Below are 57,671 nucleotides of genomic sequence, written 5' to 3'. Positions count from 1 at the left end.
TGTTACATAATAACAAGTTGGATAATTCTTACCAGCACCTAATACTGCTTCAGCAAGACCTGCAACATTTGCATCATTATCTAAGAATACAGGTTTATTGAATTTTGTAGATAACTTTTCAGCAATTGGGTAATTTTCAAAACCAGGAAGGTTACTTGCCATAATCATAACACCCTTTACAACATCAACCGGTCCAGGTACACCAATACCAATACCTTCTACATTTTCAATACCACCACATACTGTATAATCGATTGCTTCAATCTGACGACAGATTTTTGCAGTAACAGCATCTGGACCTTTTTCTCTTTCAGTAGCATCCTTCACTTCACTATATGACTGACCATTTTCATCAACAAGTAAAGTTCTTACGTTTGTACCACCTAAATCAATTCCAATATAATACTTCATGTTCAATATACCTCCTTGAAATATTATATTACATATTACACTTCCACGCTATGAAAAAAGTTCTTTTTGTATCTTTTCTAACTGTTCTGGTAACTGTGATGTAACCGTTTTACCTTTTAAGTAGCTCATAGAGCCTATCGGATCCACAAAAGTTAATTGATAAGCATGGAGGAACTGATGATTGAGATGAAATTTTTTCTTTACTTCCTTATTCCATTCAAAATCTCCATATTTACTATCACCCATAACCGGATGTCCTGTCGCACTTAAATGAATACGAATCTGATGTGTACGACCAGTAATAAGCTGTACTTCTACTAAAGAACAGGTAGAACATCTTTTTAAGACATGTACTATTGTTTTCATAGATAAAGCCCCCGGTGTATCTTTCTTTACTAAATACATCTTTCCTTCATCTTCATTCTTTTTGACGTATCCTGATAATGTAGCATCCTTCATATGTCCCATCGCAATAGTAAGATACTTCTTTTCAATGCCTTGTCTTGTTTTCATCATTGTATTTAAATCCTGAAGTGCACGCATATCTTTACCAAAGATGACAAGTCCACTTGTATTACGGTCTAAGCGGTGCACCGGACCTGGTGTAAAGCTGATATTCTTTTCTGGATCATATTCACCCTTCTGATATAAATAAGTGAGTACCTGGTTAGATAATGTATTCACTGATTCATTGATATCTTCATGAACAAGCAATCCTGCAGGTTTATCTACAATAAGAATATGTGTATCTTCATAAACAACTTTAAAAGTAATAGGTAACTCATAAATTGTTAAAGGCTTTGTGTATTCCTTGAATTTATCTTCATATAAGAATAGTTCCACCTCATCTCCCGAATGAAGAATATAGTTTTCCTTTACTCTTTTGCCATTTACTTTAACATCTTTTTTTCTTAACATTTTATATATAAGTGAAGAAGGTGCTTGGACTAACACTTTCTTTAAGTATTTATCTATTCTTTGATGATCATCATATTGATCGATTACTAGTTTTTTCATAATATCTCCTTTACCCCCTCATTATAGCATACACCTCTTAGATTATGGTATAATAAAAGTCGAGGTGACAATCATGGAAAAACAAATAGATTCAACAACAATTTATGATGGAGCCATCATAAAGGTAACTAAGGAACATGTATTATTACAAGACGGTAATACCGCCGTACGTGAATGTGTGTATCACCATGGTGGTGTATGTATTCTTGCGATAGAGGATGATGAAATTATTCTTGTAAAGCAGTTCCGTTATCCAAATAGATGCGATACATTAGAAATACCTGCAGGTAAGCTAGAATTAGGAGAAGATCCTGATAAGGCCTGTTATCGTGAATTTGAGGAAGAAACAAACAGACGTGCTAAAAATATGCGTCCTATCTTAAAGATGCTTCCTACACCTGGTTATTCGAGTGAAATACTCAGAATATATGAAGCAGAAGACTTCAAGGAAGTAGAAGATTCTTTACAGTGTGATGCAGATGAATTCTTAAATATCATTAAAATGCCTATCGATGAAGCTTACAAAGCAATCTTTGATGGACGCATTATTGATGGTAAAACTGTCATTGCAGTTATGTACGCTTATAACAGAAAACATTGCAAATAGTAAAAGAGCTCTAGGTTAAGAGCTCTTTTTACTTAGTATAGAGTATTTAATCACTTCTACGATTGAAACAATCACTACATTCATAATATAACAATGAATCATCTTTAAAGCAGAAAGAGTCATCAATGTATTATCATTCATATAAGTATAGTAATCTGGAATAACATTCGTAATAGAATGAAGACCATTGAAGATGAATTCAAAAATTGATTCAACAACATCAATATAACCTAAACTAATTGCATGTAATACCTTCACAACAGGCTGATCCATCATATTACCTAACGCAATATGAACTACTAAACCAAGTAAGAGAATCATCAATGATAATAATAAGACATAACTAATATTAATAAAAGTATTAATAATATGATGATCAGGCTTCTTTTTTTGTTCTTCTACCACTGGTTCTTTTTTATCTTCTTCTTTTTCTTCTGGAGCATTGTTTTCAGCTTCCATAACCTTTGCGATGACATCATTTAATGCAGCCGTATCCTGCGCATTCAGTGATAATGAGGTAGGTTCTTCTTTTTTTTCTTCTACTACAGGTTCTTCTACTTCTTCTTTTTCTAATTCTGCTAGATCTTCATCACTGAAGGTAAAACGTCTTGGACGTTCTTTAGTGAGTTCAGAGAGTTTAGATATATAAGTAGATTTAATGATTTTTAATAAGTCAGGATCATCCTTATAAACTTCCTGCAAGTTTGCGAATAAAGCCTTTAATTTAGCAACAGACATCTCTTTGTCCATACCAAGAAGCGGTTCAAAGATCTTATAATCTTCATAACGACCAAAAAGAATATCATTCAATGCTTCATACATTGTATTGGCTACCTGATAAGAACAACTGATTTCATCATCTCCTGCTTCTACCAAATCATTTAAATAAATAGTATTCATTCCAATATTATTAGCTGAATGAAGAATACTATTCATAGAAGTAATGACTAATGTATCTTTAGGTGTTACCTGGAATCTTTTATCAATATAAGCAAGCAGTTCTTCTGAAGGAAGTGCTTTAATATCTGTATCACATCCAATAACATAATCAACTTTACGATACAAAGAACCAAGTTCTAGATAATTAATAGCTGTTTTAGTTTTATGAGTAGAAACAATTGCAATTGGAATATTATTCTGACGAAAGTATTCAAATAACTCAATAACACCATCTTTTGGTGATAAACCCTTCATGTTCAAATAATTATATAAATCTTTTTCTACAGTTGCATTAAGCTTCTGGCTATTAATTGTCGTCGCAAGCGGAAGAGTTTCATACATTGAATACATATTACCTAAAGCATGATAGAACTCTTCAGGAGTGACAGTAATATTTTTCTTTTTACATAAATTTTTATAGAAATTATAGCGGAGTCTGTTTAGGGGGAATATACATCCATCCAGTTCTATGATTGCTAGTTTTAATTCTGTATCCTCTCTCATAAATAATACCCCTTTCCCTAATCTAACCTCCATTATAGCAAATTCCCAAATGATATGCTATCATATACAACAAAAAAGCAGAACCGAAGTTCTGCATTGTTTACAAATGGTCTCCCCGCACGGGCTCGAACCGTGGACCCTCTGATTAAGAGTCAGATGCTCTACCAACTGAGCTACGGAGAGATAGTTCTTGATATTTCTATCAAGAATATCAGGTTTATCCTGTTAAATTTTAAATGGTCTCCCCGCACGGGCTCGAACCGTGGACCCTCTGATTAAGAGTCAGATGCTCTACCAACTGAGCTACGGAGAGAGGTGTGTCCTCAACAGACGAGTTATATATTACACGATTAAGAACACTTCGTCAACTACTTTATGAACTTTTTTTACTTTTTTTTAAAACAAGTCATCATTGTTCTTATATTTAGAGTTTATGATGATTGTTTCTGTATGATCAATACACTTCTGTACTTCTGATGCAAAGTCCCATTCTGCTTCATAGCCTTCTGCTTTATAAGCCTTAGGTTTAGTAGCTGGATTATGTGGTGTAAAGATTGTACAGCAGTCTTCAAATGGTCTAATAGAGATATCATATGTACCAATCTTTTCTGCAATCTTAATGATTTCTAGTTTATCCATACATGCGACTGGACGAATAACTGGAGTAGTAATCACCTGATTGATTGTATTCATAGATTCAAGTGTCTGAGATGCGACCTGTCCGATACTTTCACCATTCACTATAGCTAAGCAGTCATTCTTCTTTGCAACACCTTCCGCAATTCTATACATCATACGACGCATCACTGTCATAGCATAAGATTCATCACAATGATCATATACAGATAACTGAAGATCAGTAAATGGCACGATATGTACTTTAATAGAGCCATGTGTATAGTCTTTTAAGACATTGACTAGATCTAATACCTTTTCTCTTGCCATTTCATTTGTATAAGGTGGAGAAGCATAATGAATACATTCAATATCTACACCACGCTTCATAGTGAGATAACCTGCCACAGGTGAATCAATACCACCAGACAGCATTAATAAAGCTTTACCACCAATACCTACTGGATAGCCTCCTGCACCTGGAATCATATTATCCATAATATAAATTGCATCTTTTCTATATTCTACACGCACTAAGATATCTGGGTTATGTACATCAACAGATAATTCTTTAGTTGTATGATGGAATACATAGCCTGCAATTTCTTTATTCATTTCAATAGAATTCTTAGGATATGATTTATCATGTCTCTTGGTATCAATCTTAAATGTATTTCCTTCATCATGATCAATAATATAAGTAACAACTTCTTTTGCTTTTTCTAAGTCATGTTCCACCTTATAACATAATGAAAAGTTATGAATACCAAAGATTGTCTTTAACTTATCTGTTACTTCTTCCGCATTTTCTTCATTTAAATAAATATAAAGACGGTCATATGTTAATTCATATTCTAAGGCAGAATAGTCATGAAGTATTTCTTTTGTATTCTTTAATAGTTTTCTAATGAATAGTTTACGGTTCTTTCCTTTTGTAGTTAATTCTCCAAAACGGACAAGGATATGATCTGGTTTCATCTAATTACCTCTGTTTCTTAATTCTATTTAATGTATCTTTTAATGCATCTAGGAATGTATCTAATTCCTCTTTTGTAGTGAGATGTGAGAATGAGAGTCTGAGTGCACTTGTTCCAACAAGGGGATCTAAATGCATAGCAGCAAGTGTATGAGAGATTTCTACTTTTTTACTTGAACATGCACTCTTAGTAGAAATATAGATTCCTTTAGTTTCTAAATCATGCACAATAACTTCTGGTTTATAGTGTGGACATGAAATGTTTAAAATAAATGGACTTGCATCCTCTGGTGAGTTAATCACTACATTGTCCATCGCACTTAATTGTACACGTAAATAGTCATTTAGTGACTTTACATAATCATAATGATTCTTTTGTGATTCAATAGCTTTACGCATTGTCTTTGCGAGTACAATATCCACGCATGCATTACTAGTACCACCTCTTAAGCCATTTTCCTGCTGGCCACCGTTAATAAGAGGCACAATGCTTGCAGTACGCTTCTTATAGAGTAATCCACTTCCCTTTAAGCCAAATACCTTATGAGCTGAGAAAGTAGCTAAATCTATATCATCTAATGTAATAGGAAGCTTACCTAAAGCCTGTACCATATCTACATGATATTTAGTCTTAGGATTCTTTTTATGTACAATAGATGCAATTTTATGAATAGGATTAATTGTTCCTACTTCATTATTCACATACATTGTAGAAACAAGAATTGTATCTTCTCTTATTAAAGATTCTAATTCTTTTAAATCAAGATGTCCATTTGAATCAATAGACACATAATCTACATCAAAACCAAACACTTCCTCTAATTGTTTAAATGTATTGGCAACACTTGAATGTTCAAAAGCTGTTGTAATAATATGCTTTCCTCTATTCATATATTGGAAAGCTGTTCCTTTAATTGCTGTATTGTTGGATTCTGATGCACATGATGTAAAGATCAATTCATCAGGAGAAACATGAAGTAATTTCGCAATATGAGCTCTTGATTGCTCAATCAAACGGCTTACTTCGTAACCTGGTGCATATGCAGAATCAGAATTCGCAAAATAAGTTGTTAAAAGTTTTGTATATGTAGAGCGTATTTCCTCATCAAGAGGTGTCGTAGCTACATAGTCTAGATAAATCATCTAATCACCTCGCCTTAAATAATAACGATATAAAAGAAAAAAGTCCACCCTAAGCGGACTTAATTTCTTTCCTTTTAATAAGCTCTTCATATTTTCCTGGTTCAAGTCTTTCTAGAATATCTACTGCAACTTGTAATGCATTACGATATTCACCATTTCTAAATAAGACTTCAGCCTTTGTAAGTTCTGTATTCACTTCTAAGAACATTGAACGATAACGGTTCGCATAAACAATCGCATCTTCAACCATACCTGCAGTTACAATCATATTATGTACATTATCATAAAGCTTATAAATCACATCTCTTGCCCCTTCTACCTTGGCACATAACTCATTCAATACAACTGGTTTATGGGTTTTAAAACGTTTAATCTCTTCTACTTTATTATAAGAATCCGCAATATAATCACGATAAGAGTCATTTACTAAAGGAAGATGTTCATTCTTGATTTCTGACTTAATTTCTAATAAGACAATATTGATATTTTCTAAGAGTTCTTCTGTTTTCTGATTCTTAGTATCAATATCTTCTTTCTGCTTTTTAAATTCTTCCAGATAAGCATCATGCTGCATCATTCGATCATATAAATTTTCTACATGTTCCAACATATTTGCATAAGCGAAATGTCCAGATTCCATCTGTTCAATTAAATCATTGGCATCCTTTTGAATCTGTTTAAATTCTTCATACTTCTTACTGATTACAACTTCTTCTTCATCAATCACAAATTCAGTAATCAAACGACGATATTCTTTCATTGTATTTTGATAAACATCTGTCAATCTCTGAAGTTCATTATAACTTTCTCTCCACTTTTCCTTAAACTGCTTATAAGAATCAAGTTCTTTACCCAAATCAATCACTAATTCTTCAATTAATCCAGTTAATGGTTCAAGTACTTCTGCTGCACCTTTGATATCAACATTCTTTACATGGGCAATAGATTCTTCCATCTGTTCATCTACTTCCTGACGGCGTGCTGCAATATTCATTTCTTCAAGTGCATATTCATCACCTTCTAAAGAAGTAATCAATTCATCCACCTTATCAATCTTACTTGGTAATAAGTCAGATACAACATATACATAAGAAGGAAGATCCTTTAAGTTCTCTTGAAGACTATCAATACGATTTTCAATTTCTTCAGTAAAATTCTTTGCATCCGCAAACATCTGATTATTCATCAATGTTTCAAGTTTCACAAAATCATCATCTAATTCTTTAAACATTTCTAAAGCATGTGGTACAAATTCTTCTACTTTAACACGAATCTTTTCATACTCATTGCCTACCTCACGGTATTTTCCTTTTACTCTAATGATTTCTACACGCTGGATGTTTTCTATTTCTGTCACCTTCTCAATACGTGCAAGAAGGTCTTTAGCGTCATGATCATAACGCTGAGTCATTTCACGAATCAACGCAAACTTCTTCTTTATACCATGGGTCTTTCCATAAAATAAAGATTCATCCACTTCATTCACAAGAACACCTAATTCATTCTTTTGGAATTCAGTAATCTTTTCAAAATCTTTTGTGAATTGTTCATATTCTTCAGCCACTTCTGGCATATTTTTCGCAATAGACTGTACACGGCCTAATCTATATTGTAATGGTAGTGTTTTAATTCCATTGATCTGGTTTTGTAAGTCCAATATTTCCTGACGATATATCTTTAATTTAATTGAATGATATACAATCATGAAAATAATCAAAGCTACAAGAATAGTTCCAAATATTATTAAGTTTCTTACTCCTACATATTCTATAAAATTCTTCATATAATCCATAAAACATCCCTCTCTTACATATCGATATAATTTTATCATATTTTCCAAGTCATTTCATTATGGAATCATGAAACACTATTAAAAAATACACATATGTATATTTCTTTTTGTGAAAATCTTTACTCTTTCTTAAAAATAGGAATATGATTGTATTGTTTAGGGAGGGTAAAAGATGAATGAAAGTACAGATTTAATTAATGGAAAGATATGGAAAGCCATCCTCTGGTTTTCTATTCCAATGTTAGTGGGGAATTTATTTCAACAGCTCTATAATACTGTAGACTCCTATGTTGTAGGGAACTTTGTAAGTTCAGGTGCCCTTGCAGCAGTTGGGCAGTCTACACCAATCATTAATACTCTTGTTGGTTTCTTTACTGGTCTTGCGACAGGTGCTGGAGTAGTCATAGCCCAATATTTTGGTGGCAACCACTTAAATAAGATGAAAAAAGCAATTCATACTTCAATTGCCTTAACTCTTATTTTATGTGTATTATTCACTATTCTAGGTATCGGATTATCAAAACAAATTTTAATTCTTATTGGTTCTCCTGATTCAGTCATGGCTCCTGCTTCTCTATATTTACGTATTTATTTTGGTGGCATTTCTTTTGTATGTATTTATAATATGGGATCTGGTATATTACGTGCTGTAGGTGATTCTAAAACTCCTTTATACTATTTAATTGTTGCATCTATTATAAATATTATTTTAGACTTTGTTTTTGTATTATATTTTCATATGGGTGTTGCCGGTGCTGGATGGGCTACTTTTATTGCCCAGGGAATCAGTGCATTACTTGTTATGATCAAATTAGTATTCTCTAAAGAAATCTATAAAGTAGAGTTTAAAGATATTTCTATTGATATGCCTATTTTAAAGAAGATTATTGAAATAGGAATCCCTACTGCCCTTCAGCAGTCCATTGTATCTTTTAGTAATGTCATTGTACAATCTTATATTAATTCATTTGGTGCAAATGCAGTGGCTGGTTATACTTCTTATGTTAAAATCGATGGATTCCTACAGCTGCCAATTCAAAGCTTTGCGATGGCTATTACGACTTTTACTGGACAAAACATTGGTGCGCATGCCATAGATCGTGTTAAGAAAGGTCTTCGTACAACAATGGCAATGACTTTTGGAGTAACAACTATTGGAGTGCTTATTATTTATATATTTGGAGAACAATTAGTAGGTATCTTCTCTAGTGATCCCGAAGTGATTAAATATGGTTATTTAATGGCACGAATATTCGCAGCAGGTTATCTTACATTACCTGTCATACAGATTATATCTGGTGCATTAAGAGGTGTTGGTTTATCAAATATTCCTATGTATTTCATGGTAGGGACTTTTGTCTTTTTAAGACAGATTTATCTTGCAATTGCAGTACCTTTAACTCATAACATTGGTATTGTATTTGCAGGATGGCCAGTTACATGGGTGATCTGTATGATTGGTTTACTTATTTATTACTTCCGTGTACATTGGTTAGATCACGTATAAGAATATCGGTATTATTCCGATATTCTTTTTTTGTAGTGGTATAATTATGTAAGGAGGTAAAATCATGGAAAGAAGCAGATACTTATTACCTAGCAACAGTTGAAGGTGATCAGCCAAGAGTAAGACCTTTCGAGACAGCACATACGTTTGAGGGAAAGCTCTATATTCAAACAGGGAAGGTAAAGAATGTGTCAAAACAGATTCATTCAAATCCAAAGGTAGAAATTTGTGCATATAAGAATGATGAATGGTCACGCATCGCAGGAGAACTTGTAGAAGATGATTGAAGAGAAGCCAAACAATCCATGCTTGATGCTTATCCATCGTTACAAAAAATATATAATGCAGATGATGGAAATACAGAAGTATTCTATTTTAAGAATGCGGCTGCGACTTTCTATTCATTTACACATAAAAAAGAAGCAGTCAACTTCTAGGGAGGAAATTATGAACAGTAAAGAATTATATAGAAGACTTAATGATATACTCTCAAATATATCAGAAGAGGATTATCCAGAAATCTATAATATCATAGAAAATGAAATTGACTTTTCAGATGAAGAAGTCTATGAAGAGGCTTATAATATCGCAGAAGAATTACATGAAGCAGATGGTACAAAGATGCTTCCTGAATGTGTCACTGATTTCATTATAGAAGTCTATAGCGATGAACTAAACTCAGGAAATATGGATGCTGCATGTGATATTGGATCACTCTATTATACAGGTCGTGCTGGTGAGCAGAATTATAAAAAAGCTGTTGAGTATTATACAATTGCAGCAGATGGAGGATGTCGTCAGGCACAGGAAAATTTAGGATATTGTTTTTACTATGGTAGAGATATGCCCGTAGATTATAAGAAAGCATTTCATTATTTCGCATTAGGGGCATTTGATGGACATCTATGTTCACTTTATAAGATTGGTGATATGTATCGTAATGGTTATTATGTAGAGAAAAATGAGGTAGAAGCATTCCGTATCTATATGCATTGTGCCCAAGGACTTAATGAAGATAATATTCATCTAGTAGGTGCTGATATTATGATGCGTCTAGGTGATTGTTTCTTTAACGGTATTGGTACAGAAGTAGATAACAAGCAGGCCTTAAAATATTACCAGTTAGCTGAACAGATGTATTATGAAAGACTTGAATCAGGAGATTTTCTCATTAAAAACTGTTATAAGCATGTTTTAAGAAATCAAGAAGAGGCAAGACAAAGATTAAATGATGTATTGCCTGGGTATGAGTGGACAAAATAAGAGGTAACATATGATTAAAACAATTCTAGGTGATATCACAAAAGTAACAGATGTAGAGGCTATTGTGAATGCAGCGAATAATCTTCTTTTAGGTGGTGGAGGCGTAGATGGCGCAATCCACAAGGCTGCTGGAGGTGAACTACTTAAAGAATGTAGAACACTTCATGGATGTGAGACAGGAGAAGCTAAAATCACAAAAGCATATAACCTTCCTTGTGATTATGTGATTCATACTGTTGGACCAATATGGTATGGTGGAAATCATAATGAAGAAGAATTACTGGCTAATTGCTATTATAATTCTATGAAGCTTGCAATGGAGCATGGTATTAGAAAGATTGCCTTCTCTTCTATTTCTACTGGTATCTATCATTTCCCAGTTGAAAAAGCGGCGCATATTGCACTCGAGACAGTATCTCAATTCTTAAAAGAACATACTAATGATTTTGATTTGGTAGAATGGGTTCTCTTTGATTCACATACTCAATCTGTATATGAAACAGAATTGAAGAAATTTATGTAGTTTTCATCAACTTTTATTTGACTTTCACTACTTTATTCAGTATAATCAGATTCGCAATAAAATGAATAGCGGTACATAACAGTCGTGCAGCTACGTTCTTGACTTAGGGATGCAAAGTATCTTACCGCAAGAGAAATGCTTAATAAGAACATACGCAGGGTGAGTTATGAATTGTTATTGTTTTATGCAAATAAAACAATAAGGAGGTAACGTCAATGGCACGTTATACAGGCCCAATCTGGAAAAAGTCTAGAAGACTTGGTTTCTCAGTATTGGAAAACGGAAAAGAATTAAACAAGAGACCTTATGCTCCAGGTCAGCATGGTCAGAAGAGACACAAGAGCACTGAATATGGTCTTCAGTTAGCAGAAAAGCAGAAAGTAAGACATATGTACGGTATTAACGAAAAGCAGTTCCACAACACTTTCAACCGCGCTTCTAAGATGGAAGGTGTAACTGGTTCAAACTTCTTATTCTTACTTGAATCAAGATTAGACAACGTAGTTTATAGAATGGGATTTGCAACTACTCGTAGAGCAGCTAGACAGTTAGTAAACCATGGTCATATTTTATTAAACGGTATCAAGACTGATATCCCTTCATGTAAAGTAAATCCTGGTGACGTTATTACTGTTAAGGAAAGATCTCAGCAGTTAGATGTTATCAAGACAGCTTTAGAAGCTCAGACTCATGTTCCTGGCTTCGTTGAAGTAGATGCTGAAAAGAGAACTGGTAAGTTCACTAGACTTCCTGAAAGATCTGAATTAAATCAGGAAATCAACGAACAGCTAATCGTCGAATACTATAACAGACTTGGTTAATTCTATTAGCAGCCTTAGGGCTGCTTTTTTATTGGAGTAGATATGAATGCAACATTTAATTTAGTCATGGATATTATTGGCACGATTGCTTTCGCAATTTCTGGTGTTATGGTTGCAAGTAAGAAAAAGATGGATTTGTTTGGTATAAATATTCTTGCACTATGTACAGCAGTTGGTGGAGGGATGGTCAGAGACGTACTGATTGGTGTCACTCCCCCTGTTATGTTTAGAAATCCAATCTTTGTAATCATTGCATTAGTGACTGCCAACTTGACAATTTTAATATTATATTTTCATAAGAAAACAACTAGAAAGAGTATTGAATCTCTAACAACTCAATTATTATTTATCTTTGATACTTTAGGTCTTGCTGCATTCACAATGGATGGAGTGAATGCAGGTATGGCAGTTCATACAGGAATATTTCTTCCTGCCTTCCTTGGTGTGATGACAGGTGTAGGTGGAGGTATTATCCGTGATGTTCTCGCAAATGAATTACCGCAGGTATGTGTGAAACAGATCTATGCATCTGCTTCCATCGTTGGTTCCATCATTACATGTTTATTCATAAAGTATGGAGAAACAAATACTGCAGTTATATTAGGCTTTATTATAGTTGTACTTATTAGAGTACTTGCAGCCCATTATCGATGGGATTTACCAACAATTGAATACTATGAAGACAAACAAAAATAGGTTCTCGCGTGAGAACCTATTTTTTTGCATCATCATCAATACCTGACTGAATATTTGTACAGTCCATTAAAGAGTTAATAAGCTGTGCACGATTACGTTTAGTCATTGGGACCTTTTCACCTGTTGTAAGTTCTACATAATCATGACCAAATAAACGAATATATTCTCTATTAATCGTATAGCTTCTATGAATCTTAAAAAATTGTGTACCGAGTAACTCTTCCATCTTATTAAAAGAGACAGTACATGTAATTTCACCTTTACTTGTATATATAACTGTGTTGTGCTGGAATGCCATTACATAATGTATATCCTTTAAAGGAATTAAACATGTGTGTTTACTTTTATCATTTACTAAGATTGTTTTATCTGGTTCTATCAGTTTTTTAACCATATCCTTATAATACTGATATGTAGTAGAACCCATCTTATGAGGGAATACTTCTCCTTCTTCTAGTTTTCCTATGTAATCTGGTATATTCACATATACAATACGTCCTTCTCTTTCCTTATCAATAGACCAGACGAATGTACATCTTTGTTTTTCATGAACCATTTCTAATGATTTCATATCAGTCATAAGAAAAAAGCGTCCAACAATAATACATATGTTCTGCTGATTAAAAACACATTGTAAATCAATATGTGTCAATTCACTTTCTGAGCATCCATTCATGACTGAATATAAATAATTCACTAATTCATTTTTGCTAGAATAATATTGACTTGGATCAGCACCACAATAAAAAACATCATCATCTAGATAATGGCTTAATAAACTCATATCCTTATGCCAAAATGTTTGTAAAATTTCTGTACTTGTACCAATTAAATCATTTACCACTTTTTTTCTCATATATATCACCACTATTAATTTACCAAAAATAATATTATAAGTCTCATACTTATGTATAAAAAGTTTTTTTATTGCACGAAAAGTATTCTTTAGGCTTTAATTTATTTAAATAAGTAAACTATGCCAAATTATTTTCGGTTTTTAGTAAGTATTCTTATGACTTCACTTGTATTTTCTAATGTTTTATAATATTTGTTACTTATATAATACTCTATATCTTCAATTTAGTAAAGTAAAGCGTCTCTTGTCTCTCCATTTTTAATGGTTCCAATGTGTCCATCTGCTGTATATGCAATGACAGCCTGAATACAAGCCTGCTCTCTCACAAATGAAAGTGCCTCTTCACTTACATCTTTTTGAGCTTCATTTAAATACTCTACATTCGTTTCTCCACCGTCAAGACAAACAACCATACCATCTTCAATCTATTTTAGCCCTTCTTCTCTTCATTCATCTCCTATTCATTTAATTATCTTACACGAATAGACTATCGCTTAAGTTAATTTCATAAGCAAAAAAAAGAGGTGAAGAAAATATTATTCTCCACCTCTGTCGTATTCTATAAATCTATTTCCTTGATACATTAATATACCTTCTTCTCCTTCTTTTAGAGATATATAAGCATAATAATCTACAGGAAATCTCTTCATCTGTCCATCTTCTAACCCAAAACAAATATAGTACTTATGACCATTCATTTCTTTTGTAAGTACATTAGCTCTTATAGAATGAACAACTGAACGATTATTCTTTAACCACCATAAAATACTTTCACCAAACATATATTCCCCACCAAAAGACTAACAACTCACTGTTATTCATCTTCATCCACTGTATTAAATAAACTTTCTAAAAACACAAATAAACAATCCATTTCTATCACCTCAATGTTTACTAGTATAGTATTTAGATATGTAATTGTTATGGACTCTATGTGTTTTTTATATGTATTTTTTATCAAGAAAAGGACTTCAGATGAATGATAATCAAAGAGTTTTTTCTGCACCTTGTTTCTTAACTTAATATTCTTTTTCAAAAATCAGATCCATTACCTGTACATGTCCAGTTCCACGCTGTTTTACAGGAACATATCCAACATATCGCCAGCCTTGTGAAGCTCTTTTCTCAATAATAGACCGATAATCATCAATACAATATACAGTACCTGCACCTAGTCCATAACCACTTAGATGACAGCTTACAGTTTCATATGCATACTTGTACATAATTTGTTCTCCTTTCATGAACCTGATATTGTCGCAATAATTAGTTTTCTGTAACATTCTGTAAATCTTGGTAAAACCTTTCATAATCAAACTTGCCTTTTGTTTTGACTTTTTTTACTGCTCTTATAACAGTATTTCTAATAATAATAAGTTTTTCCTCATCTGTCGCATTATAATATTGGTCAAAGTCTATTCTAATATCAACGCTGGCACAACTTCCATTTCCAATAAATCTAACCTTTTCTTTCCACATTCCCTTTTGATATAAATCCTTTGGAGCACATTGAGGACATATACCAATTACTTTCAAAATCTCGCTATATTCCTTATCTTTGAAGTATTCATGACATTTTTTACAATAGTAGTATACACCTTCATTCACGCCATATTGCTAAGTAAAAATAAGCAGGCGAATTGATGTTTAATTCCAATTTTTATCACCTCTCATTTTGATTTACTTTCTTGTTCCATCTTCATAAAACATCTTTTTTAAAGCAAGTTCTGTTGGAATAATAGATACAATTAGAATAATACATTGCAATAGGACAAAGATAAGAGAAATCATACTATATGTATTGTCATTAATACGTAATAGTAATACAGAAACAAGAACTGAAAAAGCAAGCATAAATAACCCCATTTTATACCAAAGTCTTCCACAGTGCTCATTGGCAAATCTCCATGTATCCATATTTTTCATTGAACGCGTTGTTCTGTATCCTACCAAACCATTTATATTTTTAGGATAATGTTTCCACATGATTCTTCCTGTTACAATCACAACAACAGGAATCAACAAATTACATAAAAACAATACATACATAAGATATACCTCCTTTTGCATTTGTCTTATATCATCAATAGAAGCAGTTGTCGCAAAACTTACGACAACTGAACGATTCAATTCTTCTTTCAATGCATCCCTAATATGCTTACCTAGCGTCTTGACATGTCTCTCAAATAATTCAACCACACGATATCATTATTAACAGGCGCATTAAGTTTAATTTCTTTATCTGCTGTTTCAAACAAAATCTATTCGTTTTTCATAATAGATTTACCTTCTTGTTAATTAAGTTCTTTCTCCTTTACATCTTCTTATCTTTTATATAGATACAGAAAAAGAACTTTCCTATATAAGTATTATACCATTTCTTATCTACAATTACTTTTACAACTATATTATAATATTTATCTCATTATAAAAACAGGAGCACCCCCCGCCAGATATGGGCAGAGGACACTCTTTCTAGGCTTATTAGAAACACAATCCAAACAATAATCAACTATCATTTATAGAATCTTAATACCTGATATTGATAATAGTCATCCTTATCTAGATAACCAACAGAAATGCCTTTTCCATTATATGCTGTTTTACCACTACTCGATTTATCTTTTGCTTCTTTGAGTAATGTATCAATCTCAGTATCCGTTGCTTTATTATAATTTGCTTTAATAAGTTTTTTTTGTATATGTAAGTGCCTCATCATTATATTTACTTGTCTTATTAACGAAAATAAGCATATAGTCTACAATATCAGTTGCCTGATCTCCCGTATACTTTTCAGGTACAACGACTAAAGAAACACCTTCAAGAAGTCCATACCAGTACTGATTATTTTCTTTTGTCAAATAATCAGTTGAAGCAACGTTAAGTGAACTATGATCTACTACTTCAGTATTGAATTTTGCAACTAATACATCTACTGTTTCTTTTTCTATAAAGCCATACTTTTCATAGCTTTCCTGCAGATTTTTCTTTGCGTCTTCTACCTTAGACTTACCACATCCTGATAATCCGAAAGCCATCAAACAACATAATAGAATAGTGAGAACTCTCTTCATATGTATTCCTCCTCTCTATAAATATAAGAAAACATATGACTTCTATCCATGCTTATCATATTTATATTTACTATTACTCATTTTAGATGAGCTAAAAATCATCATATTGTCTTTAATAGTCTTGGATAAACATATCTCATCACTTCAAATTATCAACAAAAATCACTCAACGATTTTATTGATTATAATCCTATCTTGAGAAAGACCATATATTTCTAATCTGTTTAGAAAGAGTATCATAACTCCATAAACAATTGCTTCTTTTTATAGAGTTAGGATCATTCACAATAAACATCCCCTGCTTCATTCCTCTAATAACGATAAGATGTCCTGTAGTAGTAAAGTCTCCTGGTTTCATACTGCATATAAGAGGTCTACCATTCATGATTTCATTCTTCATAGAAGAATAAGAGAGGGGTATGTTTCTTCCATGAATACCATAATGTTTCATACCTTCAGTAAAGAAAGCCCAGGATGTTCCATCTTGATAATAGCCATGATTATATGCATATGATGCCACATCAAAAGGGGTAATGTTATTTCTTCCTGTTAATCCTGCAATAATCATTGCAGCACTTGTAGGACCACAGCCATTCATACCAATCACATTATGTCCGTACTTTCCATAACCCCATCTTTGATCATATTGAAGTAAGAGAGGATAACGTCCTTTTGTGACTGGACCTATTATATTTGTATAAACATGTCCTTTCTTACTTGGATAGTTGTAAACAAAATCAATGAGTTCTTCATTACGATAAAGTGCTTGAATCATTTTATCAGGATATTGATTCTTATTATTTAATATAGTACGTAGTTTAGGATTAAAACGCGCTTTTATTTCTAAACCAATATCTTCTCTCAGTCCACTTACACCTCCACTTATATTATAAGCTATATGACCTATAAGAATTGAGAATACACAAAGTAATACAATAATTATTTTTTTCATATGTTTTCATCTCCTTAAAAAAGCATCTTCATTACTTGTATTTTACCAATACAAATGAAGATGCTTCTTTAATACATTCTTATAGAATTCTTATGAACTTCTTAATTTTTTGGAAGAATAATGGTGAAGACTGTTTCTTCTTTATCACTTGATGCAAAGATAGAACCATGATGGAGTTCCACTATTTCCTTGGCAATAGCTAGACCCAAACCACTCCCACCTGTTCTTGAAGTACGTGCTGAATCTAAACGATAGAAGTTTTCAAATATACGATTTAGTTTTTCTTTAGGTATCTCTTTTCCTTTATTGATGACTTTAATAATGACATCATCATGCATACTATGAACATCAATATTAATATCAGTATGATCCTTACTATAGCTAATCGCATTCTTAATCACATTACTAAAGACTCTGCTGAGTTTATCGGCATCACCATATAATATGATATCTTCATCTTGATTAAGATGGATATTCTTTTCCTGTTCTACTAATACAGAATAGAAATCATCAATGATTTGTTCGAGCATCAGACGAATATCTAAATCTTCTTTTTCTAAAATAATCTTTTCTGAATTATAACGAGCCACTTCAAACAATTCATTAATGAGATCTTCTAAGCGATAAGATTTATCTAATGCAACATTAATATACTTCTCTCTTTGACTATCAGGCATATCTTTAATTTCATCTAATAAAGATAAGTAACCAATCATGGAAGTAAGTGGTGTTTTAATATCATGAGCTAAATAAACAATGAGTTCATCCTTCTTCTGTTCATTCTCTCTTGCAAGTCTCTCATTTTTTATTGATTCACTCTTTAATTCATTGAATCGTCTTTCTATATCATAAAGTTCTTCTGGTAATGTAATATAATCTATATTCTTATCTAACAATTCATGAGATGCATGAGTCAATGCATCCATATAATAGGATGTCTGTTTATAAAGATGATGAATCATAAACGCAAAAGAAATCACTATACAGATTAATAAAAACAACAGAAGCGAGAGTGGATTCTTCACAATATTATAAAAGAACGCTAGAAACGTATAAATATTAGAATCAAAATCATAGACCCATTGAAAATCAAAAAAAGCAGCTAGATAGACTGCCAATACAAAAACAACTAACAGCCCTACTGTATAAGCTATATATTGTAGTAGTGTACGTTTATAAATCTTCTTTAAGATCGTATTAGTTTCCATATCATCCATCCTTTATTTTTCAATCTTATAGCCTACTCCATAAACTTTCTTTATATATTTAGGATTTCTTCCACCATCATGCATCTTTTCACGTAAGTGTCTAATATGCACCATAATTGTATTATTATCTCTCTTATAATAATCTTCTCCCCAGACCTTTAAAAACAAGTCATCACTCTTTACAACATTTCCTTTATGAAGACATAATTCCCATAATATCGCAAATTCTGTTTTAGTCAGTTCTATCTTCTTTTCATTAAAATAGAATTCTCTTGTATCATTATTAATACGTATTCCTCTAAAATCTATTTCATTCTTTTCTTCTTTTTCATTATAATTCTTATAACGTCTTAGCTGTGCTTTGACTCGCGCAACAAGTTCTAATGGCTGGAATGGTTTTGTGACATAATCATCTGCACCAATACTTAAACCATTGATTTTATCAATATCCTCTACCTTTGCGGTCACAAAAATAATAGGAAACTTATACTTTCTTCTTAATGTATTGCATAAAGAAAAACCATCCATATCAGGCATCATTACATCTAAGATAGCCAAATCTATCTTTAAATCATCAATATCTCTTAATACATCCTGACTAGAATAGTACTTATATACAGTAAAATTTTCATTTTCTAAATAGATTTGTATTAAATCTGTAATCTCTTTTTCATCATCTACAACTAATATATTCATAAATATCCCCTCTTATGTATCATTATATCATTTACATTCCTATCAATTATTAATACTTTCTTAATTATTGAAAATTCCCTCTAGAGTTAGTTATAAATAATATGATATGATAGTCGCATTGTGTGGAGGGAAATAAAGATGAAGAACATGACTAAAGGGAAACCATTAAAGCTTATATTCTTATTCGCATTACCACTTATGTTAGGTAATATCCTACAACAATTATATACAATGGTAGACACAATGATTGTAGGACAGTTCTTAGGTGTTAATGCCTTGGCGAGTCTAGGTGCTGCAGACTGGATCAACTGGGCTATTTTAGGAATAGTAATGGGCTTTACACAGGGATTCTCTATTCGTATCTCACGTACTTTTGGCGCTGAAGATTATGGGAATATGAAAAGATCTATGCATATGATTTTCTTCTTATGTGCTTTCTTTTCTATCCTTACAACAGCTGTTGCAGAATTATCTATCGTTCCATTATTAACTCTATTAAATACACCATCTAACGTTATTCAAGGTTCTATTACGTATTTAAGAATCATGTCCGGTGGTTTGACTATCACAATGTTTTATAACTGTTTTTCTAGTATATTACGTTCTTTAGGTGATAGCCGTACACCATTACTCGCAATGATTGGAGGAGCAATCACAAATATCTGTTTAGATTTATTATTTGTAGTGGTATTTAAATGGGGTATTGCAGGTGCTGCAATTGCGACATTATTAGCACAGTTCTTAACTGCAATATTCTGTCTCTATATGTTAAAGAAGGAATTACCATTCAAGTTAGAACTCACAAAATTTAAGTTTGAAAAGAAGATTATCAAGAACTTATTACAGTTAGGTTCTCCTCTTGCCTTCCAGAACCTCATTATTTCTATTGGTGGTATTATGGTACAGTCAGTAGTCAATCGTTTTGGATTCTTATTTATTGCAGGATTTACTGCCACAAATAAGCTCTACGGTTTATTAGAAGTAGCCGCTATTTCATTTGGTTATGCCATTACAACATTCAATAGCCAGAACCTAGGTGCTAAGCAGTATGAACGTATTAAAAAAGGTGTGGCACAGGCAGCCTTCTTATCATTCTGTACTTCAGTGATTATTGGTGCCTCAATGGTTTTATTTGGTAAGCATATCTTATTACTCTTTATTTCAGGTACACCTGATCAGATTAATAAGGTACTTACTATTTCTTATAAGTATCTCTTCATTATGGCAGTATGTCTACCAATTCTCTATATGCTGCATTCATATAGAAGTGCACTGCAGGGAATGGAAAATACATTTATACCAATGGTGTCAGGCATTGTGGAACTCGTTATTCGTGTAGGTGTTGCCCTCATCTTCCCTATATTCTTAGGACAAAATGGTATTTATCTTGCAGAAGTACTCGCATGGACAGGTGCAGCAGTACTGCTTTATATATCATATAAAATAAAAATACATGCATTATTAAAAGATGCTGTAATGGGTAATTAACTCATTATGGTTTCAGATAGTGTAAAAGGCGGACAGAAAAATCCGCCTTTTATGATACATTAATTCTACCATAGAAGCATACCTTTAAAGTTTATCTTTAATATTTTCAAGCTGATGAAATACACCTAAAATATTTACTTCATCATCTTTAATATCATAAACAACACTGTAATTCATTTGAGGAACAATTGCATTTCTGTAATGCTTTTCAGCTAAATATTGATCAATACATGGTGGGTATTGATATGGATTTTCAATAAGATTATCATAAATCATATCAATGCCATCTAACAGATGTCTAGCAGCTTGTTTATTTTTTAAACAATAAATCAAGTAATAAACAAGACGATCCAACAGTTCATCTGCATTTTTAGTAATATTTAGCCTATAACTCATATTTTGCCCTCATGTTTTCAAGTGATTTCTTGGCATCTTTTACTTGATCATTCTTCACTTGTTCTTCAGAAATTTCAATATTTCTGTATATATCTATTTTTTTCATTGCTTCTTCATATGCCTCCATACTCATAATCACCATATCTCCATAACCATTTTTGGTAATAAATATAGGATCGTTTGTATTATGACACATCTCAGAAATTTCCGAAGTTTTCTTTAAATCTTTAATTGGAATGATTTGTGGCATCTTTAACACCTCCTTATTATGAGATAATTATACCATAATTATAACCTATTGCCAAAAATGAATTTCCTCTTTCTAATTTATTAAGTGTCCTTCACCTATAAAGAGAACTAAACGCTTTTTAATTCATCCCCTAATCATTAAGTAGCTAAAAAGTATCTCTACTATTTAATACTCAATCATTAGAAAAAATACTTATAGATTCTAACATTTCCTACAAAAAGAAAGACACCTCAAAAATGAGATGTCATTGTTTCGTTTAAAGTTTTAATCCTACTTCTAATCCTTCTTTTGTAGCTGGAATAGCACTACCTGCCTTCACAGCCCCACCAATCACATATACTTCTTTACAGTTATTACGAGCCATTTCTTCTAATGGGTTATATGATTTATATCCAAATGCAGAAACAACCATTTCTGCTGGTAATGATACTAATTGACCTTCTTGATTTTCACCGATTACTGCATCTTTTGTGATTTCTTTTACTTTAAAATTAGTTTTTACATTAACACCTGATTCTCTCATCATCTTTAATAAATATTCTCTTGAAATAGGCATCATATCATTTAGAATATCACTTTGCATTTCTACAATAGTTACCTGATGATTTTTTTCCTGTAAATAGTGTGCTGTTTCTGAACCAACTTCTCCACCACCACATACTACAATAGGTCCATTAGGATAATCATACTTACCTAATAACATATCTTCTGCAAAATGTACATGTTCCTGATCAATACCTTTAATAGGAGGCATAAATGGTTTTGCACCAGTCGCTAAAACAATCGCATCAGGACGTACTTTCTGAATTAATTCTTCAGTGACTTCTGTTCCTAAATGAACAGGTACATTTAGTGCTTCTAAATTAGCTCTGATTGATGATGTAAATGTAGATAATTCACCTTTTCCAATTGGATAAGCAGCGCTTTCAAATTGACCACCTAATGATTTTTTAGATTCATAGAGTGAAACATTGTGTCCTCTAATAGCTGCAGTTCTTGCTGCCATTAATCCAGCTGGTCCACCACCTACAACCATAACATTTTTAGGTTCTTTTACAGGTGTTAAATCACATTCATATTCTCTACCTACTCTAGGATTAACTAAACATGTCACACCTTTTCCATCAAATAGAGCCCACTCACATCCCTGTAAACATCCAATACAGTAATTAATCTGATCCATTTTTCCTTCTTTTGCTTTTTTAGGAAGCATAGGATCAGCCAAAGAGCCTCTTGCCATACCGACAAAATCACATTTATCCATATCTAATAAAATATCAGCCATACCAGGTTCATTAATTCTATTTGCTAGAATAACTGGAATATCTACAATCTTTTTAATATTATATGATCTTTCCATATTTAATGCATGATCCGTGAACATCGGCGCAATAATCTGCTTTTCAGCAGGTGCTGCATAAACACCATTAGATACATGAATTGCATCAAATCCAATTCTTTCCAAATGTTTCACTAATTGATAAGTCTCTGCTTCTGTACGTCCACCCTGTACAAACTCACGAGATGAAACACGTACTTGAATTGGAAAATCTCCTACTTTTTCTCTCATTGCAACAAGAATCTCATCCACAATTCTTACACGGTTATCAAAACATCCTCCATATTCATCTGTGCGCTTATTGACATATGGGCTTAGGAATTCAGCCAAAAGATATCCATGAGCACAATGGAGTTCAATACCATCAAACCCTGATCCTTTACATCTTCTTGCTGCTTCCGCAAATTCATTCACTAAAGTATGAATCTCTTCAACAGTCATTTCTCTTGCAAGATCCATACAAATTGGGTCTTTAGTAGCTGAAGGTGCAATAGGCTGTACACCACCATTCACAAAATGAGAACTCTGTCTTCCAGGGTGGTACATCTGACAAAAAATAGTTGAGCCATATGAATGAACCATTTTTGTAAGTTCTTTATTTAATTCAATATGCTCATCCTTATAAAATCCTGGGATATATTGGTATCCCTTTCCATGCGGAGTAACACTGTAGTCTTCAGTGATAATCATACCCCATCCACCTTTGGCCTTCTCCTCGATGTATTTCATATAACGTTCTGTTAGAAATCCATCTTCAGTACAATAATTTGTAACCATTGCTGGTACGACTAGTCGGTTAGGAACCTCACAATTTCCTACCTTATAAGGTGTAAATAATTTTGAATACATAATTTCAGTCTCCTTTATCTTCTATCTTTATTCTAATGGGTGTAATTATTTCAAGGTCAAGATTTATTTTTCACAAGTATTCAAGAGATGTATTGTGATATTATTCTCGAAAAGCATAAAAAAACCTTGAAAGCCCTTCAAGGTTTTATAGGAATTTGAATTTCCATTATTCTTTGATATTTATTATTTTGATAACCTCTGCAGATAATAATACCACGTATTTTATCAACAATAGTCATTTGGTGTTCCTCGATATATTTTAATATTGGTTCTAATAGTTTTCTATTAAAGCAGCCTACCTCTGACATATCAATCATTGTACAAATACATAATTGGCTTTTTTGCTTGATTGCATCAGACATTTCTATATTAAGTGTTTCTTTGTAATTAGTATTAATTGCATAAACCCAGTTTTCATCCTCTTCATTAAAAATAACCATGCTTTCAAAAAAAGTAAAATTCTGTCCAGCAAACATTATATTTCTATTTTCTTTTGTTAATTCTATCTCACCATAACAATCATCTTTTCCTTTGCATAAAAATACATACTCATGTTCATCTACATTTTTAAACCAATAATGATTAATGTTTAATTGACTCGTTTTAGCTCTATCAGCCATTTCTTTTATACGATCCTTCAAAACCAGTTTAAATGTAATTTCTTTTTCTAGTTTCTTATGATAGTTTGATAAACAATCTGAATAACTTTGCATGTAATTATTATTCAATAGCTGATTTATTTCAGTAGTAGTAAGCCCTAATGCCTGATATCTAATCATTTCCATCAAAAAGAATATATCCATTGTAGAATAAGAACGATAATTATTATTTTCTTTACGAGCAGGCTTCAATGCTCCCTGTTTTTCATAATATCGTATCATTTCTTTTGATACATTCAGTATTTTTGAAACATCCCCTATACTATAAAACATTAATGATACCTCCATCTTCCTAATTATAGTGTATCACTTATTTCACATTATTGGTTCTTTGTAATAAAAAAAGACATCTCCTCAGAGATGCCTTAATGAATTATTTCACTACAATATTTACAATCTTGTTAGGAACATAAATGATTTTCTTAATTTCTTTACCATCAGTATGTGCCTTAACATTTTCAAGTTCTAATGCCTGCTGTTTAACAGATTCAGCTTCCTGATCCTTATTAATAGATAAACGTCCACGTACTTTACCATTTACCTGTACTGCAATTTCAATTGTAGATACAACAAGCTTGTCTTCTTCATATGTTGGCCATGCTTCATAAGCAATTGTTCCTTCATGACCAAGTTTTTCCCACATTTCTTCACAGATATGAGGCGCAATACATGAAAGCATCTTAACGATACCTTCTGCATATGGCTTATAAACTGCTTTAGCCTTATATGCTTCATTGATGAAGATCATCATCTGTGAGATAGCTGTATTAAAGCCAAGGTTTTCATAGTCTTCAGTCACTTTCTTAACTGTTGAGTGATATACGAAGTCTAATGAACCATCATTTGTATCAGTTAACTTATCAGATTCTACAAATAATCTATAAACACGTTCTAGCCATTTCTTTGAACCTTCTACACCTGTTTCACTCCAAGGTTTAGATGCTTCAAGAGGACCCATAAACATTTCATATAAACGTAATGTATCTGCACCATATGCTTCTACAATATCATCTGGATTAATAACATTACCCTTTGACTTAGACATCTTCACACCATTTGGACCAAGAATCATACCCTGATGGTATAGCTTCTTGAATGGTTCTTTAACTGGTACGATACCCTTGTCATATAAATAGTTATTCCACATACGTGAATATAATAAGTGTCCTACTGCATGTTCAGGTCCACCAACATATAAGTCAACTGGCATCCAATGCTTTAATAATTCTGGATCTGCAATAGCATTATCGTTATGTGGATCAATATATCTTAAGAAGTACCAAGAAGATCCTGCAGAACCAGGCATTGTACTTGTTTCTCTCTTACCCTTCTTACCATCTACTTCTACATTAACCCAGTCAACAGCCTTATCTAATGGAGAAGAACCAGTCTTTGATGGACTATAATCTTCAAGTTCAGGTAGGATAAGTGGTAACTGATCATCACTCAAAGCAACAGATGTTCCATCATCAAAGTTAATGATTGGAATTGGTTCACCCCAATATCTCTGTCTTGCAAAGATCCATTCTCTTAAACGATAGTTAACATGCTTAGAACCGCAATGATGTTCTTCTAACCAGTCTAACATCTTATCGATTGCTTCCTGCTTATCTAAACCATTTAAGAAGTCAGAGTTGATATGTACACCATCCTGTGTCCATGCTTCCTTAGTAACATCTCCACCTTCTAATACTGGAATAATATCGATACCAAACTTCTTTGCGAAAGCATAGTCACGATCATCATGTGCAGGAACAGCCATAATAGCACCTGTTCCATAACCAGCTAATACATAGTCAGAAATCCAGATTGGAATCTTCTTACCATTTACTGGGTTGATTGCATAAGCACCAATGAAGACACCTGTCTTTTCTTTATTTAATTCAGTTCTTTCAAGTTCTGACTTAGTTGCACATACATCTAAGTAAGCTTTTACTTCATCCTTCTTATCAGGAGTCGTAATCTTTTCTACTAATTCATGTTCTGGTGCTAATACACAATAAGTAGCTCCAAATAATGTATCACAACGTGTTGTGAATACTGTGAATTTATCATCATAACCATCTACCTTAAAATCAACATGAGCACCGATTGATTTACCAATCCAGTTTCTCTGAATTTCTTTAGTAGATTCTGGCCAATCAACTTCTTCTAAGCCTGCAAGTAATCTTTCAGCATATTTAGGAATATCAATAACCCACTGTTTCATATTCTTACGAATAACAGGGAATCCACCACGTTCACTCTTACCATCGATGATTTCATCGTTCGCAAGTACTGTACCTAATTCTTCACACCAGTTAACAGGAATATCTACATATCTAGCTAAACCATCTTCATATAGCTGTTTGAAAATCCACTGAGTCCATTTATAGAAGCTAGGATCACAAGTAGATACCTGCTTATCCCAGTCAAATGAGAAACCTAACATCTTTAACTGTTTAGTGAAAGTCTGAATATTCTTTAATGTAAATCCTTCAGGGTGGTTACCTGTCTTGATTGCATACTGTTCAGCAGGTAAACCAAATGAGTCAAATCCCATTGGGTGTAATACGTTATATCCCTGCATTCTCTTCATTCTTGACATGATGTCAGTTGCTGTATATCCTTCTGGATGTCCAACATGAAGACCTTGTCCTGATGGATAAGGGAACATGTCTAAGGCATAGTATTTAGGCTTTGAGAAATCATAAACATCTGTTTCGAATGTCTTATTCTCTTCCCAGTATTTCTGCCATTTCTTTTCTGCTATCTTATGATCATAAGCCATAATTTTGTCTCCTCCACTTTTAAAATAAAAAAAGTCCTCATGTCTAAGGACGAGAACTCGCGGTACCACCTTAGTTCATGAAGACTGATTCATGCGCTTAATGCTTTAACGCAGCAATACGTGATCTGCTTATCACAGACCCATCTCCCTAGCGAGTTCAATGGATGACTTTACTTATTCACACCAGCCATAAGTTCTCTTAAAAAGCATGACCATCTACTACTCTAGTTCCTTGACTTTTATATACTTACACACCTTATCATAATTTCCCATTATTTGCAAGAAGTATCATCTCATTTTAAGGATGCGGGATGGATTGAGCTTGATAATATAAAGAATACTAAATAGCGTAGAGAAACAAACTAATAAGAAAGAACCAATCCACAATATCAACATAATAAGAGGTTGGAATGTAAGATGCATAGGAAAGTCTGTAATCTGTGGGATGATTTGATTCATTATCTTCATAATACCAAGTAATATGAGAGATGCTGTCACATAGCTATAAGAATGAAGAATCAAACATTGATAGAAAGACATCTTGAAAATATGTTTCTTCTTTTCACCATAGGCCTTCATGATGGCATGATCCTTCTTTAAATGCATCGCATGAAGAATCATGATTTCCATAATCATAAATATAGAAGAAAGTATTGTGAGAATAGAGAATACCACTAGAACCATCTGGATTCTATTCATATTCTGATTAAAAGTTTTTTGAGTTGATTCCCCCATTGCTTTAAACTCATATTCAGGATAATTCTTTTTTAAAGAATCTATAATGGATTTATCTTCCTTATATTTCAACATACCATATCTTGCAGTCGGTGTTTGATTAAAGATGGACTCTATCCAATGATAATTTGCATATTCATACATATAGAAAGCATCATAATTATAGGTTTGTGGAGAAATACCAACTATCTTTACTTCTTTTCCCTTTATCTTTAATTGATGCTTATAATAGATTGTCCAAGTTGTATTAAGTAATGTATTGACCTTATTCTTTTGTGCAAGCTTTCTTGCAGTAGAAAGAGGTACCGCGATTTCATCATTATTTTGTGGAGCTCTACCATATATATAATGAGTGGTATAGGACGAGTCATCTGATATAAATAATACGTCATTCTTTTGATAACGTTGACTATTATGAGAGATTCCCATGAGATCATAATCATCAAGATTTAAATAATGATAGGATGCTTCATTGAAATGAGTTAAAGATAAAGGATCATCATTACGTAATTTATAAGTAATAGACTTTTGTGGAATCAACGAAGAAAGATATTGATAAATAGTATTACGAAAAGAGAATGTAAAGGTAAATGTCATCATCAAACATAATAATGCGATAGATAGAGAAAATGACATCTGAAAAAATCTTTTACGACTACTTAAGAATGATTGGATAGTTAATTTAAGTATAGGAAAATGTCGTGGCTTATTATTGGTATGGTTCTCTCGAGGATAACTTTCTGTCTTTTTAATAAGTGTATCCTTTATAATACATCCATCCTTCATCTCTATAATACGATCACTATATTGTTTTACTGATGCTTCATCATGGGATACAAATAATATAAGAGAAGAATGTGAACGCTGCTTCAATATCTTTAATACTCTCTCTGCATTATCTGGATCAAGTGAAGCTGTTGGTTCATCACAAAGAATAATATCTGGATCATAATAAAGTGCACGCTCTATCGCTGTACGTTGTCTTTGTCCTAAGGAAAGATCATTAACTGAAGTATTCTTAAATTGTTTAGTCAATGTTTCATCCAGTATGTAGGATGATTTATGAAAGTAGTCATAGAGACGTATATTATTATTAATAGAAAGCCAAGGTATAAGATGAAAATCCTGAAAAATGATAGAAACTTTCTTATTCTTCTCATATATCACTTCTCCTGAGTAATCATGATCAAGTCCAGCAATAATATGAAGTAAAGTACTTTTTCCACATCCACTTGGCCCAACAAGTGATACAAATCCTGTATCAGGAAGAGTACAAGTAATGTTTTCTAAGACATGTTCATGTAGATAACGCTTGTTGATTGATTTAAGTTGAATCATATTATTCCTCCCTGAGTAATGAGACTATACTTTCTTTCTTAATACGAATAAACGGTGCAGATGCAGAAAGTATGAGTATAAGAAGATAGAGAAAATAGAAAATAATATAGAAATAATAAGGAGATGCAAGACAGGTAAAATGGAAATAACTCTTAAAGGATGTGAGCGGGAGAATAGTAAGAATAACAATAAACATCACTATGCTGATAAAGTAAATAAATGTGCCTATAATAAGTATTTCTATCTTTGATTCACGCTGTAATTGTTTATAAGATGCACCCATAGAAATTTTCAAAGCAAGAGAACGGCTTCTTTCTAAATATAAAGAAGAGAAGACTGTTTTTGTAAGTTCTATTGCCACAAATAAGCTGATCATCATATAAACTAACGCAATCATACGACCAATAGAAATAAGTGTTCCATAACTCATCTTCTTCATATATACATCATTATCTACTTCATAGTTCTTTTCATAACGTTTAATAAGTGTTTCGGGAGCCTTTGTGACTACATCTATTTTGTCATCTCTTAATAAATCTGGATATGTCTTATCTATATCATGATGGAAACAAACCAATTGATCCTGATAGAAATTATCTTCTATTACTCCCACTACTTTATATGTTTCATCTTCTAATAGATGACATGTGAACTGTGATTTGAGTTTATGAGATAAATTATGAGTAATAATGACTTCATTTGTATGATGAGGAAAACGACCTGAAAGCAGCTTGATATGATTTTTCTTAGCAGGTAGACGAATCAACAAGGCATTAACTCCTTTGATATACCCACTTTCTATATCAAAATGTTTTGTTCCTTTTTCTTTTAAAGACAATGGTTCTCCATCATGACTGGATATAGTTACAATATCTTTAAGTGGTGCTTCCGTGTAAGATTTTTCTATAGAGGTAGAAAGACCATTTAAACCACTTATAATCACTAGAGATGTTACAATGACTAATATCTGAAAAAGTGAGAGTAATGCGAGTCTCTTTCTTTCTCCCAATACTTCTTTAAAACTATAACGCATAGAGAAGTGTCTCTTATGTCGAGGAATAAGAACTTCTTTATTTATATGATTGTCTTTAATTGTATGTAATGTCTGGTTCTTCATCTCTATGAGTACATCGACATATTCATCTAATAGGGATGTATCATGAGAAACAACAATGACTAAACGATCTTCAGATACTTCCTTTAAGAGTGTCATAACCTCTTTTGCCTGTTTATAATGAAGGGCACCTGTAGGTTCATCACATAAAAGTACAGGTGCATCCTTTAACAAGGCACGGGCAATAGATACACGTTTCATCTGTCCAATAGAAAGTTCATCAGGATATCTTTTCATAAGCTTTTCTATTTTTAAGCGTCTAATAATCTTATCCATCTTTTTCTTATCAAAATCAATCTGTCCAAAATAACATCCAGCCATGATATTCTCTTCTACTGTATAAGAAGGAATAAGATCATTATTCTGTTTAATAAAGCCTATCATCTTACTAAATTTTTTATCTATTACTTCATGATTAAAAGTAATTGTGCCATTATATTGCAGTAATCCACATAAACAATATAGAAGTGTATACTTTCCACATCCTGAAGGTCCTTTGATTCCTACTAAACCAGTATCTGGAAATATATAATTCACATGATCCAATATACAAATATCATAACTCACAGTTAAGTCTTTAAGTTCTAGCATATTTTTCCCTCCATTTTATGTTATAATGAGCCAGGTGATATAAAATGAATCCTTTTACATATTCTTTAGATAACAAGCGTTATCATACATACAACTATTTTTTAAAAACGAGATATCATAAAAAAGTCGCAAAAGTCTCTTTAGATGCCCATTTTACTTGTCCTAATAGAGATGGGACAAAAGGCTTTGGAGGCTGTATATTCTGTTCTGAGAAAGGTTCTGGCGACTTTATTCTAGATAGTGATTCTCTTTTAGAACAGTTTAAAGCAGGTGCTGAAGTAATGAAAAGAAAGTGGCCTGAAGCTGTCTTTATTCCCTACTTCCAGGCATATACAAATACCTATGCTTCTTTAGATCAGTTAAAGAAGATCTATGAACCATTTATTGGTATGAAGGATGTTGTTGGTATTGCGATTGCGACACGTGCAGACTGCCTCACTGAAGAAATATGTGCTTATTTAGAAGAATTAGATAGAAAAACGGATGTCTATATAGAATTAGGCTTACAGACTATTCATGACAATACCGCAAAAGAAATCAATCGTTGTCATACTTATCAGGAATTCTTAGATGGACTCTCTATGTTAAGAAGACATCATTTAGAAGTCTGTGTGCATATTATTAATGGTTTACCTAACGAAACAATAGAGATGATGTTGGAGACTGCAAAAGCGGTAGGAAAACTAGATATTCAAGGTATTAAGATTCACAATCTCTATGTCACACAAAATAGTCGTCTATATAAGCTCTATTATCCTTTTAAGATGTTAGAAAGAGATGAATATATTTCTTTAGTTGCAAGACAATTAGAATATATTCCAAGTCATGTAGTCATAGAAAGACTGACTGGAGATGCACCATTAGAAGAATTAGTAGCTCCTTTATGGTCTATCAAAAAAACAACAATTCTAAATGATATCGACAAGTATATGAAAGCTCAGGATATTATGCAGGGAGATCTTGTGTCCCTCAAATAATATATACGAAAGAAAAGAAAGAATTTCTTAAGGACATAAAAAAAATCTGGCCAAAAGCCAGATTTCTTTTATTATTCTTCTGTTTCAAGAAGACCGTATCCACCATCTCTACGTTTATAGACAACACATACTGTATTAGTTTCGATGTCTTTATAAACGAAGAATGAATGACCAATGAGTTCCATCTGCATGATAGCTTCTTCCATGTCCATTGGTTTTGGATTAATTGTCTTTGTCTTAACGACAACGTCTTCTTCTTCAGGTTCTTCAAGAGCTTCTAAAGTGTTAATGTTGAAAGCGAGTTTATTATTCTTTGACTTTCTACTTAACTTTGTCTTGTACTTTCTGATCTGTCTTTCTAGCTTATCGATAACTAAATCGATTGCTTCATAAAGATCATCACTTGTTTCTTCTGCACGAAGAAGAACATACTCTGTAGGAATTGTAACTTCAATTTTCTGACCAAATGGGTAAGTTCTAATTAAAACCTTAGCCTCCACATCTTGTCCCATGATGAAGTACTTGTCGAGCAATGCTAACTTTTTAGTAATTTTATCCTCGATAGCATCTGTAATTGTAACGTTTTTACCTCTGACAATAACTTTCATAATTAATTCCTCCTTTACAATTCTTTCTATATCTATATTATACATAAAAAAAACTAAAAAAACACTCTTGACATAAAATATAAAAAAAGAAGACGTTAATGTCTTCTTAAGCTAAGTATTTCTTTAAGTCTTCTACTTTATTTAATTTTTCCCATGGGAATTCAACATCAGTACGGCCAAAGTGTCCATAAGCAGCTGTTGGGCCATAGATTGGATTTAATAAATCTAATGTATTGATGATACCCTGAGGAGTTAAATCAAATTCTTTCTTGATTGCATCTAAGATGACTTCATCAGCTACCTTACCAGTTCCATAAGTATCAACATGCACACTTGTAGGATCCTTTACACCAATTGCATAAGATAACTGGATTTCAATACGATCACATAATCCTGCTGCAACAATGTTCTTAGCGATATAACGAGTGATATAAGCTGCACTTCTATCTACCTTTGATGGGTCTTTACCAGAGAATGCACCTCCACCATGTCTAGCCATTCCTCCATAAGTATCAACGATGATCTTACGTCCAGTTAAACCAGTATCACCATGAGGGCCTCCAATAACGAATCTTCCTGTTGGATTAATGAATACCTTGTAGTCTTCATTCATATGATGCTTTCTTACAACTTCTTTCATGATCTTTTCTTTAATAAAAGTCTTGAATTCTTCTTCATTGAAATCTGGATCATGCTGGATTGACATAAGGATTGTATCAACCTTAGGATTATTTTCATCTGTATAATCAATAGTAACCTGTGATTTCATATCAGGTCTTGCATGCTTGAATGTACCATTATGTCTTAATTCACTTGCATAACGTACTAATTCATGAGCCATAGAGATTGGTAAAGGCATATATGTTTCAGTTTCATTTGTTGCATAACCAAACATGATACCCTGGTCACCTGCACCACCTACTTCTACATTTGTACCTAAGGCGATATCACTAGACTGTGTATCCATGACTACCTTGATTTCACAAGTATCTGCATCAATACCTAAATCTTCAGCAGTATAGCCGATTCTTCTCATTACATCACGTGCCACTGCTTCATAATCTACTTTTGCATTCGTTGTAATTTCTCCACCGATGACTAATAAATTAGTTGTAGCAAAACATTCACAAGCTACACGTGAATATTTGTCCTGTCTTAAGCATTCATCTAAGATTGCATCACTGATCTGATCACAAAGCTTATCTGGATGTCCTTCTGATACAGATTCTGATGTAAATAAGTTCTTTTCCATTTTCTTCTTTTCCTCCTGTAATAAAAAAGCTCTCCTCAAAGAGGAAAGCGTAGTAATCTGCTTCCTCTTATTGTTCAAGTAATACTTGCTTGGTCAAGGCACCTTCTATGTAAGGGTTGCCACCACTTTAAAACGATCCTCATCTGTGTGGTTCTTAATAAGAGTATAAAAATATTTAATTAAATTGCCTGTACTTCAATAACGCCTGGGACTTCTTCTATTAAAATCTGTTCAACACCATCTTTAATAGTAGAATCTAGCATCATGCATCCTGCACATGCACCAAGCATATGTACATAAACGATGCCGTCTTTGAAATCAACGAATTCTAAGTCTCCACCATCTCTTTGTAGATAGGGTCTCAACTTATGAATGACTTCCTTAATGGCTTCAATCTTTTCTTCCATGATTTCACCTCGCTTCTGCTTGACCATTATAACACACAAAATAAAAAAGAAAAGTGATATACCCTATAGAATCACTAAAAAACATACTTATTTATTAGACAATTTTGATAGATTGCACATTTTTAAGCATAATTCACTGCTTTTTATAGTAAATAGGCTTTCTTACAAGACATAGCAAAAGAACCCCTAAGGGTTCTTCAATGTTATTCATCGCCCATATTCTTAATATAATTCAATACAAAATGAATGACATAGAGTATGACAATCATCCATCCAACAGACACAAGAACATATTTGCATACTGCAATATCCCATTCCCCAGGTTCAAAATAATAGTTACTTACAATAGTTGGTAATTGTGTGAGTATATAGAGTAATGCAGCAACCAATATATATAATATTTTTTTCTTCATATAATCCCCCCCATCATCGTGTTAGTATATACTAACTATACCACACTCATCTTTTTTGTAAAGTATATCATATTAAATACAAATTACTTATCTTTTTCACATTAAAGAATTATTATTATCTATTCTTTTATCACTATTATAATTATGCTATAATGCAGTTGATTGGAGGCGTGCAATGGAACATCAAGTTCATGTAGGTGACATTGTTGATGTGACCATTACTGGTATTCAACCATATGGTGCATTTGCTTTATTGCCTGATGGAAGCAGCGGATTAATCCATATATCAGAAATATCTGATGGATTTGTTCGTGACGTAAATCAATTTGTCTTTTATGGAGAACAGGTTAAGGTAAAAGTCATTGATATAGATAACGTCCATCACCAGGCAAGGCTTTCTTTAAAAGCAGTCGCGAAAAAGAGACGTTTTCGCAAAAGAAAGTCAATCGTGGAAACACCTAAGGGTTTTAATCCACTAAGAGAAATGATGCCTCGATGGATCAGTCGAGGAATCGCAAAGGAGGAAGATGTATGATCAACGTTGATTTAAGTAAAGCTAAATTAACAGAAAGCATGGAATCATATAAGGACAGAGTCGCAGAAGTTCATGATATGATCCACAACAAAACAGGAGCAGGTAACGACTTTCTAGGATGGGTTGACTTACCTACTAACTACAACAAAACTGAAGTAGAAAACATTAAGAAAAAAGCTACAGAATTATCTGAAGAAATTGATGTTTTATTAGTTTGTGGTATCGGTGGTTCTTATTTAGGCGCAAGAGCTGCTATTGAAGCAATCAATGGTCTTTACCCAACAAACAAGGTTCAGATCATCTATATTGGTAATACATTCTCTGCTACTTATTTAGCACAGGTTAAGAACTATGTAAAAGATAAAGAATTCGGTATTAATGTAATTTCTAAGTCTGGTACAACTACTGAAACTTCAGTTGCTTTCAGAATCTTCAAAGAATTACTTGAAGAAACTAAGGGTAAAGAAGTAGCTCAGAGAAGAATTGTTGCTACTACAGATGCTCATAAGGGTGCATTAAAGACTTTAGCTGACCAGGAAGGTTATACAGAATTCGTAGTTCCTGATGATATCGGTGGACGTTATTCTGTATTAACTGCAGTAGGTTTATTCCCTATCGCAATGGCTGGTATCGATGTTGATGCAATGTTAAAGGGTGCTAAAGATGCCCAGGATAAATATAACAATCCAGATCTACTTACAAACGATGCTTATCAGTATGGTGTTGCAAGACAGATGTTATTAAAGGCTGGTTACCCAGCTGAAATGTTTGTAACTTATAACTTACAGTTACAGCAGACTGCTGAATGGTGGAAACAGTTATTTGGTGAATCTGAAGGTAAAGAAGGAAAAGGTATCTTACCTACAAGTGGTACTTTCTCAACTGACCTTCATTCATTAGGACAGTTCATCCAGGAAGGTTCTAAGGTTTTATTCGAAACTGTATTAAAGATCAAAGAACCTCAGATGAACTTAGAAATCCCTAGTGATGCAGAAAACTTAGATGGTTTAAACTATTTAGCTGGTAAGACAGTTGATTATGTTAACCAGAAAGCATGTGAAGGTACTATTGATGCCCATGTAAATGTTGGTAACGTACCTAACATCCAGATCACTCTTGATCATGTTGATGCATATAGCTTCGGTTATATGGTATACTTCTTCGAAAAGGCTTGTGCAATGAGCGTTTACCTATTAGGTGTTAACCCATTCAACCAGCCAGGTGTTGAAGTTTATAAGAAGAATATGTTCAAGCTTTTAGGTAAGCCTGGATATTAATAAGAAATCCCGCAATCGCGGGATTTTTTTATACAATGTGATGAGTTTGTAAGAAATTGTGATGTTTTTCACAAAGTATAGTAGATAATCTCTTTTTAATCAGTATAATGAAAATTAGATAATGTTTAAAAAGATAGTAGTGAAGCAGAAGAAATTTTTCTTCTGTTTTCATTTTACTAGAAAGGAGGAAAACATGAAGAACATTACTATTATGGGTGGCGGTGTCTTGGGATCACAGATTGCATTCCAGGCAGCATATTGTGGTTTTGATGTAACAATCTGGTTAAGAAGTGAAGGCAGTATTGGACGTACACAGCCTAAGCTTGATTCTATCAAGCAGTCTTATATTGATGCAATTAATCTTATGGATATTGATAAATCTATCAATACATGGTGTATGGGTATTGCAGGCTATGATGATTTTGATAAAGAGAACTGCCTAGAGAAGGTAGAACGTGCTTATTCTACAATCAAGCTAGAACTTGATATGAAAACAGCAGTTAAAGATGCTGATTTAGTCATTGAATCAATGACAGAAAATATGGAAGCTAAGAAGGATGTCTATACAAAGATGGCTCCCCTACTTCCTGATAAGACAATTCTAGTGACTAATTCTTCTACTATGCTTCCTAGTAAATTAGCTAAGTTTACTGGTAGACCTGATAAGTTCCTTGCCTTACACTTCGCAAATACGATTTGGAAGAATAATATGACAGAAGTTATGATGCAGAATAAAACAAATAAAGCATATTTTGATGAAATCATGAAGTTTGCGAAAGAGATTAGAATGATTCCATTACCTGTCAATAAAGAAAAGTCTGGTTACCTACTCAATTCTATGTTGATTCCATTATTATTTTCAGGTATGGATTTAATGGTCAATGGTATCTCTGATCCAGAAAGTATCGATAAAGCATGGACTTTAGGTACTGGTGCACCTAAAGGACCGTTCCAGATTCTTGATACAGTAGGATTAAAGACTGCTTATGAGATTGTGGGTATGTATGTAAAGATTCCTGGCTTCTTAGCCCCTTATAATTTCAAAGGTATGCATAAGATGTTGAAGTCTTATATTGATCAAGGAAAATTAGGATATAGTACTGGTGAAGGATTCTATAAGTACAAAAAATAGCGCATGGTGACATGCGTTTTTCTATGTGTAATTTATCGAATAAAGTGCTGCACCTAATGTGACCGAATGATAAACAGATGAAACACAAAAACCACCCTGAAAAATACTTTTTTCAGGGTGGTTCAGTATGTGACGTCTCAAATTGTTAAGAAACAAAGAATTAAATTAAATCGAATAGGACATGTAGTAAAAACTTTTACTAGATTTGTCTAGCTGCAATAAATCCTTCTCGAACTGCATCATAAATTTGACGCACTTTCTTACTATCTCCTACGTTATAAACTTCAATATCTGTATTTTCTTCTAGCTGATTAGCTAAATCATACTGAGGAATGAATCCTGCCGCAATAACAACATTATCAACAGCAACTTTATTTTCATTACCCCATCTATCAGTTAAAGTAATTTCCTTATCATCAACCGCAACTAAACGTTTGCCAGTCATGATTTTGATATCTGATTGGGCAATAGTAATACTATAAGCCTGACAAGAAGAACCAGGATTAGCTAAGAATCTATCTGCCATTTCTACAACAGTAACATTTTTTCCTTCTCCATTCAATTCTAGCGCAGTTTCAGCTCCTGTAATTCCTCCGCCAATTACTGCAACATTTTTACCTTCAACCTTTTTAGATCCATTCAAGTAATCATTTGCATAAACGACTGTACTTCTATCACTACCAGGAACATCTAGTGTTCTTGTTTTTCCGCCTACTGCAATAACAACAGCATCAAATCCACCATTAACAAGCATATCATAGTTTGCTTCTTCTTTAACTACAGTAATGTTAGGATCATTAGTAATATGATCTTCATAGTAATGAATTAAACGTCTAATATTTGCTTTGTTATCAGGTTTACTAGCTTCTACCATGGCGCCACCAAAACTTCTTTTTTCAAAAATAGTGACTTTATGTCCACGTAAAGAAGCAGTTAATGCAGCTTCACATCCTGCTGGACCAGCACCTACAACTGCAACATTTTTCTTAACTTCAGCCTCAACGACAGGTTTACATTCAAATCTATATAAAGTTGGATTTACTGTACAATGAATTGGTGTATGGCCTAGCATACCTTTATCAATACAACCAATCATACAGTTGATACATGGTTTAATATCTCTTGCTTTTCCTTCTTTAGCCTTTTTAGCCCATGCTGGATCTGCTAATTGAGAACGGCCTAAAGCAACAAAATCACCATTTCCTTCTGCTAACATCTTTTCAGCTTCTTCAGGAGAGAAAATATTATGTCCAATGAATACTGGAATATGAACAGCATCTTTAATCATTCTTACATGTTCAGCATTAAATGCATTTGGTAATAAGAATTGTCTAGATGCTGTTGCATGTGTTCCACCCATTATATTTAAATGAGATACTCCTTCTTTTTCTAATGCTTTAGCAACTTCGACTGTTTCTTCAATACGAATTCCATCTGGTTCCCAGTCATCAGTACTCAATTTAACACCAATAGGGAAATCTGCTCCACATTTTTGTTTCATATTTCTTACAATTTCCAACAATAATCTCATACGATTATGCAAGCTTCCACCATACATATCAGTACGCTTATTATCATGTGGTGATAAGAAATTTGTTGGAATACAACCAGCAGCACCATGAATTTCAATAACTTCAAATCCTGCTTTTTTTGCTCTTAAAGCAGCATCACCAAATTTTTCTACTAAATCATGAATTTCTTCAATAGTTAATGCTCTAGGTAATTTAAATCCCATTTCATACCATGGTTCATAAGTAATAGGTGAGTCTCCAATAACATCAGCACTACCTACAAATCCTGCATCTCTACCAGGATGAGCCAACTGTAAGCCAGGTGTAGCTCCATGTTCTTTTACAGTTTCTGCTAATAAAGTCAATCCAGCAATAAATTCATCTTTATCGGCTCTTAAACCACAAGATGTCATTGGCACAGGCACAGCATTATCCATAAAAATAAGCCCTGCACCACCATCAGCAGCTTGTGCATAAGCTTTAATTTGTCTATCAGTGACTGTTCCATCAGGATTTCCTAAATAAGTTCCCATAGAATTACGTACAATTCTATTTTTAATAACAACATTTCCAATTTTTCCTTTTTCAAATAGATGAGGATAATATTTGTTTTTCATACTTTAGCTCCTTACATTCTTTATAATTTCTATAAAAAATGATATAATTATGGTAAATTATTAACAAGCAACAAAGCAATCAAAAGTGTTGCATATGCAACTTTATAATGATAACGGTTGCATAGGAAAGAAAAAAAATGGGCGAAGACTTAAGAACTATAAAAACACAACAAAATATCCAATCACATTTTCTTAAATTATTAGAAACATATAATTTTAAAGATATTACCATTAAATCATTAATTAATGAATGTAAAATCAACCGTTCTACTTTTTATAGAAATTATGAAGATAAATATGATTTAATTTATAAAATAACAGAAGAACTTATTACAAAATTCAAAAAAAATATTAATGCTCAATTTATTATTCTTGATTTCAAAAAAGAGAATAACTTTAAGCCATATTTCATCCCATTATTAGATTACTTCAATAAACATAAAGATATTTTTATAATACTATATAATAATGAATTACCTATAAATATATTTGATGAGATGCTTTCAATTTACAGCCAATATTTATTAGATGAACTTATTTGCCATTATCATATAAAAGATTCTAAAATCAAAATTGCTAATTATTTTACAATACTTATTGCGTCTAATATCTTAACTGCCATAAAATGGTGGCATTTAGAAAGCCCACAAACATCAAAAGAAGAAATGTTACAAATTATTACTATTACTATCACTAAAGGTATTCTGCCTAGTTTACATTCTCAATTTATATAAATATTTTACACTTCAGTCCACTAAAATTAATTATCTTCCAAAATGTAAATCAGGATAGCTCACGGAATGTATTTTTATTTTGGGTCTTTATTATAACTGGAGGGGATATAAATCCTTTCCAGTTTTTTAAGTTCCTATGACGACAAGTTATTTTACAACCTAAGAAAGAGGATCCACATATGAATTTGAGTAATAGAAAGGAGATAGCTTTCGCTATCTCTTGCACTCCTTCAGCATTGACACGGATCCCGTTTTTTATGCATAAAAAAAATCAATCCAAAGATTGACTTAATAAGAAATTGGAGCGGGTGATGGGAATCGAACCCACGTAGTCAGCTTGGAAGGCTGAAGTTCTACCATTGAACTACACCCGCATAGGATGGTGACTCGCAGGGGATTTGAACCCCTGACCCTCTGATTAAAAGTCAGATGCTCTGCCATCTGAGCTAGCGAGTCAAAAAAGATGGCTGGGATAACTGGATTCGAACCAGTGAAATGACAGAGTCAAAGTCTGTTGCCTTACCCCTTGGCTATATCCCAATAAAGATGGTGGGGAGGGACGGATTCGAACCATCGAACTCGTAGAGAACTGAGTTACAGTCAGCCGCGTTTAGCCACTTCGCTACCTCCCCACTGGTGCCGACTAGAGGAATTGAACCCCCAACCTACTGATTACAAGTCAGTTGCTCTACCAATTGAGCTAAGTCGGCAAATATTGAGCTATAAAATAAAATGGTGGAGGTTAACGGGCTCGAACCGCTGACCCTCTGCTTGTAAGGCAGATGCTCTCCCAACTGAGCTAAACCTCCGCTGCGGATACTATATTATCATCATATTTACTCTAAGTCAACAGAAAACAGAAACTTTTTTACAGTTTTATATATAGCTATATTTGATTTAATGACGCTTTTTTTAATTTTTATTGATTTCTTCAAGTTTTTTTGTATTTTATTTGCTTTTTGTTATAAGAACGATTACAATTTAACTGTATCTAGTAATAGGTACATTTTAAAGGCTCTTGTTTAAGGCCGCTCTCAATGACACATACATTTGCTTTCCTTATTCAAGAGCTTTTATTGTGTCATGAGAGCATTTTTTAATTTGACAAATACTCTAATAGAGACTATATTCATTAAAGCAGAGAGGTGATAGTATGCAAAGATTCACATTTGATGATGAAGATGACTCTATTAAAGACACTAAGAGAGAGAATTCTATTCAACAGGAAGAAAAAGAACCTGAAGTTAAAAAAGTTGTTAAGACTAAAGTGAAACATAAGAGATCACATTCTTTACCTAAACGTACTAAAACTAAGGTAAAGTATAAAGAGAAATCACATCCTGTGATGACTTTTATTAAGACTTTTGTGTTATTAGTATTACTTGTGATTATATTAGTAGCACTTGCATTTGGTGTACGTTTTTATTTAGATAATCCAGAAACTGTAAAACAGTGGTTCTGGCAAGGTTATCGTTATTTATTTAGATAGTAAAAGAGGTCCTATTGGACCTCTATTTGTTTACCTGAATGATGAAGAAATAAGCCATTGTCTTACCTCTAGGTACATCATAATGTTCTATAAGTGTGAGATAGTCTGAATTTAGTCTTAAATTCTTCTCTACAAGAGATATTTCAGTTGTATAGATAAATACATACCCTTCCGGTAAAACGTGTCTATGGATACGTTTAAAGAAGTTATCGTAAAGATTCTTTAAAGCACGTGTATCTTTCATCTGTGCATAGGTAGGCATATCAGTAAAGATTTCATCAAACATTTCATTATTCACAAAACGATTGGCATCCTTATTTACAAAGTGAATAGCCTGATTAGCTGCAATTGCATTCTTCTTAGCTGCTTCTAAGCCTTCTCCATAAATATCTAATCCCATTGCAAACTTAACTGGTTTAGCCATACATCTTTCAATAAGTGTAACACCACTACCACAGAATGGATCTAATACACGAGAATGCATACCCATATATGGTTTAGCCACTTCCATAAGTGTTGCTGCTACATAAGGCTGCATCGAATTAGAAATAATTTCACGTCTATAATTAAAGCGTGGATTGTCTAATGAACTTAACTTTAAGTAAACATTCACTGTTCCTGGCTTTAATTCTCTAATAAGTATTTCAATATCATAATCAGATGTTACATTCTGTAAGTGTGAAGGCATTTCTTCAATGAGTTCTTGAACTACATCATTGATAACAGCTGATTTCTTTTCTCTCATTTGATCAACCAAACGATAATAGAAACATCCTTCTGCATCATATAAACGGTGTAGTACGTCTACCAAGTTACTTTGCGCAATACGTTTACCAATTAAATGCCCATCCTGAGCAAGTCCTGAGCAACCTGATAATGGGAAAATCATTTCTCTATAATTACGTAAGCCTAGAAGGTCATAAATAGCCTTTGTACGGACTAATACGCCTTGTCCTACTGGTTTATAACGTAAATGCTTCACCTGTTCAAAAAGTGTATATTGATAATAAGGAAGTGTTGTAAGAATAACATCGACTTCTTTATGCAATAAACGGATTGATTTCTTCTTATGATAAGAATAAGAACGAATCATCGGATTTAAGACCTTTAATTGTGCTTTGATATGCTTGCTGTCTACTACTTCTGAATTCATGAGTTCATTCTGGATTTCCTGTAATTCCTTAATATAAGGCTTACAATCATAATGACTCATACCTTTTAAATAAGCATCTTTTACAAAGTCCTTTTCTTCATTCTTATAAGCATCTAGAAGAACAGAAGCCATCATAGAATTTTTAGTATATCCAAGTAGTAATGCCGCATTTTTTCTTACCTTAGGATCTTCATGAGATAAACAATCACATAATTTTTCTACAATAGGTCCATCTAATGTATCAGCAGATGTCATTGACCCTTTTAATTTTATTAGATTTTGACGCAGATCAATGTCTGCGAGAATATTCTTTACAACATTTTTTTCCATATAAAACACCTCATAATCATATCCATTATATCAAATTTATCCCTTTGTTACTATAAAAAAAGTGCCTTAGAAGACACCTTTTTGTGTAATTATGTAACTAAGTGGAACATCAAGTGAGTGAGGATGAGTATTTTCTACTTCCTGGAAATCAAATGCTAAACCAATCGTCAGAGCATCTGTCTTTTTTAAACAACGATCATAAAAACCTCGGCCATAGCCAATACGATTATGATTTGCATCAAACATAAGTAATGGTACTACAATCACATCTAAATCTTTAACATCCATATGTTCATCAGTAGTAGGTTCCAATATATGAAAAGCACCCTCTTTTAAATCATCCATAGTATATATTCTTTGGAAATCTAATTCATCTCCTACACATTTTGGCACATAGATTTCCTTTTCTAGTATATATTTCTCAATCAAATGAAGTGTATCCACTTCATGACGATAAGACATATAAAATCCTATTCTTTTCACATTCTTAAATGCAGGCATTTCTTCTAGATAAGAGGCAATTCTTTTTGAATAAGAAAGAAACGTCTCTTCTTCTAAAGCGAGACGTTTCTTAATCATCTTTTTTCTATCCAATAGCATCTTCTGACATATCAAGCTTAATAAGCTGATTTAATTCAACAGCATATTCCATAGGTAATTCTCTGCTGAATGGTTCAATGAAGCCCATGACAATCATCTCTGTTGCCTGTGCTTTAGTGAGACCTCTGCTCATTAAGTAGAAGAGCTGATCTTCTGATACTTTAGATACAGTGGCTTCATGTTCAATAATAGAATCATTATTGGCCATGATATTTGTAGGTACTGTATCACTTGTAGAAATCTTATCTAGAATTAATGTATCACATTCTACCTTGCTCTTACAGTCATACGCATTCTTGTTATGACGGACAAGTCCTCTATAGTTTGTCTTACCACCATTTCTGGCAATAGATTTAGAAATGATCTGACTTGATGTATGAGGTGCTGCATGAATCATCTTAGCCCCAGAATCAATAATCTGACCTTTATCTCCTACCGCAATAGTAATAACTGTACCCTTGGCTCTTTCTCCTGCAAGAACACAGCAAGGATATTTCATAGTAACAAGTGAACCGATGTTACCATCTACCCATTCCATTGATCCACCTTCCATAACTTTAGCACGCTGTGTTACTAGGTTATAGATATTCTTAGACCAGTTCTGGATTGTTGTATAACGACAATGTGCATTCTTGCCGACAATAATTTCTACAACACCAGCATGAAGTGAATCTTTAGAATAAGAAGGTGCTGTACATCCTTCTACATAATGGATATCTGATCCTTCATCTACAATAATTAAAGTTCTTTCAAACTGTGCCATACGTTCAGAATTGATTCTAAAATATGACTGTAATGGCTTATCTAATTTAGTATGAGGTGGTACATAAATAAATGATCCACCTGACCAGACAGCCCCATTTAATGCAGAGAACTTGTTATCGTAATATGGAATAACAGTATCAAAATACTTCTTGAAGATTTCTGGATATTGTTTTAATCCAGAATCAATATCTAAGAAGATAACACCCTTCTCTTTGACTTCTTCAAGCATATTATGATAAACAACTTCAGATTCATATTGAGCACTTGCCCCAGCTAAGAACTTCTGTTCTGCTTCAGGAATACCTAAACGATCAAATGTATTCTTAATTGTTTCTGGTACTTCTTCCCATTTATCTGTTTTAGTATCTGATGGACGATTATAGTATGTATAATCATCAAAATCCATCTTAGATAAATCAACACCCCACTTAGGCATTGGCATCTTTAAGAACTGTCTTAATGACTTGATACGGTATTCAGTCATCCATTCTGGTTCTTCTTTAATGGCTGATATTTCTCTAACGATATCTTCATTTAACCCTTTAGGTGTCTTGAAGACAGATACATCCTCATCAGGATGATCTTCTATCACTTCAGCTTGTGGAATATTAAGATTCTCAATAGCCATCTCTATTCCTCGCTTCCTTCTAATAATTTTAAGAATCCAGTCCAGCCTAGAGTCGCACACTTAATACGATTAGCCTGCTTATGCGTATTCTTAAACGCAATCGCTTCTTCAAGAAGTTCTGGATCATATTCTTTTTCATAAATCATATGCATATAGTTATCCACAATATGCGCTGCTTCTTCTTTTGTTTTTCCTTTAACTAGTTCAGTCATAATAGAAGTAGAGGCAGTACAAATGGCACATGCTTCACCATCAAAACGTACATCTTCCACTACATCACCATTAAACTTAGCCTGAACATCAATATCATCAATACATGTACTTGAATCCATATTGACTTTCTGATATGAATCATCATCTACAAGTCCATGGTTTCTAGGGTTCTGATAATGGTCCATAATAATTTCTCTCATGATCATTGGATCATCCAAAGAATGCATCAAGGAAATCATCTCCTTTCTTACATGCTTCAATAAACTGATCAATTTCTTCTTCAGTGTTATAGAAATAGAAAGAAACACGACAAGTTGTTCTTACTTTTAAGAACTCGTCTAGAATCTTTGCACAATGTTCACCCGCTCTAACCGCAATACCATAAGTATTAAATAAGCTGGCTGCATCCTGCGCAAAGACATCTTTAATATTAAAAGCAATAGCCCCTTCTGAGTTTGGGTTATATACAGTGACATTATCCAACTGAGACATCTTCTCAATTGCATAATGACGTAATTCTAATTCTCTTTGACGGATATTTTCCATACCGATGCTCTGTAAGTATTTAACAGCTGCACCTAAGCCAATCACACCTTCAATATGAGGTGTACCTGCTTCAAATTTATAAGGTGGTTCCTTTAGTGTGACAAGTCCACAGCTGTTATAGCGTGAATTAGATCCTCCGCCAAAACGTGTAGGCTTTGTTTCTTCTAATAACTCATATTTACCATAAAGAACACCAACACCTGTAGGACCACACATCTTATGACCTGAGAAAGCTAAGAAGTCCACGTCATCACGAACAACATCTGTGACAATATGTGGTACACTCTGTGCCCCATCTGCCACTACAATAATACCTTTAGAATGCGCATATTCTGTGATTTCCTTAATAGGTACTTCATAACCTAATACATTCGTCACAATCGCAAGTGAAATAATCTTTGTATTCTCTGTTACAGCCTTCTTGACATTTTCTAATGTCATACGACCTTCTTCATCTAGTTCAATATATTTCACAACAGCCCCTGTTTCCTCTGCTACATCAAACCAAGGCAATGTATTAGAGGCATGTTCTGCCACATTCAAAAGAATTTCATCACCTGCTTTTAAATGTGTCTTCGCATAACCATTCGCAATTAAGTTAAGTGAATCTGTTGAACCACTTGTAAATACAACTTCTTCTTTTCTCTTTGCATGAATAAAATGCTGAACTGCTTCTCTCGCTTCTTCATAAGCAACATCCACCTGATGAGATAAATCATAATCTCCACGATGGGCATTTCCTGAATAGCTAGATAAATATTCACATACTGCATCAATCACACATTGAGGCTTTAATGTAGTTGCACCATTATCAAAATAAATCAGTGGCTTACCATGCATGAGTGTCTTCCCATCCAACATTGGAAAGTCTTTTCTTGTATCCTTACAATTCACCATAACTAAGCACCTACCTTTGATAACGCCAATTCAAAACGTTCCTTAATCATCTGATTATCTACAACTTCGACTACTGGCATTAAATAACCATAAGTAATCAGCTGCATAGCTTGACGTTTAGTCAAACCACGAGACTGTAAATAATAAAGATGTTCTTCATCCATCTTCCCTACACCAGCTGCATGAGAGGCCTGGACATCATATTCATCAATATATAAGAATGGATTTGCACTTGCATAACATTTTGGATCAAAGACAATGATCTTATTTGTCTGATGTGAGGCTGAACCATTCTGTCCATTTGTAATTGTACCAATACCATCAATCACAAGATGTGCTTCATCTTTCGCAACACCATAGTTATCCATGATACCAGTAGTATGTGGTGCATTATGTTTTATATGCACCTTATAATGTTTCTTTTCTTTATCCTTTGATAAGGCTGCCATTCTTAATCTGACATCTGCCCCTTCACCATCTAATTCAAATGTATAAGAGGCTTCAATAGAAGCATCAGATAATTCAGAATAGCCAAGCTGAAGCATACTATCATGAGAAGAATGTCCTTCATCTAGATAAGTATTCTTTCCTGTTCCTTCATTTTCATTAAAGAAATTAACATGTGAATAAGCACCGTTAGTAAATGTACGATTTAATACACCGTTTTCTTCAACATGTCTTGTTTCAATCACTTCTGCATGGACATTGTCTTCAAATACATAATGTAGTGACATTTCATTCTTTACATCTACCACTACATGAAGCTGAATGGGTTCTCCATACTTGAATGTGATTGTTGTATCATTCACAACAACTTCTTTAGGAAGATTATCTTCTGTTACCTTCCCATCCACAAAATGAATATAGTGTTCAAAACTATACATTGCTTGTCACCTTATGGCCACATACCCCGATAGAAACAACGTCTTCGTCTTCTTTTTCGAGTTCAATGCCTAATTCTTTCTTTACCCATTCATATCCTTCATTGTTGATCTTTTCAATTAGTTCAAAGCCTCCTTCTACTACAATGTTTCCATCTACTAATACATGTACATGTGTAGGCTTTACTAATTCATATAATCTTTCATAGTGAGAAACCATAACTAGAGCAAAGTCTTCCTTTTTTGTTTCTCTCATCTCATTGATATTATCAGCGACGATACGTAACGCATCAACATCTAGACCTGAATCAATTTCATCTAATAATGCGAATTTAGGTTCTAGTAATTTCATCTGAAGAATCTCATTGCGTTTCTTTTCTCCACCTGAGAACCCTTCATTTAAATAACGATGAGCTAAATTACTATCCATTTCTAAGTCTTCTGTTGCATGGTCCATAGCCTTAATAAACTGATAAAGACTTAATGGTTTTTCTCTTCTCGCATTCATTGCAGAACGGAGGAAATCAGAGTTTGTGACACCTGGAATTTCCTGTGGATACTGCATTCCTAAAAATAATCCTTTACGGCTTCTTTCATCTACACTCATAGAAAGAACATCTTCACCATCTAATGTGATTGTACCCTGAGTTACTTTATATTTAGGATGACCCATGATTGTACCTAATAATGTTGACTTCCCATTTCCATTAGGACCCATCAATGCATGTGTTTCTCCTGTATTAATTGTTAGATTAATTCCCTTCAAAATCTCCTTGTCGCCAATCGCAACATGAAGATCCTTTATACTCAAAACTGACATCTTTTTTTCACCTCGAGAATCATTATAAAAGATTAAACGTTCAACCTCAAATAATATGATAAAGAATTATGTCTTTTTATGTGAAACATGGGTAATTATTTGAAAAAAATCACCTACCATGTATAATATATATGTTACGCAAGGAGGGTACGTATGAAAGCCAAAAAAATAGCGGCGCTATGTTTAGCGAGTGTTTTATTACTAAGTGGCTGTGGTGGTAAAACTGTAGATGGAAAGAGCGTAGTGGCTTCAACTAGTGAAGGTCATGTTTATGCAGATGATGTTTATGATACATTAATTTCTACTAGTTCAGGTAAGTCAGCAGCATTCCAGTATGTTCTTGATCAGTTGATCAATAAACAATATCCTATTACAAGTGATATGAAAGATAATGCAAGTGATATGCTTGATAGTATTAAGAATTCTTATAAGAGCAAATATGGTGAAGATTCTTATGAAAAACAGTTTAAGAGCGATTTAAAGAGTGCTGGCTACGCAAGTGAAAGTGAATATAAGAAGAAACTTATTTATTCTTTACAGTATGCAGAATTAGTCAAACACTATGTAAAGACACATTATGATACTGTATTCGAAGATTATTATAAGGTTGCCACACCTCGTATGATCTCTATGATTAAGATTTCTGTTTCTGATATTTCTAATCCTACTGATTCTGAAAAAGAGAAGTTAGAAGAAGTGCAGGAATTATTAAAGGATGGTAAGAGCTTCGGTGATGTTGCTAAGAGTTATTCAGATGATTCTACGACTAAGAGTGCAAAAGGTTCTTTAGGTGTTGTAGATACTACAAGTAACTTAACAAATACTTATGGTAGTACAATTAATGAAGCAGCTTTCTCTTTAACTGAAGGACAGACTTCTGATGTATTAACAGGTACTGATGGTTATTATATCTTAAAGTGTACTTCTACTAGTAAAGAAAAGATTAAGAAGAAATTAAAGAATGTGACTATCCAGTCTCCATTACTTACTTATGATGATCAAATCATTTATCTTGCATTCAAGACTTATGATATTGAATATAAAGATGCAAAGATTAAAAAAGCAGTCAATGAAGCAATTAAAGAAGGCTTAAAGTCTAGAGCTGCAGAAAGGAAGTAATGAGAATGGCAGAATACAAACAGATCCATAAAGTAGAAGTTGAAAAGAAACCTTTTAAACTTACTAAGAAAATGATTGCATTACTTGTCATTGCGATTGTCCTTGTTGTAGGAGTGATTACAGCTTATATTGTGACTGCTGATAAAGATGGTTATACAAGTTCTGTAAAGGATGGTTCAACAGAAGTAATCAGTGGTGATGTAAGTGTGACTAAGAAAGGTTTATATGAATACTTATTAGACAACTATGGTGCCAATGAAGTATTAAATGAAGCTTACAATAAGATCACTGCAAAAGAGATTACTGACCAGGATGCAATTGATGCAAAAGTAAAGGAACAAAAGAATCGTTATGCTGAATATTCTGGTTCTTTTGAAACTTATGCAAAGAATCAGGGTTATAGTAATGCAAAGGCTTTTGAGAAGGAAGTCGTTGTACCAGAAGCAAAATCTGAACTATTAGAAGAAAAATATTTAGATACAGAGTTCAATGATGTATGTAAGAAATATAATGTTTCTTATTTAAAGATTGTTGAGTATAGTAAAGAATCTGATGCATTAAAAGCATTAAAGACAGTGACTAATGCAGATGCAATGACTGCTTTAATGAATGCAAATAGTTCTAGTTCTACTGATTTAGGTTTTGTATGCAGTAAGAGTTCTACTACTACAGTTGATAAGAAGATCATCAAAGCTTTAAGCAAGTTTACTTCATTAAAGACTGATGGTGTATATAAGGAAGCAGTTAAATTAAGTACTGGTAAATATGCAGTTGTATATGTATACAACACTGATAAGAATGCTCAGAAGAATGATATTGTTGAAAACTTATTAAACCTTGGCGATGTGAAAACAGATATTGAATCTTATTATTTAAAGAAATATAAGTTCACTGTTGAAGATAAAAAGGTTAAGAAACAGATCAAGAAAATTTCTAGTAAATATGTAGACTAAGAGACGTGAGAGCGTCTCTTTTGTGTTAGAATAAAGACAGGAGGTTTTATATGATGGATAATTGTATTTTTTGTAAGATTGCCGCAAAGGAAATTCCTGGCAAAGTTGTATATGAAGATGATACTTGTATTGCGTTCTTAGATTTATCACAGACTACTAATGGACATACACTCGTTATTCCTAAGGAACATTATGATAGCTTTTTAGAAGCAGACCCAGAAGTGATGGCACATTGTATGAAAGTGGCTCAGAAGCTTGCAAATAAGATTGTAGAGAATATGCATGCAAAAGGATGTAATATTCTTACTAATGCGAAAGAAGTCGCTGGCCAGACAGTGCATCATTTCCATATTCATATTATTCCAAGATATGAAGAAAATGATCCAATCAAGATTGAATTTACTGATCGTTCAAATGTTGTAAATCTTGATGATATATACAACGAAATCATGAAATAGAAAAACAGGGATTTAAATCCCTGTTTTTTTAGTACACACAATGATATGACATCTCTTTATATTACGATGTGATTAACCTCTCACAAAGTAGCGTGAAACAAATTCCATATTAATTTCTTTGATTTCTCTTTTACCTTCTATATAATCTTCATACATTTCAAAGGGATCTCCAGCCCCAAACAAGCCGCATCCACTGCAGTTCTCACATCCTGCAGAATCATTACAGTCCAATGCTTCTTGTATGATTCTTTTTCTTTCTTCTCTTGTTGTATCTTTAATGAGTACACTCTTCATATCCATCACCCACTTCTAGTATAGAAATAATAAATACAAATAGCAAGCAATATACCTATCTTTTTGGTATGTTATAAATACTAAGGAAAAGAGATAGCATTTCTACTATCTCTTTCGTATGAATTATTCAGCAGCATCAAAATCTTTAGCAAGTGCTTCTGCTCTTGCACGACGACGTTTAGCATCTACTAGACACTTATCGAATAATGCTTCTGCATTTTCAGGATTGATCTTAACTAACTGAGAGAATCTGTTTTCACTCATTAAGAAGTCTCTGAACTTAGAATAATCAGGAGCCTTAGAATCAATTGTAAGTGGGTTCTTACCTTCTTCAGTTAAACGTGGGTCGTATCTTAATAAGTTGAAGTAACCACATTCAACAGCCCATTTTTCCTGTCTTGAAGAGTTAATTAATCCACCCTTGATATGATGTTCATTACATGGTGCATAAGCAATAATTAATGATGGTCCATCATAAGATTCAGCTTCCTTCATAGCCTTAATAGCCTGCATTGGGTTAGCACCTAAAGCAATCTGTGCAACATATACATGACCATAAGCCATAGCAATCTGAGCTAAGTCTTTCTTAGCAACCTTCTTACCACTTGCAGTGAACTTCGCAATAGAAGCAGCCTGTGATGATTTAGAAGACTGTCCACCAGTGTTAGAATATACTTCTGTATCAAGAACTAATACATTGACATTCTGATCATTAGCAAGAACGTGGTCTAATCCTCCGTAGCCGATATCATAAGCCCATCCGTCACCACCGATGATCCACTGAGACTTAGTCACTAATTCACCCTTCATATCAAGTAATTCCTTGATAGGTTCATTAGCTGAAGCTTCAACTTTTTCTACTAATTCGTTATAAAGAGCCTTTTCTTCTACTCTCTGACCCTTAACAGCTTCATATTTTTCAAGAATTCCTTTTAATTCTGGTTCTACATCATTCTTATTTGCTTCAATGATTTCTAAGATATGTTTAGACATGTAGTTTTCTGCAAGCTTCATACCGAAACCAAATTCAGCATTATCTTCGAATAATGAGTTAGCCCAAGCCATACCATGACCATTCTTATCAGTAGTACATGGAGTAGATGGAGTTGAACCAGTATAGATTGATGAACATCCAGTAGCGTTCGCAATTCTCATATCAGAACCAAATAACTGAGAAGCTAAACGATAATATGGAGTTTCACCACAACCAGCACAGGCACCAGAAGCTTCAAAGTAAGGCTTCATGAATCCAACACCCTTCACTGTAGTTGTAGGATACTTGTCATCTCTATATTCTACATTGTTGTAAACATATTCAGATAAAGCAGAATGTTCTAATTCTTCCTTAACTGGAACCATTGTAAGTGCCTTTTCACCACGTTTACCTGGACATACAGATGCACATAATCCACAACCTACGCAGTTATCAGGAGAAATCTGGATACGGAATGATAATCCTTCAACACCCTTACCAATTGGTTTTAATACATCATTAGTAATATCTTCTGGTGCATTCTTGATTTCTTCTTCAGTCATTAAGAATGGACGGATAGTTGCATGAGGACATACCATAGCACACTGGTTACACTGGATACAGTTGTCTTTTTTCCACTTAGGAACCTGAATAGCAATTGCACGTTTTTCTTTAATTGCAACACCATTCTGCATAGTACCATCAAGCTTATCTAAGAATGCTGAAGTTGGAAGATCATAACCTTCAAGAGCATTGATAGGAGCTACGAAGTTATCAAAGTAATCATCACCAGTTGGTTTTCTTAATGGTAATACAGTTAAGTTAGACCATTCTGGATCTACAGTTACTTCTTCAATTGCATCTTTACCAGCATCGATAGCCTTATAGTTAGCCTGAACAATATTTTCACCCTTATTGCTATAAGACTTCTTAGCCATTTCTTTCATCTTAGTAACAGCTTCTTCAATTGGAAGAATCTGTTCATTTAATGCGAAGAATGCTGACTGTAGGATAGTATTTGTACGTCTACCCATACCGATTTCACCAGCAATCTTGTTGGCATTAATAATATAGAACTTAGCATGTTTATCTGCTAACTGTTTCTTTACTCTATTTGGAAGATAATCAGCGATTTCTTCTTTAGTAAATTCAGTATTTAATAAGAAACGTCCACCATCTTTTAAGTTCTTCAACATATCATACTTTAAGCAGTAGTTGTCTAATGAACAAGAGATGAAGTCTGCTCTATTTACATAGTAAGTTGCTCTAATTGGCTTATTACCAAATCTTAAGTTAGAACGAGTAGCTCCACCAGCCTTCTTAGAGTCATATGCGAAATAAGCCTGGCAGTATAAATCAGTATTATCACCAATAATCTTGATAGAAGACTTATTTGCAGATACAGTACCATCAGAACCTAAACCATAGAATAAGCACTGAGTAACACCAGAATTGATATGGAATCCATGAACATCAGGTAATGATAAATGAGTTACATCATCCTTGATACCAATTGTGAATCCTGTAAATGGATTATCTGAATTTAAGTGATCATAAACAGCCTTGATATGCTGAGGTGTAGTATCCTTAGAACCCATACCATAACGACCACCAATAACTAATGTATCAGCATCTCTAATGACTGAACATACATCAAGGTATAATGGTTCACCAGTAGCACCCATTTCCTTAGTACGGTCAAGTACAGCAATCTTCTTAGCAGTTGCTGGTAAAACAGCCTTTAAGTATTTTGGAGAGAAAGGTCTATAAAGATGTACTTTAATAACACCAACTTTTTCTCCTTCTTTAGCCATTTCATCAATTGTATCTTCAATAGTTTCAGTTACTGAACCCATTGCGATAATAACTCTATCTGCTTCTGGATCACCATAGTATGTAAATGGTGCATATTCTCTACCAGTAATTTCAGAAATCTTCTTCATGTAATCTGCAGCAATTTCTACAACTGCATCATAATGCTTATTCTGAGCTTCTCTGCTCTGGAAATAAATATCATCATTATCTGCACCACCACGTTCTACTGGATTAGTATGTGGGTTAAGTGCGTTTGCTTTAAATTTCTTAATTGCATCATAATCTACTAATGAAGCTAAAGTTTCATAATCAAGAACTTCTACTTTCTGAATTTCGTGAGATGTTCTGAAACCATCAAAGAAATGGATAAATGGTACACCTGCTTTAATTGCAGTTAAGTGTGCAACACCAGCTAAATCCATAACTTCCTGTACAGAATGTGAACAAAGCATAGGGATACCTGTTTGACGGCAGGCATAAACATCCTGATGATCCCCAAAGATATTTAATGAACTAGTTGCAAGAGCTCTTGCAGCTACATGGAAAACACCTGGAAGCATTTCACCCTGAATCTTATAAAGGTTAGGAATCATTAATAATAGACCCTGAGATGCAGTAAATGTAGTAGCTAAAGCACCACCCTGTAAAGCACCGTGTACAGCCCCAGCAGCGCCTGCTTCTGACTGCATTTCAACTACGTTTACAGCAGAGCCAAAAATATTTTTTCTTCCCTGTGAAGCCCATTCTTCAGCATGTTCAGCCATTGGTGAAGAAGGGGTAATTGGATAGATACTTGCTACTTCAGAAAATGCATATGCAACATGAGCGGCAGCAGTATTACCATCCATAGATAAATACTTCTTAGACATAATCTTTCAATCCTCCTTATCTACCATTATACGCTGATATGCAATAAAATACTATAATTAATTATTATCATGTATTTTATCTAAAGTGAGAAGTTAAATTCCACCCAGGTCAAAGTTGCGTTTAGTCTTTCACTTCTTTTCAGTTATTTTTTCTCCTTCAGTTCTATAATTACTGTGATGTCTGTTTCTCTATTTCATGAAAGGCTGATTATCATAGCTAAATCAAATAAGAATCTGCATCTTGCCCTTGCAGAAATAGAAATGATTCTACTAAGGCTTCTATCACTGCTACTCTTGGAAAAGATAAATCAACTATAGGTAAAAAAATAAAGGCACCTAGAAAACATTCACATGTTTGCAGTTTTGATCCTGCGTGTGCCAACAAGGACAGATGCAGAAGGACTGGAGAAAGATAATACAGAATATTAAGTTGAGGCATTTAACATATCAATATACATTATTATTCAAACAGATTTGTTGCATAATGTAATCAAGAAGGAAAGAAAAGCAGAGAAGAAACAAAAAAACTGATGCAGATGATGCAGATATTATAGAAAAACTTGATAGTGTTGATTCTAAAATGGGATATTTAAAAAACTTATCAGAGAAAATATCGAAAACGCAAAAAAAGATCAGAGCATATAACCCTGGTCTCAGACTATTGACAAACTAAAATTCAAACTATTACCACTCTTTTCATTGACACTCTAGAGCTGACTATACTATTATTTTCCAGTCAAATGGGGAGGAGTTATATAGATGAAAACAAAAATGTCTTTAAAAGAATGGCTTCCGTTAATCGGTATGACTATTTCAGCTTTTTTAGTAAATACATCTGAATTCATGCCAATAGGTTTGTTGACAGATATTTCCAATGATTTCAACATGACAGCAGCACAAGCAGGTGTCATGATCACAGCTTACTCATGGACTGTGACAATATTGTCTCTGCCACTTATGTTACTTGCATGTAAAATAGAACCAAAGAAACTTTTATTAGGCACACTTACTGTATTTTCCACATGCCAGGTGCTCTCTGTTATTTCCATTGGTTTTCCATTTCTAGTCGTATCACGTATTGGTGTTGCCTGTGCACATTCTATTTTCTGGGCCATTGCTTCACCACTTGCAGTCCGTGTCGTATCTAAAGAACATCAATCAAAAGCACTCAGTGCTATTATTACCGGAACTGCTATCGCAATGGTTCTTGGAATGCCGCTTGGTAGAATGATTGGACTTCAGATTGGATGGAGAATGACTTTCTTATGTGTGGCAGTCATTTCATTCCTAGTCCTTGTCTATCTTGCATTCGTATTCCCAAAGATAGAAAATACAGAATCATTTTCTATCAATCAGCTTCCAGAACTTTTCAAGAATTCAAGACTAATGATTACTTATATCATTACATTCCTTTTTGCAACTGGATACTATACAACTTATAGTTACATTGAACCATTTTTACAGAGAGTTGCTGGATTTCCAAGCACCCTAGTGACTATCACATTAATGTTATTTGGTGTTGCTGGACTTTCAGGAAGTTATCTCTTTTCTCGATATTATGATGATCACCGTTTTGCATTTGTACAAGCAGTTCTATTTGGTTTTGCAGGTGCTCTAGGCCTTCTATATCCTGCTTCAATCAATATGTATATGATCATATTAGTATGTGCTATCTGGGGTATAGCCGCAATGGCTTTTCAAACAAGCTTTCAGGCTGAAATCATTGGATGTGTTTCTACAGCCGCTTCATCTGTTGCCATGGCAATTTTCTCAGCTATCTTCAATCTAGGGATTGGAAGTGGTACCTGGCTAGGTGGAGTCGTTTATACAAACACTTCTTTAAACTTCATCGGTTTTGTAGGCGCAATGATTGTACTTGTTGCTGCATTCATTAGTTTTATAAAATTCCGCAGCAAATAGGATATCCTTAGGGGGGTATCCTTTTTAGTATAATTAATTATCACCCTGTATTTTTACTATTAAATCTTTCTATCAAATGCATTTAATGTTAGAATGGAGATGAAATATACAAAAGGAGCATAAAATGAATACGAAAAATTGTTTTATTGGTCAATCTGGTGGGCCTACGGTTGCTATCAACGCCTCTCTTGCAGGTGTTATTACTCAATGCCAGGAAGAAGGATTTACTCATATTTATGGTATGGTTAATGGTATCCAGGGACTATTAGAAGATCACTTCATGGATCTAGGTACAACATTTAATTCTGAGGAAAAAATTGATGCATTAAAGCATTCCCCAGCAATGTATTTAGGAA

At 33.4% G+C, this 57,671-nt stretch carries 57 protein-coding genes, 8 tRNA genes, 1 pseudogene and 1 other annotated feature (1 of these 67 running past the window's edge); of the genes and pseudogenes, 20 read left to right on the top strand and 46 right to left on the bottom strand.

Annotated features, from left to right (window positions below; all coding sequences use genetic code 11):
* On the bottom strand, positions 1–411 hold the 5' portion of the coding sequence (locus tag DW269_RS02530; protein ID WP_117458415.1) for an ROK family protein. 516 nt of this gene lie to the left of the window's left edge; 411 of the gene's 927 nt are visible here — the first part of the coding sequence; it begins with the start codon at positions 409–411; the stop codon falls past the left edge of the window.
* Positions 412–459: 48 nt separating this feature from the next.
* A complete protein-coding gene (locus DW269_RS02525) occupies positions 460–1,428 on the bottom strand; it encodes an RluA family pseudouridine synthase (protein WP_117458414.1) in 969 nt (322 codons plus the stop codon).
* Positions 1,429–1,501: 73 nt separating this feature from the next.
* On the opposite strand from DW269_RS02525, the gene DW269_RS02520 reads away from it, so the two are divergent.
* Positions 1,502–2,035 (top strand): NUDIX hydrolase, encoded by a 534-nt coding sequence (locus DW269_RS02520; protein ID WP_117458413.1) that lies wholly within the window; start codon positions 1,502–1,504, stop codon positions 2,033–2,035.
* Positions 2,036–2,050: 15 nt separating this feature from the next.
* Here the strand turns inward: DW269_RS02520 and DW269_RS02515 are convergent, their stop codons facing one another.
* The 6 genes from DW269_RS02515 to DW269_RS02490 form a co-directional block, all read right to left on the bottom strand.
* On the bottom strand, positions 2,051–3,478 hold the full coding sequence (locus tag DW269_RS02515; RefSeq protein WP_158546290.1) for an HAD hydrolase-like protein: 1,428 nt from the start codon (positions 3,476–3,478) through the stop codon (positions 2,051–2,053).
* 107 nt (positions 3,479–3,585) lie between these two features.
* Positions 3,586–3,661 (bottom strand) — tRNA-Lys (locus DW269_RS02510).
* 54 nt (positions 3,662–3,715) lie between these two features.
* Positions 3,716–3,791 (bottom strand) — tRNA-Lys (locus DW269_RS02505).
* A gap of 83 nt (positions 3,792–3,874) precedes the next feature.
* Positions 3,875–5,071 carry a tRNA uracil 4-sulfurtransferase ThiI gene (thiI, locus tag DW269_RS02500; protein ID WP_117458411.1) on the bottom strand — a complete coding sequence of 399 codons (1,197 nt, stop codon included), beginning with the start codon at positions 5,069–5,071 and terminating at the stop codon, positions 3,875–3,877.
* Between the two features lie 4 nt (positions 5,072–5,075).
* Positions 5,076–6,212: a cysteine desulfurase family protein gene (locus DW269_RS02495; RefSeq protein WP_117458410.1), complete on the bottom strand. Its 1,137-nt coding sequence runs from the start codon at positions 6,210–6,212 to the stop codon at positions 5,076–5,078.
* A gap of 49 nt (positions 6,213–6,261) precedes the next feature.
* On the bottom strand, positions 6,262–8,004 hold the full coding sequence (locus DW269_RS02490; RefSeq protein WP_117458409.1) for a septation ring formation regulator EzrA: 1,743 nt from the start codon (positions 8,002–8,004) through the stop codon (positions 6,262–6,264).
* A gap of 172 nt (positions 8,005–8,176) precedes the next feature.
* Here DW269_RS02490 and DW269_RS02485 point away from each other — a divergent pair, with 172 nt between their 5' ends.
* The 7 genes and pseudogenes from DW269_RS02485 to DW269_RS02460 all read left to right on the top strand — a co-directional run bounded on the left by DW269_RS02485 (position 8,177) and on the right by DW269_RS02460 (position 12,814).
* Positions 8,177–9,511, top strand: coding sequence for an MATE family efflux transporter (locus DW269_RS02485; RefSeq protein ID WP_117458408.1), 1,335 nt, complete (start codon positions 8,177–8,179; stop codon positions 9,509–9,511).
* 77 nt (positions 9,512–9,588) lie between these two features.
* A pseudogene (locus DW269_RS12890) lies at positions 9,589–9,798 on the top strand (pyridoxamine 5'-phosphate oxidase family protein); the annotation flags it as partial.
* A gap of 18 nt (positions 9,799–9,816) precedes the next feature.
* Complete coding sequence (locus DW269_RS13095) at positions 9,817–9,948, top strand: hypothetical protein (RefSeq protein ID WP_255413818.1); 132 nt, start codon at positions 9,817–9,819, stop codon at positions 9,946–9,948.
* 10 nt (positions 9,949–9,958) lie between these two features.
* The gene (locus DW269_RS02475; RefSeq protein WP_158546289.1) at positions 9,959–10,774 is read left to right on the top strand and encodes a tetratricopeptide repeat protein; all 816 of its coding nucleotides are present in this window, start codon (positions 9,959–9,961) and stop codon (positions 10,772–10,774) included.
* Positions 10,775–10,784: 10 nt separating this feature from the next.
* Entirely contained in the window at positions 10,785–11,297 is a 513-nt protein-coding gene (locus DW269_RS02470; protein WP_117458406.1) for an O-acetyl-ADP-ribose deacetylase, read from the top strand.
* A gap of 215 nt (positions 11,298–11,512) precedes the next feature.
* Positions 11,513–12,118 (top strand): 30S ribosomal protein S4, encoded by a 606-nt coding sequence (rpsD, locus tag DW269_RS02465; RefSeq protein ID WP_117458405.1) that lies wholly within the window; start codon positions 11,513–11,515, stop codon positions 12,116–12,118.
* 42 nt (positions 12,119–12,160) lie between these two features.
* Entirely contained in the window at positions 12,161–12,814 is a 654-nt protein-coding gene (locus DW269_RS02460; protein WP_022425394.1) for a trimeric intracellular cation channel family protein, read from the top strand.
* A gap of 16 nt (positions 12,815–12,830) precedes the next feature.
* Here DW269_RS02460 and DW269_RS02455 read toward each other — a convergent pair whose 3' ends face one another.
* The 11 genes from DW269_RS02455 to DW269_RS02405 form a co-directional block, all read right to left on the bottom strand.
* Entirely contained in the window at positions 12,831–13,670 is an 840-nt protein-coding gene (locus DW269_RS02455) for a LytTR family DNA-binding domain-containing protein (RefSeq protein WP_117458404.1), read from the bottom strand.
* Positions 13,671–13,894: 224 nt separating this feature from the next.
* Complete coding sequence (locus tag DW269_RS02450; RefSeq protein WP_117458403.1) at positions 13,895–14,083, bottom strand: hypothetical protein; 189 nt, start codon at positions 14,081–14,083, stop codon at positions 13,895–13,897.
* Between the two features lie 123 nt (positions 14,084–14,206).
* Positions 14,207–14,452, bottom strand: coding sequence for a DUF2500 family protein (locus DW269_RS02445; RefSeq protein ID WP_117458402.1), 246 nt, complete (start codon positions 14,450–14,452; stop codon positions 14,207–14,209).
* A 237-nt stretch (positions 14,453–14,689) separates the two neighbouring features.
* Positions 14,690–14,896: a DUF4177 domain-containing protein gene (locus DW269_RS02440; protein ID WP_158546288.1), complete on the bottom strand. Its 207-nt coding sequence runs from the start codon at positions 14,894–14,896 to the stop codon at positions 14,690–14,692.
* A 40-nt stretch (positions 14,897–14,936) separates the two neighbouring features.
* Complete coding sequence (locus DW269_RS02435; protein ID WP_199409868.1) at positions 14,937–15,278, bottom strand: hypothetical protein; 342 nt, start codon at positions 15,276–15,278, stop codon at positions 14,937–14,939.
* A 72-nt stretch (positions 15,279–15,350) separates the two neighbouring features.
* Positions 15,351–15,869, bottom strand: coding sequence for an SdpI family protein (locus DW269_RS02430; RefSeq protein WP_117458400.1), 519 nt, complete (start codon positions 15,867–15,869; stop codon positions 15,351–15,353).
* Positions 15,870–16,185: 316 nt separating this feature from the next.
* Positions 16,186–16,386, bottom strand: a complete 201-nt coding sequence (locus DW269_RS02425; protein WP_117458399.1) for a hypothetical protein — start codon at positions 16,384–16,386, stop codon at positions 16,186–16,188.
* Positions 16,352–16,744, bottom strand: coding sequence for a hypothetical protein (locus DW269_RS02420; RefSeq protein ID WP_117458398.1), 393 nt, complete (start codon positions 16,742–16,744; stop codon positions 16,352–16,354). The genes DW269_RS02425 and DW269_RS02420 overlap by 35 nt, the downstream gene beginning before the upstream one ends.
* Before the next feature lie 190 nt (positions 16,745–16,934).
* Positions 16,935–17,696: a C39 family peptidase gene (locus tag DW269_RS02415; RefSeq protein ID WP_117458397.1), complete on the bottom strand. Its 762-nt coding sequence runs from the start codon at positions 17,694–17,696 to the stop codon at positions 16,935–16,937.
* A gap of 101 nt (positions 17,697–17,797) precedes the next feature.
* Positions 17,798–18,904 carry a cell wall metabolism sensor histidine kinase WalK gene (locus DW269_RS02410; RefSeq protein WP_158546287.1) on the bottom strand — a complete coding sequence of 369 codons (1,107 nt, stop codon included), beginning with the start codon at positions 18,902–18,904 and terminating at the stop codon, positions 17,798–17,800.
* 12 nt (positions 18,905–18,916) lie between these two features.
* Positions 18,917–19,600, bottom strand: coding sequence for a response regulator transcription factor (locus DW269_RS02405; protein ID WP_230310071.1), 684 nt, complete (start codon positions 19,598–19,600; stop codon positions 18,917–18,919).
* A gap of 138 nt (positions 19,601–19,738) precedes the next feature.
* On the opposite strand from DW269_RS02405, the gene DW269_RS02400 reads away from it, so the two are divergent.
* A complete protein-coding gene (locus DW269_RS02400; protein WP_117458394.1) occupies positions 19,739–21,088 on the top strand; it encodes an MATE family efflux transporter in 1,350 nt (449 codons plus the stop codon).
* 84 nt (positions 21,089–21,172) lie between these two features.
* On the opposite strand, the gene DW269_RS02395 is transcribed toward DW269_RS02400, so the two are convergent.
* The 7 genes from DW269_RS02395 to DW269_RS02365 all read right to left on the bottom strand — a co-directional run bounded on the left by DW269_RS02395 (position 21,173) and on the right by DW269_RS02365 (position 31,129).
* Positions 21,173–21,484 (bottom strand): type II toxin-antitoxin system RelE/ParE family toxin, encoded by a 312-nt coding sequence (locus tag DW269_RS02395; RefSeq protein WP_117458393.1) that lies wholly within the window; start codon positions 21,482–21,484, stop codon positions 21,173–21,175.
* Positions 21,474–21,734, bottom strand: coding sequence for a type II toxin-antitoxin system prevent-host-death family antitoxin (locus DW269_RS02390; RefSeq protein WP_117458392.1), 261 nt, complete (start codon positions 21,732–21,734; stop codon positions 21,474–21,476). The genes DW269_RS02395 and DW269_RS02390 overlap by 11 nt, the downstream gene beginning before the upstream one ends.
* Positions 21,735–21,990: 256 nt before the next feature.
* Positions 21,991–23,922 (bottom strand): FAD-dependent oxidoreductase, encoded by a 1,932-nt coding sequence (locus tag DW269_RS02385; protein ID WP_233502400.1) that lies wholly within the window; start codon positions 23,920–23,922, stop codon positions 21,991–21,993.
* A gap of 137 nt (positions 23,923–24,059) precedes the next feature.
* Complete coding sequence (locus DW269_RS02380; protein WP_158546286.1) at positions 24,060–24,854, bottom strand: MerR family transcriptional regulator; 795 nt, start codon at positions 24,852–24,854, stop codon at positions 24,060–24,062.
* A gap of 100 nt (positions 24,855–24,954) precedes the next feature.
* Positions 24,955–27,351: a leucine--tRNA ligase gene (gene leuS, locus DW269_RS02375; RefSeq protein WP_117458389.1), complete on the bottom strand. Its 2,397-nt coding sequence runs from the start codon at positions 27,349–27,351 to the stop codon at positions 24,955–24,957.
* Positions 27,352–27,393: 42 nt separating this feature from the next.
* Positions 27,394–27,593, bottom strand: a binding site (T-box leader).
* A gap of 46 nt (positions 27,594–27,639) precedes the next feature.
* Positions 27,640–29,424 carry an ATP-binding cassette domain-containing protein gene (locus tag DW269_RS02370; RefSeq protein WP_117458388.1) on the bottom strand — a complete coding sequence of 595 codons (1,785 nt, stop codon included), beginning with the start codon at positions 29,422–29,424 and terminating at the stop codon, positions 27,640–27,642.
* Between the two features lies 1 nt (position 29,425).
* A complete protein-coding gene (locus DW269_RS02365) occupies positions 29,426–31,129 on the bottom strand; it encodes an ATP-binding cassette domain-containing protein (RefSeq protein ID WP_117458387.1) in 1,704 nt (567 codons plus the stop codon).
* Positions 31,130–31,173: 44 nt separating this feature from the next.
* On the opposite strand from DW269_RS02365, the gene DW269_RS02360 reads away from it, so the two are divergent.
* A complete protein-coding gene (locus tag DW269_RS02360; RefSeq protein ID WP_117458386.1) occupies positions 31,174–32,106 on the top strand; it encodes a TIGR01212 family radical SAM protein in 933 nt (310 codons plus the stop codon).
* A 71-nt stretch (positions 32,107–32,177) separates the two neighbouring features.
* On the opposite strand, the gene hpf is transcribed toward DW269_RS02360, so the two are convergent.
* The 4 genes from hpf to DW269_RS02340 all read right to left on the bottom strand — a co-directional run bounded on the left by hpf (position 32,178) and on the right by DW269_RS02340 (position 34,786).
* Entirely contained in the window at positions 32,178–32,714 is a 537-nt protein-coding gene (hpf, locus tag DW269_RS02355; RefSeq protein ID WP_022425302.1) for a ribosome hibernation-promoting factor, HPF/YfiA family, read from the bottom strand.
* A 106-nt stretch (positions 32,715–32,820) separates the two neighbouring features.
* Positions 32,821–33,966 carry a methionine adenosyltransferase gene (gene metK, locus DW269_RS02350; protein WP_117458385.1) on the bottom strand — a complete coding sequence of 382 codons (1,146 nt, stop codon included), beginning with the start codon at positions 33,964–33,966 and terminating at the stop codon, positions 32,821–32,823.
* A gap of 179 nt (positions 33,967–34,145) precedes the next feature.
* Positions 34,146–34,373 (bottom strand): NifU family protein, encoded by a 228-nt coding sequence (locus DW269_RS02345; protein WP_040390072.1) that lies wholly within the window; start codon positions 34,371–34,373, stop codon positions 34,146–34,148.
* Positions 34,374–34,576: 203 nt separating this feature from the next.
* A complete protein-coding gene (locus DW269_RS02340) occupies positions 34,577–34,786 on the bottom strand; it encodes a hypothetical protein (RefSeq protein ID WP_117458384.1) in 210 nt (69 codons plus the stop codon).
* A gap of 175 nt (positions 34,787–34,961) precedes the next feature.
* Here DW269_RS02340 and DW269_RS02335 point away from each other — a divergent pair, with 175 nt between their 5' ends.
* The 3 genes from DW269_RS02335 to DW269_RS02325 all read left to right on the top strand — a co-directional run bounded on the left by DW269_RS02335 (position 34,962) and on the right by DW269_RS02325 (position 37,730).
* Positions 34,962–35,321 (top strand): CvfD/Ygs/GSP13 family RNA-binding post-transcriptional regulator, encoded by a 360-nt coding sequence (locus DW269_RS02335; protein WP_006506415.1) that lies wholly within the window; start codon positions 34,962–34,964, stop codon positions 35,319–35,321.
* The gene (locus tag DW269_RS02330; RefSeq protein ID WP_117458383.1) at positions 35,318–36,598 is read left to right on the top strand and encodes a glucose-6-phosphate isomerase; all 1,281 of its coding nucleotides are present in this window, start codon (positions 35,318–35,320) and stop codon (positions 36,596–36,598) included. The genes DW269_RS02335 and DW269_RS02330 overlap by 4 nt, the downstream gene beginning before the upstream one ends.
* A gap of 193 nt (positions 36,599–36,791) precedes the next feature.
* Positions 36,792–37,730, top strand: a complete 939-nt coding sequence (locus tag DW269_RS02325; RefSeq protein WP_117458382.1) for a 3-hydroxyacyl-CoA dehydrogenase — start codon at positions 36,792–36,794, stop codon at positions 37,728–37,730.
* Between the two features lie 199 nt (positions 37,731–37,929).
* Here the strand turns inward: DW269_RS02325 and DW269_RS02320 are convergent, their stop codons facing one another.
* Positions 37,930–39,858: an NAD(P)/FAD-dependent oxidoreductase gene (locus DW269_RS02320; RefSeq protein WP_117458381.1), complete on the bottom strand. Its 1,929-nt coding sequence runs from the start codon at positions 39,856–39,858 to the stop codon at positions 37,930–37,932.
* A 137-nt stretch (positions 39,859–39,995) separates the two neighbouring features.
* Here DW269_RS02320 and DW269_RS02315 point away from each other — a divergent pair, with 137 nt between their 5' ends.
* Positions 39,996–40,592 carry a TetR/AcrR family transcriptional regulator gene (locus DW269_RS02315; protein ID WP_117458380.1) on the top strand — a complete coding sequence of 199 codons (597 nt, stop codon included), beginning with the start codon at positions 39,996–39,998 and terminating at the stop codon, positions 40,590–40,592.
* Between the two features lie 300 nt (positions 40,593–40,892).
* Here the strand turns inward: DW269_RS02315 and DW269_RS02310 are convergent.
* The 6 genes from DW269_RS02310 to DW269_RS02285 form a co-directional block, all read right to left on the bottom strand.
* Positions 40,893–40,966, bottom strand: a tRNA-Gly gene (locus tag DW269_RS02310).
* 6 nt (positions 40,967–40,972) lie between these two features.
* Positions 40,973–41,048: transfer RNA gene (locus tag DW269_RS02305), tRNA-Lys, on the bottom strand.
* Positions 41,049–41,056: 8 nt separating this feature from the next.
* Positions 41,057–41,132, bottom strand: a tRNA-Gln gene (locus DW269_RS02300).
* Positions 41,133–41,139: 7 nt separating this feature from the next.
* Positions 41,140–41,224, bottom strand: a tRNA-Tyr gene (locus DW269_RS02295).
* A gap of 2 nt (positions 41,225–41,226) precedes the next feature.
* A tRNA-Thr gene (locus DW269_RS02290) sits at positions 41,227–41,302 on the bottom strand.
* A gap of 23 nt (positions 41,303–41,325) precedes the next feature.
* Positions 41,326–41,401: transfer RNA gene (locus DW269_RS02285), tRNA-Val, on the bottom strand.
* Positions 41,402–41,745: 344 nt separating this feature from the next.
* On the opposite strand from DW269_RS02285, the gene DW269_RS02280 reads away from it, so the two are divergent.
* On the top strand, positions 41,746–42,081 hold the full coding sequence (locus DW269_RS02280) for a hypothetical protein (protein WP_117458379.1): 336 nt from the start codon (positions 41,746–41,748) through the stop codon (positions 42,079–42,081).
* A 22-nt stretch (positions 42,082–42,103) separates the two neighbouring features.
* Here the strand turns inward: DW269_RS02280 and DW269_RS02275 are convergent, their stop codons facing one another.
* The 7 genes from DW269_RS02275 to sufC all read right to left on the bottom strand — a co-directional run bounded on the left by DW269_RS02275 (position 42,104) and on the right by sufC (position 48,914).
* Complete coding sequence (locus DW269_RS02275; RefSeq protein ID WP_117458378.1) at positions 42,104–43,564, bottom strand: hypothetical protein; 1,461 nt, start codon at positions 43,562–43,564, stop codon at positions 42,104–42,106.
* Positions 43,565–43,630: 66 nt separating this feature from the next.
* Complete coding sequence (locus tag DW269_RS02270; RefSeq protein ID WP_158546285.1) at positions 43,631–44,158, bottom strand: 5-formyltetrahydrofolate cyclo-ligase; 528 nt, start codon at positions 44,156–44,158, stop codon at positions 43,631–43,633.
* Complete coding sequence (gene sufB / locus DW269_RS02265; protein WP_117458376.1) at positions 44,151–45,557, bottom strand: Fe-S cluster assembly protein SufB; 1,407 nt, start codon at positions 45,555–45,557, stop codon at positions 44,151–44,153. The genes DW269_RS02270 and sufB overlap by 8 nt, the downstream gene beginning before the upstream one ends.
* A gap of 2 nt (positions 45,558–45,559) precedes the next feature.
* A complete protein-coding gene (gene sufU, locus DW269_RS02260) occupies positions 45,560–45,997 on the bottom strand; it encodes a Fe-S cluster assembly sulfur transfer protein SufU (RefSeq protein ID WP_006506422.1) in 438 nt (145 codons plus the stop codon).
* The gene (locus tag DW269_RS02255; protein ID WP_117458375.1) at positions 45,981–47,213 is read right to left on the bottom strand and encodes an aminotransferase class V-fold PLP-dependent enzyme; all 1,233 of its coding nucleotides are present in this window, start codon (positions 47,211–47,213) and stop codon (positions 45,981–45,983) included. Before DW269_RS02255 ends, sufU begins: the two co-directional genes overlap by 17 nt.
* A 2-nt stretch (positions 47,214–47,215) precedes the next feature.
* Positions 47,216–48,097 (bottom strand): SufD family Fe-S cluster assembly protein, encoded by an 882-nt coding sequence (locus DW269_RS02250; protein WP_117458374.1) that lies wholly within the window; start codon positions 48,095–48,097, stop codon positions 47,216–47,218.
* Entirely contained in the window at positions 48,090–48,914 is an 825-nt protein-coding gene (gene sufC, locus DW269_RS02245) for a Fe-S cluster assembly ATPase SufC (RefSeq protein WP_117458373.1), read from the bottom strand. Before sufC ends, DW269_RS02250 begins: the two co-directional genes overlap by 8 nt.
* A gap of 153 nt (positions 48,915–49,067) precedes the next feature.
* Between sufC and DW269_RS02240 the strand changes: the two genes are divergently transcribed.
* Genes DW269_RS02240 through DW269_RS02230 form a run of 3 tightly spaced genes read left to right on the top strand, consistent with a single transcriptional unit; the run spans position 49,068 to position 51,444 of the window.
* The gene (locus DW269_RS02240; protein WP_117458372.1) at positions 49,068–50,033 is read left to right on the top strand and encodes a peptidylprolyl isomerase; all 966 of its coding nucleotides are present in this window, start codon (positions 49,068–49,070) and stop codon (positions 50,031–50,033) included.
* 5 nt (positions 50,034–50,038) lie between these two features.
* On the top strand, positions 50,039–50,986 hold the full coding sequence (locus DW269_RS02235) for a hypothetical protein (RefSeq protein WP_226793825.1): 948 nt from the start codon (positions 50,039–50,041) through the stop codon (positions 50,984–50,986).
* A 53-nt stretch (positions 50,987–51,039) separates the two neighbouring features.
* Positions 51,040–51,444: an HIT family protein gene (locus DW269_RS02230; RefSeq protein ID WP_117458422.1), complete on the top strand. Its 405-nt coding sequence runs from the start codon at positions 51,040–51,042 to the stop codon at positions 51,442–51,444.
* A gap of 72 nt (positions 51,445–51,516) precedes the next feature.
* On the opposite strand, the gene DW269_RS02225 is transcribed toward DW269_RS02230, so the two are convergent.
* Both DW269_RS02225 and nifJ read right to left on the bottom strand, forming a co-directional pair.
* On the bottom strand, positions 51,517–51,738 hold the full coding sequence (locus DW269_RS02225) for a hypothetical protein (RefSeq protein ID WP_117458370.1): 222 nt from the start codon (positions 51,736–51,738) through the stop codon (positions 51,517–51,519).
* A 123-nt stretch (positions 51,739–51,861) separates the two neighbouring features.
* Positions 51,862–55,395, bottom strand: coding sequence for a pyruvate:ferredoxin (flavodoxin) oxidoreductase (gene nifJ / locus DW269_RS02220; RefSeq protein ID WP_117458369.1), 3,534 nt, complete (start codon positions 55,393–55,395; stop codon positions 51,862–51,864).
* A gap of 759 nt (positions 55,396–56,154) precedes the next feature.
* Here nifJ and DW269_RS02215 point away from each other — a divergent pair.
* Both DW269_RS02215 and DW269_RS02210 read left to right on the top strand, forming a co-directional pair.
* Positions 56,155–57,315: an MFS transporter gene (locus DW269_RS02215; protein WP_117458368.1), complete on the top strand. Its 1,161-nt coding sequence runs from the start codon at positions 56,155–56,157 to the stop codon at positions 57,313–57,315.
* Positions 57,316–57,439: 124 nt separating this feature from the next.
* The coding region (locus DW269_RS02210; protein ID WP_370446077.1) for a 6-phosphofructokinase at positions 57,440–57,671 on the top strand (232 nt) is incomplete at its 3' end.

The sequence above is a fragment of the Catenibacterium sp. AM22-6LB genome (assembly GCF_003435615.1).
In the GTDB taxonomy this organism is placed as follows: domain Bacteria; phylum Bacillota_I; class Bacilli_A; order Erysipelotrichales; family Coprobacillaceae; genus Catenibacterium; species Catenibacterium mitsuoka_A.
Note: the sequence above shows the minus strand (reverse complement) of the source record. Positions and strands in the feature narration are given on the sequence as shown.

Bases quoted from the DNA above. Each gene is read 5' to 3' on its own strand.
- DW269_RS02420 (WP_117458398.1), bottom strand. From the start codon at position 16,744: ATGAAGAGAGTTCTCACTATTCTATTATGTTGTTTGATGGCTTTCGGA.
- DW269_RS02405 (WP_230310071.1), bottom strand. From the start codon at position 19,600: ATGAATATATTAGTTGTAGATGATGAAAAAGAGATTACAGATTTAATA.
- DW269_RS02515 (WP_158546290.1), bottom strand. From the start codon at position 3,478: ATGAGAGAGGATACAGAATTAAAACTAGCAATCATAGAACTGGATGGA.
- DW269_RS02225 (WP_117458370.1), bottom strand. From the start codon at position 51,738: ATGAAGAGTGTACTCATTAAAGATACAACAAGAGAAGAAAGAAAAAGA.
- DW269_RS02335 (WP_006506415.1), top strand. From the start codon at position 34,962: ATGGAACATCAAGTTCATGTAGGTGACATTGTTGATGTGACCATTACT.
- DW269_RS02395 (WP_117458393.1), bottom strand. From the start codon at position 21,484: ATGAGTTATAGGCTAAATATTACTAAAAATGCAGATGAACTGTTGGAT.
- DW269_RS02250 (WP_117458374.1), bottom strand. From the start codon at position 48,097: ATGTATAGTTTTGAACACTATATTCATTTTGTGGATGGGAAGGTAACA.
- DW269_RS02230 (WP_117458422.1), top strand. From the start codon at position 51,040: ATGGATAATTGTATTTTTTGTAAGATTGCCGCAAAGGAAATTCCTGGC.
- DW269_RS02330 (WP_117458383.1), top strand. From the start codon at position 35,318: ATGATCAACGTTGATTTAAGTAAAGCTAAATTAACAGAAAGCATGGAA.
- leuS (WP_117458389.1), bottom strand. From the start codon at position 27,351: ATGGCTTATGATCATAAGATAGCAGAAAAGAAATGGCAGAAATACTGG.
- DW269_RS13095 (WP_255413818.1), top strand. From the start codon at position 9,817: ATGCTTGATGCTTATCCATCGTTACAAAAAATATATAATGCAGATGAT.
- DW269_RS02450 (WP_117458403.1), bottom strand. From the start codon at position 14,083: ATGGTTGTTTGTCTTGACGGTGGAGAAACGAATGTAGAGTATTTAAAT.
- DW269_RS02460 (WP_022425394.1), top strand. From the start codon at position 12,161: ATGAATGCAACATTTAATTTAGTCATGGATATTATTGGCACGATTGCT.
- DW269_RS02495 (WP_117458410.1), bottom strand. From the start codon at position 6,212: ATGATTTATCTAGACTATGTAGCTACGACACCTCTTGATGAGGAAATA.
- DW269_RS02410 (WP_158546287.1), bottom strand. From the start codon at position 18,904: ATGGAAACTAATACGATCTTAAAGAAGATTTATAAACGTACACTACTA.
- DW269_RS02240 (WP_117458372.1), top strand. From the start codon at position 49,068: ATGAAAGCCAAAAAAATAGCGGCGCTATGTTTAGCGAGTGTTTTATTA.
- DW269_RS02440 (WP_158546288.1), bottom strand. From the start codon at position 14,896: ATGTACAAGTATGCATATGAAACTGTAAGCTGTCATCTAAGTGGTTAT.
- DW269_RS02445 (WP_117458402.1), bottom strand. From the start codon at position 14,452: ATGTTTGGTGAAAGTATTTTATGGTGGTTAAAGAATAATCGTTCAGTT.
- DW269_RS02235 (WP_226793825.1), top strand. From the start codon at position 50,039: ATGGCAGAATACAAACAGATCCATAAAGTAGAAGTTGAAAAGAAACCT.
- DW269_RS02275 (WP_117458378.1), bottom strand. From the start codon at position 43,564: ATGGAAAAAAATGTTGTAAAGAATATTCTCGCAGACATTGATCTGCGT.
- hpf (WP_022425302.1), bottom strand. From the start codon at position 32,714: ATGAAAGTTATTGTCAGAGGTAAAAACGTTACAATTACAGATGCTATC.
- DW269_RS02455 (WP_117458404.1), bottom strand. From the start codon at position 13,670: ATGAGAAAAAAAGTGGTAAATGATTTAATTGGTACAAGTACAGAAATT.
- thiI (WP_117458411.1), bottom strand. From the start codon at position 5,071: ATGAAACCAGATCATATCCTTGTCCGTTTTGGAGAATTAACTACAAAA.
- sufB (WP_117458376.1), bottom strand. From the start codon at position 45,557: ATGGCTATTGAGAATCTTAATATTCCACAAGCTGAAGTGATAGAAGAT.
- DW269_RS02390 (WP_117458392.1), bottom strand. From the start codon at position 21,734: ATGCCACAAATCATTCCAATTAAAGATTTAAAGAAAACTTCGGAAATT.
- DW269_RS02380 (WP_158546286.1), bottom strand. From the start codon at position 24,854: ATGTTTTATAGTATAGGGGATGTTTCAAAAATACTGAATGTATCAAAA.
- sufU (WP_006506422.1), bottom strand. From the start codon at position 45,997: ATGCATTCTTTGGATGATCCAATGATCATGAGAGAAATTATTATGGAC.
- DW269_RS02280 (WP_117458379.1), top strand. From the start codon at position 41,746: ATGCAAAGATTCACATTTGATGATGAAGATGACTCTATTAAAGACACT.
- DW269_RS02470 (WP_117458406.1), top strand. From the start codon at position 10,785: ATGATTAAAACAATTCTAGGTGATATCACAAAAGTAACAGATGTAGAG.
- DW269_RS02365 (WP_117458387.1), bottom strand. From the start codon at position 31,129: ATGCTAGAACTTAAAGACTTAACTGTGAGTTATGATATTTGTATATTG.
- DW269_RS02345 (WP_040390072.1), bottom strand. From the start codon at position 34,373: ATGGAAGAAAAGATTGAAGCCATTAAGGAAGTCATTCATAAGTTGAGA.
- DW269_RS02475 (WP_158546289.1), top strand. From the start codon at position 9,959: ATGAACAGTAAAGAATTATATAGAAGACTTAATGATATACTCTCAAAT.
- DW269_RS02360 (WP_117458386.1), top strand. From the start codon at position 31,174: ATGAATCCTTTTACATATTCTTTAGATAACAAGCGTTATCATACATAC.
- sufC (WP_117458373.1), bottom strand. From the start codon at position 48,914: ATGTCAGTTTTGAGTATAAAGGATCTTCATGTTGCGATTGGCGACAAG.
- DW269_RS02370 (WP_117458388.1), bottom strand. From the start codon at position 29,424: ATGATTCAACTTAAATCAATCAACAAGCGTTATCTACATGAACATGTC.
- DW269_RS02320 (WP_117458381.1), bottom strand. From the start codon at position 39,858: ATGAAAAACAAATATTATCCTCATCTATTTGAAAAAGGAAAAATTGGA.
- DW269_RS02315 (WP_117458380.1), top strand. From the start codon at position 39,996: ATGGGCGAAGACTTAAGAACTATAAAAACACAACAAAATATCCAATCA.
- DW269_RS02385 (WP_233502400.1), bottom strand. From the start codon at position 23,922: ATGTATTCAAAATTATTTACACCTTATAAGGTAGGAAATTGTGAGGTT.
- DW269_RS02215 (WP_117458368.1), top strand. From the start codon at position 56,155: ATGAAAACAAAAATGTCTTTAAAAGAATGGCTTCCGTTAATCGGTATG.
- DW269_RS02425 (WP_117458399.1), bottom strand. From the start codon at position 16,386: ATGAGGCACTTACATATACAAAAAAAACTTATTAAAGCAAATTATAAT.
- metK (WP_117458385.1), bottom strand. From the start codon at position 33,966: ATGGAAAAGAACTTATTTACATCAGAATCTGTATCAGAAGGACATCCA.
- DW269_RS02340 (WP_117458384.1), bottom strand. From the start codon at position 34,786: ATGAAGAAAAAAATATTATATATATTGGTTGCTGCATTACTCTATATA.
- DW269_RS02415 (WP_117458397.1), bottom strand. From the start codon at position 17,696: ATGAAAAAAATAATTATTGTATTACTTTGTGTATTCTCAATTCTTATA.
- DW269_RS02520 (WP_117458413.1), top strand. From the start codon at position 1,502: ATGGAAAAACAAATAGATTCAACAACAATTTATGATGGAGCCATCATA.
- DW269_RS02255 (WP_117458375.1), bottom strand. From the start codon at position 47,213: ATGGTGAATTGTAAGGATACAAGAAAAGACTTTCCAATGTTGGATGGG.
- DW269_RS02490 (WP_117458409.1), bottom strand. From the start codon at position 8,004: ATGGATTATATGAAGAATTTTATAGAATATGTAGGAGTAAGAAACTTA.
- DW269_RS02525 (WP_117458414.1), bottom strand. From the start codon at position 1,428: ATGAAAAAACTAGTAATCGATCAATATGATGATCATCAAAGAATAGAT.
- nifJ (WP_117458369.1), bottom strand. From the start codon at position 55,395: ATGTCTAAGAAGTATTTATCTATGGATGGTAATACTGCTGCCGCTCAT.
- DW269_RS02400 (WP_117458394.1), top strand. From the start codon at position 19,739: ATGAAGAACATGACTAAAGGGAAACCATTAAAGCTTATATTCTTATTC.
- rpsD (WP_117458405.1), top strand. From the start codon at position 11,513: ATGGCACGTTATACAGGCCCAATCTGGAAAAAGTCTAGAAGACTTGGT.
- DW269_RS02325 (WP_117458382.1), top strand. From the start codon at position 36,792: ATGAAGAACATTACTATTATGGGTGGCGGTGTCTTGGGATCACAGATT.
- DW269_RS02485 (WP_117458408.1), top strand. From the start codon at position 8,177: ATGAATGAAAGTACAGATTTAATTAATGGAAAGATATGGAAAGCCATC.